Here is a 57,671-nt window from a genome sequence, read left to right as displayed (position 1 = left end):
GCGCACGAGCTGGTGCACCTCGTCGCGGTCCACGCTGGCCAGCAGCGTGAGCGGGTTTCCGGAGGTCTCGATGACCAGCGCGTAGTACGTCTTCTCGAACAGGGCGACGATCAGCTGGAGGAGGAAGCCCGCCACGAGGACGGCCGCGGTGATCTCCGCCCCCTGTGTGATCAGCTCCCGGTCGCTGCCCGACACCTCGCCGGACTGGGCGACGGCGAGCGCGGCGACCACCAGCACCGCCGTGACCAGCAGGGACTTCACGAAGCGCCCCACGGCCCGTGCCCGCTGGGGCCTGAACCTGACGGTCGTCGCCCGGGCGATGTTCTGCAGGGGGTACGCCTCGGCCCCGATCCACAGCACCCGCTTGGTGACCTCGACCCTGATGACCTTGCGTCTGGCCATACGACATCCCCTCATACCGCGCCGTGGCCGTGCGTCGCGCTCAGGATGCTCGCGAACCACACCCGGCAAACAAGGGAAACCGGCGATGACGGCCCGCGCCGTATGTGAGAGGCTCCGCTCCGCTCCGTCGCCCCCCGGCGGAGCAGGGGAGGGAACGGAGAACCCCGGTGGAACCCACGGACTACGTCGCCCGGCTGCGCGCGCAGGCGGGCGATCCCGGACGCGAGGAGGCGCTGCGGCGGGACCGGGCGGTGGGGCGCCGCAGGATCGCGCTCTCGGCCGGCGCCGGTGTGCTGCTGCTCGGCGGGTTCGGCTACTGGCTGGGCGACGTGACGGGGGAGCGGCCGCCGTACGAGCCGTTCGGCGCCCGGGTCCTCCACGAGGAGACCTGGCCCCTCGAGTGGCCGTACACGAGCGACATGCCGTTCCGGAACTCGCCGGCGTCCGGCTGGGCGGACGGTGCCGACGGTGTCCACGTCCCCGTGCCGGTCGCGTCCGGCGGGCTCGGCGCGAAGGAGATGACCGCCGTCCTCGAGGACGTGAAGACCCTGCTCGTCGGGACCAACGTCGCGGAGGACACCCTGGCCGGCGCCGAGCCCACCGCGGCGCTCGCCCTGCTCGACCCGCGCGGGGCCGACGAGGCCGTACGGAAGGACCTGGTCACCCGCTTCGACCCCCGGGAGGCGCAGCTGGACGAGAGCGGCGTCCGGACGCGGGGCACGATGACGTACGAGGTCTCGGCGGCGGGGGAGATGACGGTGCACGTCGACTACTCCTTCGTCTATCCGCTGGTGTGGACCGAGGGCCATGAGGTGCTCCCCGACGTCCCCGAGGTGTCGCGGATCGCCGTGCGGCGTCAGTTCACGGTCACGTCGAAGGGCGGGAAGCTCGTCCTGGGCGCCTATGCGAGCGAGGTCGCCGACGACTGCGCGGCCCCGAAGGACGGCTACCTCCACCCGCTCTCCGCCGAGGGCCGGTGGGAGGCGGGCCGGGCGGCGCGGGGACCGCGGGTCACGCAGGCCGACCTGTACGAGGAGAAGCGGGTCCTTCCGAGCGGCCCCGGCCACTGCGTCACCCCGACCGGGACCTGACGCGACTCACCCGCACCGTCACCGTCGAGCCCGGGAAGACCCGTACCGTCGTCCACTCCGCCGCCGACGCGCACGGCTGGTACGACGGCGAGGTGACCGCACCCGACGGCTTCCGCCGCCGGCTCATGGGCCACATCGAGAACGGCCGCCCGAGCGTCTCCGGCTGGAAGTCCCCCGAGGCCGGGGCCCCGGGACCTGCCCGGCAGGCCCTTGGTCCCCGGTCTCCGGCACACCCTGTGAGGATCGCCACGAAACGGGCAAACGATCACGTTTGGCTGCGACAGTGGGGCGCGAGTACAGATCCAGTCAGGAGCACGTCCTTTGGCCGCAATCGCACGGTGGTGCCTCCGGCACCGTCTCGTCGTCGTTCTCCTCTGGCTCCTCGCCCTCGGCGGCACCGCCGCCGGTGCGACGCTCGCCGGCAGCGCGTACTCCAACGACTACGAGGTCCCCGGTACCGAGTCCGGCCGGGCCACCGCCCTCCTCGACCGCGGCTTCCACGGCCTCGGCGGCGACAGCGACACCATCGTCTGGCACAGCGACCGGGGCAGCGTCCGCGCCGACGCCGTCGAGGAGCGCATGACGGCGGTGCTCGACAAGGTCGCCGACCTCCCCGGCATCGCCGCCGTCACCTCCCCGTACGACACCCCGGGCCAGGTCAGCGAGGACGGGCGCACCGCCTACGCCACCGTCACCTTCGACGCGCAGGCCGACGACATCCCCCAGGCCCAGGCCGAGGCACTCGTCGACACCGCGAAAGCCGCCGCCACCGACGACCTCCGGGTGGAGCTGGGAGGCAGCGCCGTCGCCCTCACCGAGGCCTCCGGCGGGCACATCGCCGAGATCGTCGGGGTCGCCGTCGCGGCCGTCGTCCTCTTCCTCGCCTTCGGCTCGCTCGCCGCCTCCGTGCTCCCCATAGCGACCGCGCTCGTCAGCGTCGGCACCGCGTACTCCGGGATCGTGCTCCTCGGCCATCTGATGACCGTCGCCGACTTCGCCCCCATGCTGGGCATGCTCGTCGGCCTCGGCGTCGGCATCGACTACGCGCTCTTCATCGTCACCCGGCACCGCAGAGGCCTCAAACGCGGCCTCTCCGTCGCCGAGGCCGCCGAGACCGCCGTCGCCACCACCGGCCGCGCCGTCGTCTTCGCCGGCGCCACCGTCTGCATCGCGCTCCTCGGCATGCTGATCCTGCAGCTCGGCTTCCTCAACGGCGTCGCCATCGCCGCCTCCCTCACCGTGCTCCTCACGGTCGCCGCCTCCGTCACCCTGCTGCCCGCGCTCCTCTCGTTCATCGGCATGCGGGCCCTGTCCCGGCGCGAACGCCGGACGCTCGCCGAGCGCGGACCGCAGCCCGAGCTGCCCACCGGCTTCGCCGCCCGCTGGTCCGCCTTCGTCGAGCGGCACCCCAAGCTCCTCGGCGGGCTCGCCGTCCTCGTCATGGGCGTCCTGGCACTGCCGACCCTCTCGCTCCACCTCGGCACCTCCGACCAGGGCAACGGCCCGGCCACCGCGACCACCCGCCAGGCCTACGACCTGCTCGCCGACGGCTTCGGGCCCGGCGTCAACGGCCCCCTCACCCTCGTCGCCGGCCTCGACGGCGCCGACGACCGGGTCGCCCTCGACCAGCTGCCGGCCGCGCTCGGCGCCACCAAGGGCGTCGCGTCCGTCTCCCCGGTCACGTACAACGGCTCGGGCGACACCGCCTTCCTCACCGTCGTCCCCGACTCCTCGCCGCAGTCCAAGGCGACCAGCGAGCTCGTCGACCGGCTCCGCCAGGACGTCCTGCCGAAGGCCGGGACCGGCACCTCCCTCGACGTCCACGTGGGCGGCGTCACCGCCTCGTACGACGACTTCGCCGAGATCATCGTCGGCAAGCTGCCGCTCTTCGTCGGCGTCGTCATCGCCCTCGGCTGTCTGCTGCTCCTGCTCGCCTTCCGGTCGATCGGCATCCCGCTCAAGGCCGCCGCCATGAACGTCGCCGCCGTCGCCGGCGCCTTCGGCATCGTCGTCGCGATCTTCCAGTGGGGCTGGGGGAGCGAGCTCCTCGGCCTCGGCAGCGCCGGACCGATCGAACCCTTCCTCCCCGTGATCATGGTCTCGGTCCTCTTCGGACTCTCCATGGACTACCAGGTCTTCCTGGTCAGCCGGATGTACGAGGAGTGGCTGGAGACCGGCGACAACCGGCGGGCGGTCCGGGTCGGGCTCGCCGAGACCAGCCGCGTGATCAACTCCGCCGCGGTCATCATGATCTCCGTCTTCCTGGCCTTCGTCCTCAGCGGCGACCGGGTCATCGCGATGTTCGGCATCGCCCTCGCCGCCGCCGTGGCCCTCGACGCCTTCGTCCTGCGCACCCTCCTCGTCCCCGCCCTCATGCACCTGCTGGGCGGCGCGAACTGGTGGCTGCCGAAGTGGCTCGACCGGCTCCTGCCCCGCATCAGCATCGAACCCCCCGAGTGCCGCGTGGCCGCCGACGCCCGTGCGAAGATCCCCGTACAGCGTGTGACGGTCCCGACCGCGGAGGAGAACGAGGATGTTCGCGATATCGCTGGGTGACGACGGCGCCGAGCTCAGGCCCCTGGAGCCCTGGCAGGCCCAGGAGTTCCTCACCCACATGGACCGGGGCCGGGAGTTCGTCGGGCAGCACATCGGCCTCCCCGACGTCGTCGCGGACCTCGACTCCGCCCGCGCCTACCTCACCTCGTACGCCGAGAAGGCCGCGAGCGACAGCGGCCGCATCTACGGCATCTGGACCGACGGCACCCTCGTCGGCGGCGTCCTCTTCCGGACGTTCGACGCCGCGAACGGGACCGCCGAGGCGGGCTGCTGGCTGGAGCCCTCCGCCGCCGGGAAGGGCCTGATCACCCGGGCCTGCCGGGTCATCATCGACTGGGCGATCGAGGAGCGCGGCATCCACCGCGTCGAGTGGTACGCCTCCACGAAGAACGAGCCCAGCATCGCCGTCGCCCGCCGCCTCGGCATGACGAAGGAGGGCGTCGTGCGCGAGAACTACCTGTACCGCGGCAACCGCGCCGACACCGAGATCTGGGCCGTCCTCGCTCCGGAGTGGCGCGCGGCGAAGGCGTCTTAAGCCCCCTCTCATGTGGGCGTCCTAGCGTGCGCCGCATGGACACCAAGACGACCGAGAAGACCGAGCCCGACACCGGGACCGGGACCGGGACCGAGAAGGACGACGCGGCGGCGGAGCACGGGACCGCCGCCGACAGCCCCGCGAAGGACTCCGCGAACGGCCCCGCGAACGGCGACGCCGACCTGCTCGACGAGACCGACGACGAGCAGGACGAGGACGGGCCCGACGGGCTCGACGAGGACGCGGCCGCCCCGGAGGCCACCGGCATCGGTGCCGGCGCCGCGGCCGTCGTCTCCGCCGCCCTCTCCGCCGTGGCCCTCACCGGCACCTGGACCGGCAAGGTCGTCGCCGAGCGCGAGACGCTCATCGGGCAGATCAAGACCTCCGGCAGCGGCACCCCCGCCCAGCAGATCAGCGAGATCTACGGCGACGCCTGGCACAGCACCGCCCTGGTGAACGGCGTCTTCGCCCTCCTGGCCGTGATCGTCGCCGTCCTCGTGCTCACCCTGCCCCGGCGCCCCGCGTGGGTCCGCGCGGTCGCCCTCGCCGGCGCCGTCCTGGGCGGCCTCGGACTGCTCCTGTCGGTCGGTACCTACTTCGACCTGTTCCTCGGCCTCCCGACCGCCGGCTCCTGAGACCCCCGGGGCCCTGCCTAAGGCATCCCCAGGACCCGCCTAAGGACCCCCGTACCCCGAACATGCGGCACTCGCCCGATGTGACGGCACCCCCTCGGAAACGAAAGTAGAGGCATCGCAGAGAGCGATACCGAAACCGAGAGACCCAGGGAGCACCCGATGTTCGAGTACGAACTCCACACCATGCACCACGCCGAGCTCATCGCCGAGGCCGCCGCCCACCGCCTCGCCCAGGAGGCCGCGGAGACCCGCAAGGGCCTGCACCTCTTCGGCCGCCGCCACGCGGACCAGGACACGGAGGGGCAGGTGGCGGACGGGGGCCGCGGTCGCTTCGTCCGGGCCGCGTGACCCCCTTATGAGCGACGGCACGGAAGTCTGTGCGATGCTCGGCGCCGTGGAGACCAGGTCAGTCAGCCCCGTCTTCGTCGGCCGCGCCGGCGAACTCACCGCCCTCACCGAGGCGCTCTCCCGCGCGACCGCGGGAGAGCCCCAGGCCCTGCTCATCGGCGGCGAGGCGGGCGTCGGCAAGACCCGGCTCATCGAGGAGTTCCTCGACACGGCCTGCGACCGGGGCGCGGTCGTGGCGCTCGGCGGCTGCGTCGAACTCGGCGCCGACGGCCTGCCGTTCGCACCCTTCGCCGCCGCCCTGCGCGCGCTCCGCCGCCGCCTCCCCGAGGAACTGACCGCCGCCGCCGACGGCCACGAGGGCGAACTCGCCCGTCTGCTGCCCGAACTGGGCGACCCCGGCAGCCACGAGCCCTCCGACGAGGACTCCACCGCCCGCCTCTTCGAACTGACCGTACGGCTCCTGGAACGGCTCGCCGCCGACCGTACGGTCGTGCTCGTCCTGGAGGACCTGCACTGGGCCGACGCCTCCACCCGGCACCTGCTCACCTACCTCCTGCGCACCCTGCGCCGCGGCCGGATCGTGGTCGTCGCCAGCTACCGCGCCGACGACATCCACCGCCGCCACCCGCTGCGCCCCCTCCTCGCCGAACTCGACCGGCTCCGCACCATCCGCCGCATCGAACTCTCCCGCTTCACCCGCACCGAGGTGCACCGCCAGCTCACCGGCATCCTCGCCGCCGAACCCGACCCCGCACTCGTCGAGGAGGTCTTCGCACGCTCCGACGGCAACGCCTTCTTCGTCGAGGAGCTCGTCGTCTCCCACGAGGCCGGCTGCGCCGTCGGCCAGCTCAGCGACTCCCTGCGCGACCTCCTCCTGGTCCGGGTCGAGGCGCTCCCCGAGGGCGCCCAGCGGGTCGCCAGGATCGTCGCCGAGGGCGGCTCCACCGTCGAGTACGGGCTCCTCGCCGCCGTGGCCCGGCTCTCCGAGGACGAACTCATCGAGGCACTGCGGGCCGCCGTCGGCGCCAACATCCTGCTCGCCGTCCCCGACGGCGACGGCTACCGCTTCCGCCACTCCCTCGTCCGCGAGGCCGTCAGCGACGACCTGCTGCCCGGCGAGCGCTCCCGCCTCAACCGCCGCTACGCCGAGGCCCTGGAGGCCGACCCCGGCCTCGTCCGCCCCCACGAGCGGACCACCCGGCTCGCCACGTACTGGTACCACGCGCACGACCCGGAGAAGGCCCTCCCCACCGTCCTCCGGGCCTCCGTCGAGACCCGCAAGCGCCACGCCTACGCCGAGCAGCTCAGCCTCCTCGAACGCGCCATGGAACTCTGGGACAAGGTGCCCGCCGAGACGCGCGACTCCCTGCGCCCCATCGACTACGCCGACGCCTACCCCGCCTGCGGCTGCGACCCCGAGACCACCTCCCTGCGCTACCTGGACCTGCTCGCCGAGGCCGCCGTCGCCGCCCGGCTCAGCGGCGAGCGGGAACGCGCCGCGAAGATCTGCAAGATGGCGCTCCGGATCCTCGACGGCGACGAGAACGACCCGCTGCGCGCCGCCTGGTTCTGGACGGAGATGGCCCGGCTCCAGTCCAACCTCGGCAAGGGCGACGGCTGGCCGGAGATCGCCCGCGCCCAGGAACTCGTCAAGGGCCTCCCGCCGTCCGCCGTGCACGCCACCGTCCTCGTCGGCGCGGCCGGCTGGGGCATGCTCCGCAACCCCGGCCCCGAGGCGCTCGCCGCCGCCGAACGCGCCGTCGAGTACGCCCGGTTCGTCAAGGCCGAACCGATCGAGCTCAACGCCCGCATCACCCTCGGCACCATCATGGTGTCCGCCGGGGACATCGAGGGCGGGCTCGCCACGATGCACGAGGCGCGCGAACGGACCACCGCCCTCGGCCAGTTCCACGAGGCCGCCCGCGCCCATGTGAACCTCTCCTCCGCCATGGAGGCGCTCGGCCGCTCCGCCGAGGCCGTGGAGATCGCCGTGGCCGGCATCGAACTGGCCCGTTCCCGCGGGCTCGTCGACAGCGCCGGCTGGATCCGCGCCAACCTCGCCGAGTCGCTCCTCTCGCTCGGCGACTGGGGCCGGAGCAAGGAGGAGGCCGAGCTGCTGCTCCGTTCCGGGGCGAGCAGCACCAAGCCGGGCGGCACGGCCCTGCTCCAGCTCGCCCACCTCGCCACCTTCCGCGGCGAGCCGGCCAGGGCCGCCGAGCACCTCGTCGAGGCCCGCTCCCGCTACGGCGCCCGCGACCCCATCCCCCAGTACACCCTGCCCACCGCCCAGGCGGAGATCGCCGTCGCGGCCGCCGAGGGACGCCTCGCGGACGTACGGGAACAGCTCGCCGCCGTCGCGGAGACCGGCTTCCCGCCCGGCACCCACCGCTACGGCTGGCCGCTCGTCCTCACCGCCGTCACCGCCGAGGCCGACAGCCGGGGGCTGCCCGCCGCCGACGAGGGCCGCGCCGGGGCCCTCGCCCTCGTCCGGCGCTGCGTCCGCGGCCTCGCCATCCCGGCCCCGGTCTGGGAGGCCTACTCCCGGCAGGTGTCCGAGGAGCTCGCCCGCGCCGAGGGCCGTGAGACCGCCGCCCGCTGGGCCGAGGTCGTCGCCGCGTACGAGCCGCTGGACCGCCCGTACCAGCTGGCCCGTGCCCGGCACCGGCTCGCCGACGCCCTGCTCGTCGAGGGCGGCCGCCGCGAGGAGGCCCTGGCCCTGCTCCGCGCGGCCCACGCCACCGCCGTCGCCCTCGGCGCCCGCCCGCTCCGCGAGGACGTGGAACTCCTCGCCGCCCGCGCCCGCCTCTCCCTCGCCCCCGAGAAGCAGGCTGCGGCACCGGCCGAGCAGCCCGGAGAGGACGGCTTCGGCCTGACGCCCCGGGAGCAGGACGTACTGCGCCTGGTCGCGGCCGGCCGCACCAACCGCCAGATCGCCGAGGAGCTGTTCATCTCACCGAAGACCGCCAGCGTCCACGTCTCCAACATCCTCGCCAAGCTCGGCGTCGCCGGCCGGGGCGAGGCCGCCGCCCTGGCCCACCGCCTCCACCTCCTCGACGCGCCCCTCTGAGCCGGGGGCCTCGGGCCGGGCCCCGGGGAGCCGTATCGTCACCCGGCCCGACGACAGGTCCACCGGACCACGGGCCGGGTCGGCGTCTCCCGGATCCTCCCTGGTCAGAGCCTCCCTGCGGCGCTCCTCTTCGATGTGCCTGCGCGACGGCGCGAAGAACTCGTCAAGTCCGCCGAACACGGTCACCGCCTCTCACCTCACCTCCAGCCGGAGGATCCGGTCGTCCCCGGGCCCGGGCGTGCCCCGGGTGTCGGTCTCGCTGGTCACCAGCCAGAGCCGGTCGCCGCCCGCGGCGAGGACCGTGCGCAGCCGTCCGTACTCACCCTTCAGGAACGCCTCGGGCTCCCCCGATCGTTCCGCGCCGGAGAGCGGGATCCGCCACAGCCGCTCGCCTCTGAGCCCGGCCATCCAGATCGCGCCCCGCGCGTACGCGATCCCGCTCGGGGAGGCCTCCGAGGTCGGCCACTGGGCGACCGGGTCCGTGAACCCGGCCCGTCCCGCCCGCCCCTCGGCCTCCGGCCAGCCGTAGTTCCGCCCGGGCTCCACCAGGTTCAGCTCGTCCCAGGTGTCCTGCCCGAACTCGGCCGCCCACAGCCGTCCCGCCGAGTCCCAGGCGAGCCCCTGCACATTGCGGTGACCGTACGAATAGACCACCGAGCCGGGGAAGGGATTGCCCGGAGCCGGCCTGCCCTCCGGCGTCATCCGCAGGATCTTGCCGCCCAGCGACGCCCGGTCCTGGGCCAGGCCGGTCCGGCCCGTCTCGCCCGTCCCCGCGTACAGCATCCCGTCCGGCCCGAACGCGATCCGTCCGCCGTTGTGGACGATCCCCTTCGGGATCCCGGTGAGCACCGGCTCCGGCGGGCCGAGCCGGTCCGCCTCCCCGCCGCCGTACCGCAGGCGCACGACGCGGTTGTCCGAGGCGGCCGTCAGATACGCGTACACCCAGCCGTCCCGGACCGCGATCCCCAGGAGTCCGCCCTCGCCGCCCGGCACCACCCCCGGCACCTCGCCGAGCGGGGTCTTCGCGCCGGTCCGCCCGTCGATCCGGGTGATCGTCCGCTCGTCCCGCGAGGAGACCAGCAGGTCCCCGCCGGGCAGCGCCGCCAGTCCCCAGGGCGACTTCAGCCCCTCGGTGAGCGTGCCCGTCACGGACGCCCGGGCGGTGGTGGACGGGGCCGACGGGGCCGACGGGGCCGACGAGGCCGTCGTCGGCGGGGCGGTGCCCGGCTGCTCCCCGGGGCCTCCCGAGGAACAGCCGGCCACGAGCACCAGGGCGGCGGCGCCCCACAGGGCCTTCACGGAAGGACGGCTCATGGTTACGGTCCCCTTCGACGAGTCGAGCGGTATCCCACCCCCCCTGATACCCCGCTCGCCCGGCTCCGCGGGTCAGTCCCAGGATCCGCGCGGTGCCGGAAGCGCCGCGATCTCCGCCAGGTCCCGGGCCGTGAGCCGCAGCGCGGCCGCCCCGGCGTTCTCCACCGCCCAGCGCTCCCGCTTCGCCCCCGGCACCGGCACCACGTGCCGCCCGAGGCCCAGCACCCACGCGAGCGCCACCTGCGCCGGGGTGACGTCCGCCCCGTGCCGCGCGGCCACCCGGCGCAGCCCCGCCACGATCGGCTGGTTCGCCGCCATCATCTCGGCCGTGAACCGGGGGTGCCGGGCCCGCGGGTCGTCCGGCTCGAAGCCGCCGCCCGGGGTCAGGGTCCCGGTCAGGAAGCCGTTCCCCAGCGGCATCGCCGCCACGAGGCCGACGCCCCGCGCCGCGCACCAGGGCAGCAGCCGCGTCAGCGCCTCCCGCGACCACACCGACAGCTCGGCCTCCACCGCGGCGACGGGGAACACCTGCTGGATGCGCTCGAGTTGGCGGATCGTTCCCTCGTGCAGATCGGCTCCGCGCCGGACCGCCCGCGCGCCCACGGCGCACAGGCCGAGCGCCCGCACCTTGCCCGCCTGGACCAGCTCGGCCATGGCGCCCCAGGTCTCCTCGACGGGCACCTCGGGGTCCGCCCGGTGCAGCTGGTAGAGGTCGATGACATCGGTCTGGAGCCGCCGCAGGGAGGCGTCGCAGGCCCGACGCACGTACCCCGGCCTGCCGTTGGCGACGACGTGCCGCCGCTCTCCGCCGTCGCCGACGAGCAGTCCGCACTTCGTCGACACGAAGGCCTCGGACCGCCGCTCCTTCAACACCCGCCCCACCAGAAGCTCGTTGGTGAACGGTCCGTACATGTCGGCGGTGTCGAGCAGGCTCACCCCGGCGTCGAGCGCCGCGTGCACGGTCCGCAGCGAGCGGTCCCCCCGCTGTTCCGAACGGCTGTACGCCCAGCTCATCGGCATGCACCCCAGGCCGATCGCACCCACGTCGAGCGCCGTCGCCCCGATAGTCCTGCGCTCCACCTGCCGGTACCCCTCCCTGTGCCGTCCCCCAAAGTAACCAATGGAGCGCGGGATTCTTCGCATAGCCTCCCGGTCATGAGATTCGAAGACACGACCGCTGACGTGTGGCTTCCGATTCCGGCGGACGAGATCGAAGGGCTCCCGGCGCCGGTGGAGTCGGGCCTGAACTACCGCCTGTGGGACGGCGGTCCCGAGTTCCCCGCCGATCCGGCGCGCTGCGCGTTCTACGTCGTCCCGTACATGAAGGGCTCGGAGATCGCCGTACGGCCGCTGGCCGGGATGACCTCCCTCCGCGTCGTGCAGACCCTCTCCGCCGGCATCGACCACGTCACCCCCGGCATCGGCTCGCTGCGGCCGGGGGTGGCCCTCTGCAACGCGAAGGGCGTCCACGAGGCGAGCACCGCCGAGCTCACGCTCGCCCTGATCCTCGCCTCCCTGCGCGGCATCCCCGGATTCGTGCGCGGCCAGGACGCCGAGGAGTGGCGGGCCGGCTTCTACCCCGCCCTCGCCGACAAGTCCGTCCTGATCGTCGGGTACGGATCGATCGGCTCCGCCATCGAGGACCGGCTCGCGCCCTTCGAGTGCGCGCGGGTGGCGCGCGTCGCACGCTCCACGCGCACCACAGAGCGCGGCCCGGTGCACGCCCTGACCGACCTGCCGGCGCTGCTGCCGGAGGCCGACGTGGTCGTGCTCTCCACTCCGCTCACGTCCGCGACCACGCATCTCGCGGACGCCGGGTTCCTGGGGCGGATGAAGGACGGGGCACTCCTGGTGAATGTCGCCCGGGGTCCGGTCGTCGACACGAACGCGCTGCTCAAGGAGGTCGAGAGCGGCCGGATCACGGCGGCGCTCGACGTCACCGACCCCGAACCGCTGCCGGCCGGGCATCCTTTGTGGCACGCTCCCGGTGTCCTGATCAGTCCCCATGTGGGGGGTTCCACTTCGGCCTTCATGCCGAGGGCGAAGCGACTGATCGCGGGACAGCTGCGGCGGTTCGCGGCCGGCGAGGAACTGGCCAACGTCCTCCTCACCACCGGCTGACCGGAGCGGCGTGTTCGGCCGGGCGGGTGACGCGCGCCCCCGACACGCGCCGTGCACAAGCCCCCTGGCCGTCACGGAGAGTACTGCACCCCTGTCCCTGAGTGACGGTCCTGGTGTATCGTCCGGTGGCGGGGGACTGCGTCGAGAACGGGCTGACGCTGGGGAGCGAAGTGACGGGACATCAGAAGCCGAGGGGGGCGACGGGTGAAGCACGGCCGGAGGACCGACGATCCGACGCGGCGACGCCGCCGCCGGCAAGCCTTCCACGCCTCGCCGCCGGCCTCGTACGCTCGGTGCCGGACCAGGCGGCGCCGCACCGGGTGCCCCGCGCCGCCGCACCGCCGGACACGGGCGACGGCAGCCCCGACCACGACGCGCACGGCCATGACGCGCACGACCGCGACGCGCACGGCCATGACGCGCACGACGGCGACGTCCACGACCGCGACGTCCACCACCGCGACGGGCACGCCTCCGGGTGCGCCGACGAGCCGACGGCGCGGCCGCACGACGCGGCCGGGTGCGGCGGCCCGGCACCGGAGGATCCGGTGAGCGCCCCCGGGGCGGTCATCACCCGACGCCCCCTCGGCAGCGGCGGCTCCGGACACCCGGACCCCGACCGCCCCCGCCTCGGCGGAGCCGCCGCCCAGATCGCCCTCGGGCTCGTCTGCGCGGGCTACACCACCGGCGCGTCCCTCGGCTGGGGTTCCCCCCGACTGGCGCTCTTCATGGGCGACTTCGGGCTCAGCGCCGCCGCGCTCACCGCCGCGATCTCCTGCCTCCTCTACGGCCGGGGCCACCGCGGCAGCGCCCGGCCGGCCTGGCTGCTCTTCGCCTTCTCCTCCTTCATGGCGGCCACGGGGAACGCCGTGTGGGGCTGGTACGAGGTCGTGCTCCGCACCGACGTGCCCGACTCCTCCGTCGCCGACCTCTGCTTCTTACTCTTCGCGCCGCCCGCCATCGTGGGCCTCCTCGTCCTCGCCAAGAAGCCCGTCACCCGGGCCGGCTGGGTGTGCCTGGGGCTCGACGCCTGGCTCATCGGGGGCTCCCTGCTCACGCTCTCCTGGAGCCTCGCCCTCGCCCGCACCGCGCACTTCGAGGGCGAGTCCGTCGCCCAGGCCGCGCTGTCGCTCGCGTACCCGCTGCTCGACATCGTGCTCGTCAGCATGGTCCTCGTCCTGCACTTCCGGCGCTCCCAGGCGAACCGCTCGGCGACGAACACCGCGATCGCCGCCCTCGCCCTGACCGTGCTGTGCGACGCCCTGTTCACCTCGCCGCTGCTCCGCGAGAACTACGCCTCGGGACAGCTGCTCGACGCCGGCTGGTTCGCCGGCTCGCTGCTGCTGGCCTACGCGCCCTGGGGCGTGCGCCGACCCCCGGACAGCGCGGCCACCGCACGCGGCCCGTGGCTCCACAGCCGCCCGGTCGCCGGCTCGCTCGCCGCCCTCACCCCGTACCTCGCCGCGGCGGTCTGCACCCTCGGCATCCTGTACAACGTCGTCGAGGGGCGCCGGGTCGACCGCGTCGTCGTCCTCACCGGCTGCACGGTGGTGCTCGCCCTCGTCGTACGCCAGGGGATCATGCTCCTCGACAACATCGCGCTCACCCACGAACTGGCCCAGAAGGAGAACCACTTCAGGTCACTCGTGCAGGGCTCCAGCGACGTCATCATGATCGCGGCGCCCACCGGGATACTCCGCTACGTCAGCCCGGCCGCCTCCGGTGTGTACGGACGGGACGCCGAGGAGCTGGTCGGCTCCGAGCTCGCCTCCCTCATCCACCCCGAGGACCTCGGTGGCGTCGTCCACGAGGTGCGGCGCTTCCTGGCCGTCTCGCCCGCCGAGGAGCCCACCACCCGGATCGAATGCCGCTTCCGCTCGGGCCGGGGCGACTGGCTCAACGTCGAGTCGACCGTCAACCGCCACCAGGGCGGCCTGATCTTCAACAGCCGGGACGTCACCGAACGCGTGCGCCTCCAGGCCCAGTTGCAGCACAACGCCGAGCACGACCCGCTCACCGACCTGCCCAACCGTGCCCTCTTCACCCGGCGGGTCCGGCAGGCGCTCAGCGGCCGCCGCGCCTCCGACCCCGGCACCGCCGTGCTCTTCATCGACCTCGACGGCTTCAAGGGGGTCAACGACCGCCTCGGCCACCAGGCGGGCGACGACCTCCTCGTCCAGGCCGCCCGCCGCCTCCACGACTCCGTGCGCGCCGGGGACACCGCCGCCAGGCTCGGCGGCGACGAGTTCGCCGCCCTCATCCTCGGCGACGGCGGCCGCGACCGCACGGCCCGCCGGAACCAGGTCCAGGAGATCGCCGACCGGCTCCGGCTCACCCTCTCCCAGCCCTACCGCGTCGACGGGGGCAACGAGGTCCGGGTCGCCGCCTCCATCGGCGTCGCCTTCGCCGAACCAGGCATCGAGGCCGGCGACCTCCTGCGCAACGCCGACCTGGCCATGTACCGGGCCAAGGCCGCAGGCAAGGACCGCGTCGAGCTCTACGCCCCGCAGATGCAGGCCGAGGTCGTCCGCCGCACCGAGCTCGCCGCCCGGCTGCGCACCGCACTCCACGACGGCGAGTTCGCCCTGCTCCACCAGCCGGTCGTCGACCTCGCCACCGGCCGCATCTCCGCCGTCAGCGCCCAGGCGCGCTGGCGCTCCAGCCAGGGCATCCTCTTCACCCCCGCCGAGTACCTCCGGGTCACCGACGACGGCGAGCGCACCGCCGAGCTCGGCCGCTGGCTCCTCGAAGAGGCCGTGGAGCAGGCCGCCGAGCGGGCGGGAATCGGCCACCGTACGCCCGTGTCCATCCGGCTCTCCGCCCGGCGCCTCCTCGACCGCTCGCTGCCGCTCGGCTCCATCGAGTCACTGCTCACCCGGCACGGCCTGCCGTCCGGCTCGCTGATCGTCGAGCTCGCCGACAGCGACCCCCGGATCCCGCTCGACGAGCTGGAACAGCGCCTGGTCACGCTGCGCCGTCTCGGGGTGCGGATCGCGCTCGACGGCTTCGGCAGCGGACACGTCGCGATCAACGCCCTGCGGAGGCTCCCCGTCGACATACTGAAGCTGGACCGGGGGCTCGTCGAGGGCGTCGTCGAATCGGCGCGGCTCCGCAAGATCACCCGCGGGGTGCTCCGCATCGCCGGCGAGCTCGGCATGCAGACCGTCGCCGAGGGGGTCGACGTCCCGGAGCAGGTCGTCGCCCTGCGCGCGATGGGCTGCAGCCACGCCCAGGGCATGGCCTTCTCGGGCCCGCTCGACGAGTACCGGCTGCGCAGGGCCCTTGTGCGGGACGAGTACCCGCTGCCCGGGACGGTCCCCGTCCGTGTCGGAAACCGTCCCCCGATCCGCTCAAATACTGAGACGCCTGTCCCACCCACTTGACAGTGGTGAGGCCGGAGAGGGAGGGTCAGTGCCATGCGCACCCGAATTCTCGTACTTGGAAAGCGCGTCGGCTGAAGCAGGGCCCCCTGAGGCCCGCTGAGAACGCACCCGACGCGCTCCCCTCGCTTGCCTCACGGCACGAGGGGTTTTTTGTTGCACTGGCTCATCCCAAAAACATCCCAAACCCTCGCAAAAACCCTCTGCCTCGAGAAGAGATGCTGATGACCGAGCAGGCCACCGGGCACCATCCGCAGCCGCGGCCCCGTAGCGGCGCGCAGCCCGCCACCACCGTCGAGCACGTCACGGGTGCGCAGTCCCTCATCCGTTCTCTCGAGGAAGTGGGCGCCGACACCGTCTTCGGCATCCCCGGCGGCGCGATCCTCCCCGCCTACGACCCGATGATGGACTCGCAGCGGGTGCGTCACATCCTCGTCCGCCACGAGCAGGGGGCGGGCCACGCCGCCACCGGTTACGCCCAGGCCACCGGCAAGGTCGGCGTCTGCATGGCGACCTCCGGCCCCGGCGCGACCAACCTGGTCACCCCGATCGCCGACGCGCACATGGACTCGGTCCCGCTCGTGGCGATCACCGGCCAGGTCGCCTCGAAGGCGATCGGCACGGACGCCTTCCAGGAGGCGGACATCTGCGGCATCACGATGCCGATCACCAAGCACAACTTCCTCGTCACCAAGGCCGAGGACATCCCGCGGACGATCGCCGAGGCCTTCCACATCGCCTCGACCGGCCGCCCCGGCCCGGTCCTGGTCGACATCGCCAAGGACGCCCTCCAGGCGAAGACCACCTTCAGCTGGCCGCCGCAGACCGACCTGCCCGGCTACCGCCCGGTCACCAAGCCGCACGCCAAGCAGATCCGCGAGGCCGCCAAGCTGATCAGCGCCGCCAAGCGGCCCGTCCTGTACGTCGGCGGCGGCGTCATCAAGGCCGGCGCCACCGCCGAGCTGAAGATCCTCGCCGAGCTCACCGGAGCCCCGGTCACCACCACCCTGATGGCGCTCGGCGCGTTCCCCGACAGCCACCCGCTGCACGTCGGCATGCCCGGCATGCACGGTGCGGTCACGGCCGTCACCGCGCTGCAGAAGGCCGACCTGATCGTCGCCCTCGGCGCCCGCTTCGACGACCGCGTCACCGGCAAGCTCGACAGCTTCGCCCCGTACGCCAAGATCGTCCACGCGGACATCGACCCGGCCGAGATCGGCAAGAACCGCGCCGCCGACGTCCCGATCGTCGGTGACGCCCGCGAGGTCATCGCCGACCTGGTCCAGGCCGTCCAGGCCGAGCACAGCGAGGGCAACAAGGGCGACTACAGCGCCTGGTGGAGCGACCTGAGCCGCTGGCGCGAGACCTACCCGCTCGGCTACGACCTGCCGGAGGACGGCAGCCTCTCGCCGCAGCAGGTCATCCAGCGCGTCGGCCAGCTCGCCCCCGAGGGCACGATCTTCGCGGCGGGCGTCGGCCAGCACCAGATGTGGGCCGCCCACTTCATCGACTACGAGCAGCCCGCCACCTGGCTGAACTCCGGCGGCGCCGGGACGATGGGCTACGCGGTCCCCGCCGCGATGGGCGCCAAGGCCGGCATGCCGGACCGCACCGTCTGGGCGATCGACGGCGACGGCTGCTTCCAGATGACCAACCAGGAGCTCACCACCTGCGCCCTGAACAACATCCCGATCAAGGTCGCCATCATCAACAACGGCGCCCTGGGCATGGTCCGTCAGTGGCAGACGCTCTTCTACAACCAGCGCTACTCGAACACCGTCCTGCACTCCGGCCCGGACGACATCCAGGCGAACAAGGGCACCCGCGTCCCCGACTTCGTCAAGCTCTCCGAGGCCATGGGCTGTGTCGCCCTGCGCTGTGAGGACCCGGCCGACCTGGACAAGGTCATCGCCGAGGCCAACGCCATCAACGACCGCCCGGTCGTGATCGACTTCATCGTCCACGAGGACGCCCAGGTCTGGCCGATGGTCGCCGCCGGCACCTCCAACGACGAGGTCATGGCCGCGCGGGGCGTCCGCCCCGACTTCGGCGACGGCGAAGACGACTGAGCGCGCAGAGCGAAAAGGAAGAGACCCAGACATGTCCACCAAGCACACGCTCTCCGTTCTCGTCGAGAACACGCCCGGCATCCTCGCCCGGATCGCCGCCCTGTTCTCCCGCCGCGGCTTCAACATCGACTCGCTCGCCGTGGGCGTCACCGAACACCCCGACATCTCCCGCATCACCATCGTGGTCAATGTCGAGGACCTGCCCCTGGAGCAGGTGACCAAGCAGCTCAACAAGCTGGTCAACGTCCTGAAGATCGTCGAACTCGAGCCCAGCGCTGCGATCCAGCGCGAGCTCGTCCTGGTGAAGGTCCGCGCCGACAACGAGACCCGCTCCCAGATCGTCGAGATCGTGCAGCTGTTCCGCGCCAAGACCGTGGACGTCTCGCCCGAGGCGGTCACCATCGAGGCCACCGGTTCGAGTGACAAGCTCGACGCCATGCTCAAGATGCTGGAGCAGTTCGGCGTCAAGGAGCTCGTGCAGTCCGGCACGATCGCCATAGGGCGTGGCGCCCGGTCCATCACGGACCGGTCCCTGCGGGCCCTCGACCGCAGCGCCTGAGAGTCGTCGACGGTCAACCGCCGGTCCGTCCGGCGGTCCGACTGACGAGACCCGAAAACTTTCCTCCCGCTCCCCGCCGTACGGTGGGACGCAACACCAGCACCTCAAGGAGAATCCCAGTGGCCGAGCTGTTCTACGACGACGACGCCGACCTGTCCATCATCCAGGGCCGCAAGGTCGCGGTGATCGGTTACGGCAGCCAGGGCCACGCCCACGCGCTGTCGCTCCGTGACTCCGGTGTCGACGTCCGCGTCGGTCTGCAGGAGGGCTCGAAGTCCAAGGCCAAGGCCGAGGAGCAGGGCCTGCGGGTCGTCTCCGTCGCCCAGGCGGCGGAAGAGGCCGACCTCATCATGATCCTGACCCCGGACCCGATCCAGGCCCAGGTCTACGAGGAGTCCATCAAGGACCACCTGAAGGAGGGCGACGCGCTCTTCTTCGGCCACGGTCTGAACGTCCGCTACGGCTTCATCAAGGTGCCCGAGGGCGTCGACGTCGCCCTGGTCGCCCCGAAGGGCCCGGGCCACCTGGTCCGCCGTCAGTACGAGGAGGGCCGCGGCGTTCCGTGCATCGCGGCCGTCGAGCAGGACGCCACCGGCAAGGCCTTCGAGCTGGCGCTCTCGTACGCCAAGGGCATCGGCGGCACCCGCGCCGGCGTCATCAAGACCACCTTCAAGGAGGAGACCGAGACCGACCTGTTCGGTGAGCAGGCCGTCCTCTGCGGTGGCACCGCGGCTCTGGTCAAGGCGGGCTTCGAGACCCTGACCGAGGCCGGCTACCAGCCGGAGATCGCCTACTTCGAGTGCCTCCACGAGCTGAAGCTCATCGTCGACCTCATGTACGAGGGCGGCCTGGAGAAGATGCGCTGGTCGGTCTCCGAGACCGCCGAGTGGGGCGACTACGTCACGGGCCCGCGGATCATCACCGACGCCACCAAGGCCGAGATGAAGAAGGTCCTCGCGGAGATCCAGGACGGCACCTTCGCCAAGGAGTGGATGGCCGAGTACCACGGCGGTCTGAAGAAGTACAACGAGTACAAGACCCAGGACGCCAACCACCTCCTGGAGACCACCGGCAAGGAGCTGCGCAAGCTCATGAGCTGGGTGAACGACGAGGAGGCGTAAGCCTTCCGGGAGGGGGTCGGACACTGTGTCCGGCCCCTTCCCGCATCGTTGGACACGCCGTCCAACCACGGACGGGTGATCCTTCCAACGAGGCGCATGAAGTGCGCCGGTGCACCACTACACTTCTCAACAACATACGCGTCAGGCCCACAGCGTCGTGCGCTTTCACGCGGCAAGCCCCCTCCACCGCCTGCGGCCGTCGGGACGGCCGTCCGCACTGGACCTGTGAGGACTCACGTGAGCTCGAAACCTGTCGTACTCATCGCTGAAGAGCTGTCGCCCGCCACCGTCGACGCGCTGGGCCCGGACTTCGAGATCCGGCACTGCAACGGCGCCGACCGTGCCGAGCTGATCCCCGCCATCGCCGATGTGGACGCCATCCTGGTCCGCTCCGCGACCAAGGTCGACGCCGAGGCCATCGCCGCCGCGAACAAGCTGCGGGTCGTCGCCCGCGCCGGCGTCGGTCTGGACAACGTCGACGTCTCCGCCGCCACCAAGGCCGGCGTGATGGTCGTGAACGCCCCGACCTCGAACATCGTCACCGCCGCCGAGCTCGCGTGCGGTCTGCTCGTCGCCACCGCGCGCAACATCCCGCAGGCCAACACCGCCCTGAAGAACGGCGAGTGGAAGCGCTCGAAGTACACGGGCGTCGAGCTCAGCGAGAAGACCCTCGGCGTCGTCGGCCTCGGCCGCATCGGCGTCCTGGTCGCCCAGCGCATGTCCGCCTTCGGCATGAAGATCGTCGCGTACGACCCCTACGTGCAGCCGGCCCGCGCCGCCCAGATGGGCGTGAAGCTCCTCGCCCTGGACGAGCTCCTCGAGGTCGCCGACTTCATCACCGTCCACCTGCCGAAGACCCCCGAGACCATCGGTCTCATCGGCGACGAGGCCCTGCACAAGGTCAAGCCCTCGGTCCGCATCGTCAACGCCGCGCGCGGCGGGATCGTGGACGAGGCGGCGCTGTACTCGGCGCTCAAGGAGGGCCGCGTCGCCGGCGCGGGCCTCGACGTGTACGCCAAGGAGCCCTGCACGGACTCCCCGCTCTTCGAGCTCGACCAGGTCGTCTGCACCCCGCACCTCGGCGCCTCCACGGACGAGGCCCAGGAGAAGGCCGGTATCGCCGTCGCCAAGTCGGTGCGCCTGGCGCTCGCGGGCGAGCTGGTCCCGGACGCGGTCAACGTCCAGGGCGGTGTCATCGCCGAGGACGTGAAGCCGGGTCTGCCGCTCGCCGAGAAGCTCGGCCGGATCTTCACCGCCCTCGCGGGCGAGGTCGCCTCCCGGCTGGACGTCGAGGTCTACGGCGAGATCACCCAGCACGACGTGAAGGTGCTCGAACTCTCCGCGCTCAAGGGCGTGTTCGAGGACGTGGTCGACGAGACCGTGTCGTACGTCAACGCCCCGCTGTTCGCGCAGGAGCGCGGTGTCGAGGTGCGCCTGACGACGAGCTCCGAGTCGCCCGACCACCGCAACATGGTCACCGTGCGCGGCACGCTGTCGAGCGGCGAGGAGGTCGCGGTCTCCGGCACGCTCGCCGGCCCCAAGCACCTCCAGAAGATCGTCGCGGTCGGCGACTACGACGTGGACGTGGCGCTCGCCGACCACATGGTCGTGCTGCGCTACGAGGACCGTCCGGGTGTCGTCGGCACCGTCGGCCGGATCCTCGGCGAGGCCGGTCTGAACATCGCGGGCATGCAGGTGGCGCGCGCGGAGGAGGGCGGCGAGGCGCTCGTCGTCCTCACCGTGGACGACACCGTCCCGGCCGCCGTGCTCACGGAGATCGCCGAGGAGATCGGCGCGGCCTCGGCCCGCTCGGTCAACCTGATCTGACGCTTCCCGCACCCCGGTACCCGGTCGCTAGACACTCGTCTTACACAAGTGTCTAGCGGCCGGGTACAGTGCTGTCATGGGACACAAGGAAGACCTCCTCGACGGTGCCAAGCGCTGCCTCCTGGAGAAGGGGTACGGGCGCACCACGGCGCGCGACATCGTCGCCGCCTCGGGCACCAACCTCGCCTCCATCGGCTACCACTACGGCTCCAAGGACGCCCTGCTCCAGCAGGCCTTCCTCGCCCTCACCGAGGAGTGGGGGGAGCAGGCCGGGGCGGCGGGCGCGGAGGGCGCCGAGGCGCTGCCGGGCGACCCGTACGAGCGCTTCCGCGCCGTCTGGGAGCAGGTCATCGCCGCCGCCGGGGCGAGCCGCCCGCTGTGGAAGCTCCAGACCGAGGTCGTCACCCGCATCGACGACGACGAGAAGCTCCGCGAGGCCATCAAGGAGCCCCAGCGCGAGGGCCGTCTCGGCATGGCCCAGGGCTTCCTCGGCATCGACCCGGAGGCCGACCCGGAGAAGGCCCGGGTCGCGGGGCTGCTGTGCCAGGCCCTGGCGACCGGCGTCATGATCCAGTGGATGGTCGACCCGGACACGGCGCCGAGCGCGGACGACCTCACCGCCGGGCTCAAGGTCCTGATGGAGGAGGGCAGCTGAGGACCACCTTGGCGCGGGCGTGGCCCTCCTCGACGTACCGCAGGGCCCGGTCCGCCTCGGCCAGCGGGTAGGTCCGACCGATCACCGGGGCGATCCTGCCGCTCTCGGCGAACTCCCGCAGCGCTGCCAGGTTCTCCCGGCGTGGCTCCGCCGTCAGGACCCGGAGCCGTCGGTCGGAGAGCTTGGAGAGCAGCATCCCCTTCAGGATCAGCCCCATGGGCCCGAAGACGCTGCCGCCCTCGAAGACGCCCCCGCCGGACAGGACGAGCACGCCGGTGGGGGAGAGGATCCGCCGGAGTTCGCCGAGCGAGCGGTTGCCCACCAGGTCGAACACCAGGTCGTAGCGGTCGGGTGCGGCGGTGAAGTCCTCCCGGGTGTAGTCGACGACCCGGTCCGCGCCGAGTCCCAGGACCAGCGGCGTGTTCCCCGTGCCGCACACCCCCGTCACCTCGGCCCCGAGCGCCTTGGCGAGCTGCACGGCGAAGGTGCCGACGCCGCCCGACGCCCCGTTGACCAGCACCCTCGCGCCCGGCCGGACCTTGCCCAGGTCCCGTACCCCGATCAGGGCGGTGTTCCCCGCCAGCGGTATCGCCGCCGCCTCCGCGAAGCCCATCCCGGCCGGCTTGAGCTCCGTCGCCGCCACCGGGGCGCACACGTACTCGGCGAAGGAACCGGGGGCCTCCCCGAAGACCTCGTCGCCGGGGCGCAGTTCGGTCACCCCGCCGCCCACGGCCTCGACCACGCCCGCGAAGTCCCGCCCCCGGATCCGCTCCTTCGGTCTTCTCAGCCCCAGGGCGAACCGCGCCACGTACGGATCGCCGCGCATCAGGTGCCAGTCCGCCGCGTTCACCGCGGCGGCGTGCACACGGACGAGCACCTCGCGCGCGCCCGGCACCGGCCGCTCGACCTCCGCGAACTCCAGCACGTCCGCCGATCCGTACCGCTCCTGCGTCCAGGCCCTCATGACGCCCCCTCGCTCCGTCCCGGTCCTTCCCCTCGGAACGACCGTAGGGCGCCCCGACGATCGGTGCCATCGGGGACGCCCCGGACCGGTCCCTGACGTTCCCCGGCCGGCAGTCAGCCGAAAGGCTTACAGCCGGGCCGACTTCAGCGACATGTGGAGCAGCAGCCGGTCCTCGCCGTCGTCCAGGTCGAGGCCCGTGAGCGCCTCGACCCGGGAGAGCCGGTAGTAGAGGGTCTGCCGGTGGATGCCCAGGGCCGCCGCGGTCCGGCCCGCCTGCCCCGCGCTGTCGAGGAACACCTCGGCGGTACGGGCCAGTTCGGCGTGGGCGGGGGCGAGCAGCGGCGCCACGACCGGGTCGACCTCGGGGTGGTAGAGCGCCGCGAGCAGGCGGTACGGGCCGATCCCGGCCCACTCCGCCACCGGGCCGAGCGTCGGCTGCGCCGTCGCCGCGCGGGCCGCCGTGTTCGCCTCGCGCCAGGCCGCCGGAAGCTCGGTGAGGCCCCGGCGGGGGTTGGCGATCCCGGCGGGCGTGGTGCCGCGCAGCCGGTCGGCGGCCTTGTGGGCGGGGGAGAGGTCCTCGGCCGTGCGCAGCCGTACGAGCACGGCGAGCGCGTCGCCCTCCGGCAGCGTGGCGACCGCCGCCGCGCCGGGCACGGCCCGGACCGAGGGGGCCTCGCCCTGCCAGGGGATCACGCACACGACGGTGTGCAGGCCGTCCGCGCTGGGACCGAGGGCGGCCCGCAGCGCCGCGACGGCCATGTCGCTCTGCCAGCCGCGCCCGGCGGTGAGGACCGCCGCGAACTCGCGCGAGATGTCGGCGCCCGCCCGCTCCTCGTCGGCGAGGAGCTCCCCGATCCGGGCGGCGACCTCCATGGCGGAGGCGAGCCGCTCGTCCGAGGGGCCGGGCTCGGCGTCGAGCAGCCACACGTACCCCAGGACGACACCCCGATGGCGTACGGGCAGACAGATGCGGTCCCGGAAGACGCCCGCGTCCGGGGCGGCCGGGATGCGGACCGGTCCGGTCGCCCGGGTGATCCCGAAGCCCTCGAACCAGGCGCGGACGGCCGGGGTGGACTTGCGGGTGAGGATCGAGCGGGTCCTGACCGGGTCCATGGCGGAGTCGTCGTCGCTGTCGTGCGCGCCGAAGGCGATCAGCCCGAAGTCGCGGTTCTCCAGCGTCGCGGGTTCGCCGAGCAGCGCCGAGATCTCGTCGACCAGGTCTTGGTAATCGCCCTTCACGGACCCATTCTCGCACCCTCTCAGACATGTGTATGAGACGCCGCGCACGGATGCGTGACAGCTGTAGATGGCGGACGATCGGAGCGATCCATAGGTTTCACGGTGGTTCTCCGTGCTGTTCCCGGTTCGTTCCCTTGATCCGGTTATGGCCCCGTCCTACCTTTGCCTTTTGGAGGTGCCCCGTGCTGGGTCCCGTGATCCTCGCCGCGTCGCGCAGCGACAAGATGCGCCGTCTCGTGTCGGCCGCCCCCGGGACCAAGCAGGTCGTCGCCCGCTTCATCGCCGGTGAGACGGTCGACGACGTCGTCCCGATCGTCTCGGAGCTGAGCGGCCGCGGCCTGGAGGTCACCCTCGACGTCGTCGGCGAGGACATCACCACCGTCGAGCAGTCGTACGCCGCCCGGGACGCCTACCTGGAGCTCATCGGCCGCCTCAAGGAGCTGGGCCTCGGCGCCCGCGCCGAGATGTCCGTGAAGCTGTCGATGTTCGGCCAGTCCCTGGAGAACGGCCACGAGCTGGCCCTCGCGAACGTCCGCCCGGTCGTCGAGGCCGCCGCCGAGATCGGCACCACCGTCACCCTGGACGCCGAGGACCACACCACCCTCGACTCGATGTTCGCCATCCACGAGGAGCTGCGGAAGGACTTCCCGCAGACCGGCTGCGTCATCCAGGCCTACCTCTTCCGCACCGAGGACGACGCCCGCCGCCTCGCCGCGAACGGCTCCCGCGTGCGCATCGTGAAGGGCGCCTACAAGGAGCCCGCCTCCGTCGCCATCCAGGACAAGCCCGAGATCGACAAGGCGTACGTCCGGATCATGAAGATCCTGATGGACGGCGAGGGCTACCCGATGATCGGCTCGCACGACCCGCGCCTGATCTCCATCGGCCAGGAGCTGGCCCGCCGCGCCGGGCGCAAGCTGGACGAGTACGAGTTCCAGATGCTGTACGGCATCCGCTCGGAGGAGCAGAACCGTCTCGCCGCCGAGGGCCACCGCATGCGCGTCTACACCGCGTACGGCACCGACTGGTACGGCTACTTCATGCGCCGCCTCGCGGAGAAGCCGGCCAACCTGCTCTTCTTCGTCCGCTCCATCCTCACCAAGGGCTGAGCCCACCTCTCACAAGGAGTATCGAGACTCATGGACGCTGTCACCCAGGTCCCCGCTCCGGTCAACGAGCCGGTGCACGGCTACGCCCCCGGTTCCGCCGAGCGTCTCCGCCTGGAGACCAAGCTCAAGGAGCTGGCCGAGAACCCGCGCGAGCTGCCGATGACCATCGGCGGCGTGAAGCGGCTCGGCGGCGGCGAGGAGTTCAAGGTCGTCCAGCCGCACAACCACAAGGCCGTCATCGGCACCTTCCGCGGCGCCACCGAGCAGGACGCCCAGGACGCCATCGACGCCGCCCTGGCCGCCGCCCCGGCCTGGCGCGCGATGTCCTTCGACGACCGCGCCGCGATCATCCTGCGCGCCGCCGAGCTGCTCGCCGGCCCCTGGCGCGAGACGCTGGCCGCCTCGACCATGCTCGGCCAGTCGAAGACCGCCCAGCAGGCCGAGATCGACACCCCGTGCGAGCTCGTCGACTTCTGGCGCTTCAACGTGGCGTACGCCCGCCAGATCCTCGCCGAGCAGCCGCCGGCGAACTCCCCGGGCGTGTGGAACCGTCTGGACCACCGCCCGCTGGAGGGCTTCGTCTACGCGATCACGCCGTTCAACTTCACGGCCATCGCGGGCAACCTGCCGACCGCCCCCGCCCTCATGGGCAACGTCGTGGTCTGGAAGCCGTCCCCGACGCAGACCCACTCCGCCGTGCTCCTCATGGAGCTCCTGGAGGAGGCCGGCCTGCCGAAGGGCGTCATCAACCTGGTGACCGGCGACGGCATCGCCGTCTCCGAGGTGGCCCTGAACCACCGCGACCTGGCCGGCATCCACTTCACCGGCTCGACCAAGACCTTCCAGCACCTGTGGAAGACGGTCGGCAACAACATCGAGAAGTACCGCTCGTACCCGCGGATCGTCGGCGAGACCGGCGGCAAGGACTTCGTCGTCGCCCACCCCAGCGCCGACCGCGCGATCCTGAAGACCGCGCTGACCCGCGGCTCCTTCGAGTTCCAGGGCCAGAAGTGCTCCGCGTCCTCCCGCGCCTACATCCCGGCGTCGATCTGGAACGACGGCTTCAAGGAGGAGTTCGCGGCCGAGGTCGACGGCATCACCATGGGTGACGTCACCGACCTGTCGAACTTCATCGGCGCCGTCATCGACGAGCGCGCGTTCGCCAAGAACAAGGCGGCGATCGACCGTGCCGCGGCCGACCCGAGCTGCACGATCATCGCCGGCGGCACGTACGACGACTCGGTGGGCTACTTCGTCCGCCCGACCGTCATCGCGTGCACCGACCCGGAGAACGAGGTCTTCAAGGCCGAGTACTTCGGCCCGATCCTCGCCGTCCACGTCTACGAGGACGACCAGTACGACGAGATGCTGACCCAGATGGAGTCGGTCTCGGACTACGCCCTCACCGGCTCGGTCATCTCCGGCGACCGCGCGGCCGCCGCGTACACGATGGAGAAGCTCCGCTTCGCCGCGGGCAACTTCTACATCAACGACAAGTCGACCGGCGCCGTCGTCGGCCAGCAGCCCTTCGGCGGCGGCCGCGCCTCCGGCACCAACGACAAGGCCGGCGCCCCGCAGAACCTGATGCGCTGGACGCTGACCCGCGCCATCAAGGAGACGCTGGTCCCGCCGACCGAGTACGGCTACCCGCACATGGGCTGACCTGCCCATAGCTCCCCCTGATCACCGCCCCCCTCCTCTACCCCCAATTGAGGACGGGGGCGGTTCTCATTCCCCCACGTGCCGCTTCAGGAAGTCGCCGATCAGCCCGGCGATCGCCGGCGCGTGGGTCTCGAGGGCGAAGTGGCCCGTCGGCAGGAGGTGGATCTCGGCGTCCGGGAGGTCGCGGCGGAAGGCCTCTGCGCCCGCCGGTACGAAGACCTGGTCGCCCTCGCCCCAGACGGCGAGGAGGGGGACCCGGGAGGTGCGGAAGTACTCCTGGAAGGCCGGGTAGAGGGCGAAGTTGGAGCCGTAGTCGGCGATCAGGCCCAGCTGGATCTCGTCCTGGCCCTCGCGGGCCATCAGGGCGGCGTCGTGGTGCCAGGCGTCCGGGCTGAGGAGGTCGCGGTACTCGGCGGGGACGCCCGTCTCGTACTGCCACCTGATGCCGTCGAGGGAGCGGATGGCGCGGACCGGCTCCTCGGTCTCGGGGGTGCGCTTCTCGATGAGGGCGAGGACGGGTGCCCAGGCCTCGGCGCCGAGGCCCTCCTCGTACGCGTTGCCGTTCTGGGTGACGATCGCGGTGATCCGCTCGGGGTGGGCGAGGGCCAGGCGCAGGCCGATGGGGGCGCCGTAGTCCTGGATGTAGAGCGCGAACCGGTCCAGACCGAGTGCCTCGGTGAACTCGGCGGTGAGTGCCGCCAGTTCGGCGAAGGTGTAGTCGAAGTCCGAGGGCGTCGCGCTGCGCCCGAAGCCCAGGTGGTCGGGGGCGATCAGCCGGTACCTGTCGGCGAGCAGGGGGATCAGGTCGCGGAACATGTGCGAGCTGGTGGGGAAGCCGTGCAGCAGGAGCAGCGCGGGGGCGTCGGCCGGGCCGGCCTCGCGGTAGGCGATCTCGTGGCCCCGGACGGTGACGGTGCGGTGGTAAGTCGGCAGTACGGACATCGTTCCCTAACCCCTCATGTGTCGGTGAGTGGTTAGAGTCAAGCAGGGGTGAAGGTAACCTGTCAATGGGGCGTGAGGGGTTAGGGTGGGTGCATGACCGTGAGGATCGCGCCCACCCATGAACTCGGTTCCGCCCGGCTCCGCTCCGTACGCGACCTCCTCGACGCCGCCTTCGAGGGCGACTTCTCCGACGAGGACTGGGACCACACCCTCGGCGGCGTCCACGCCTGGATCGAGGACGAGCGGGGCATCGCCGCCCACGGCGCCGTCGTGCTGCGCCGGGCGCTCCACCGGGGCCGCTCGCGGCGGGTCGGGTACGTCGAAGGGGTCGCCGTCCGCGGCGACCGCAGGCGGCGGGGGCTCGGCGGCGCCGTGATGGCCGAGCTGGAGAGGGTCATCGACGGGACCTACGCCTTCGGGGCGCTCAGCGCCTCCGATGCGGGGGCCGCGCTCTACCGGGCGCGCGGCTGGCGGGTCTGGGAGGGGCGGCTCGACGTGCTCGGACCCGCGGGGATCGTCCGCCTCGCCGCGGAGGAGGGCTCCGTCTTCCTGCGTCCCGCCGCCGGCCTCGCCCTGCCGGACCCCGCCGCCCCGCTGGTCTTCGACTGGCGGGACGGCGACGTGATGTGAGGCGGGGTCAGCGGCGCCGGGCGCGGCCCGCCTCCGTCTCCAGGTGGGAGGTGTAGATCGCCGAGAGCATGGAGACCAGCGCGATGCTGAGCGCGAGCCCGCCGGTGCCCAGCACCCCGACGAAGAAGGCCGTCAGCGCGCCGCCGACCAGAAGGCACCAGAGCCCGAGCACCGCCTTGCCCCGGCGGCTCAGGAACAGCCGGCGCTTCGGGGCGGCCGGCGGGGCGCCCACCGTGCCGGCCGGACCCGCGGTGGCCGCGCGCGGCCGCTTGAAGTAGCCGTACACCAGCCACTCCCCGCACAGTTCCCAGCCCTCCGGCGTGAGCTCGTCCAGGACGCGGCCCTTCCGCCGCCCGGCGATGATCTCGCGGCGGTACTCCCAGCGCAGCGCGGACCCGGGCGTCCGGCGGCAGACGAACCGGCCGATCGCGTCGAGCGACTCCACCTCCCAGCCCTGGTCGCCGTGGACGGCCAGCATCCGGCGGTCGTTGAAGATGTCCGCGGTCCAGGTCCAGTTCTCCGCGCGCTCGTCCGGCTCCCCGGGCGCGGGTGCGAGACCGCCGAGCTGCGCGGCGAAGGCGGCGGCCGGCCCGAACTCCTCCTCCGGGGCCGTGCCCGTCTCCGCGAGATGGGCCCGCAGGTCCTCGACGGTGGCGGCGATCTGCTCGTCCGGCACGTGTGCGGCGCGCAGCGCGTCGGAGAGCTCGGTGAAGTAGGCGTCGGTGGTCATCGTGTCGTTCCCCCTGGGCTGAGCATGGTCTGTACGGCGCGGTGGAAGGTCAGCCAGGCCCCGCTCTCGGCAGTGAGCCGCTCGCGCCCGAGGGGCGTGAGCCGGTAGTAGCGGCGGCCCGGGCCGCGCTCGGCGGCGCGGAACTCGGCCTCCACCAGACCGGCCTCCTCCAGGCGGTTCAGGACGGGGTAGAGGGTCCCGCCCTTGATCTCGCCGAGCCCCGCCTCGGCGAGCGCCTTGGCGATCTCGTACCCGTAGCTCTCTCCGTCGGTCAGGCGGGAGAGGACGAGCAGGTCGAGGACTCCCTTGAGCCAACTGGATCTGCGGTCTGCGGCCATGTGCCCATCACACCACTACCTAGGTAGGAATGCAATCTAGGTAGGTCAGGCGAGTTTCACGCGGCCACCAGCATCTTTCCGAGGTTCCCGCCGCGCAGCATCCCCAGGAACGCGTCCACGATGTGCTCGAAGCCCTCCGTCACCGTCACGTCCAGCGGCAGCGCCCCGCTCCGCAGGTGCGGGACGGCGAGGTCGTACAGCTCCTCCTGGGCGTCCATGTGGTTGCGCACCAGGAAGCCTTCGAGCCGGATGCTCTTGCCGACCAGGTCGAAGAGGTTGCGCGGGGCCGGCGGGGGAGTCGGGAGCGAGTGGTACTGACCCACCGCACCCACCCACGCGATCCGGCCGTACTCGCGCAGCGCGTCGATCGCGGCCTCCAGGTGCTCGCCGCCGACCCCCTCAAGGGCCGCGTCGATGCCGTCCGGGGCCGCCTTCGCGAGCAGCTCCGTCACCGGTCCTCCGTGGTAGTCGAAGGCCGCGTCGAAGCCCACCTCGCCCGTCAGGTACGCCACCTTCCCCGCCGAGCCCGTGCTGCCCACCAGCCGTCCCGCGCCGAGCAGCCGCGCGAGCCGGCCCGCCGCCGTGCCCACCCCGCCGGCCGCCGCCGACACGAAGAGGTCCTCGCCCGGCTGGAGCCGCGCGATCCGGGTCAGGCCCACGTAGGCCGACAGGCCCGTACCGCCGAGGATGCTCAGGTGCGCGGCGAGCGGGACGCCGGGGCCGAAGTCCGGGACCGGGCGCGCCTCGCCGGGTGCGACCAGGGAGTGGGTGCGCCAGCCCTTCCGGTGCAGGACGAGGTCGCCGGGGCGCAGGGACGGGGTGCGGGAGTCGACCACGCGGCCCAGGGTGCGGCCCTCCATGGGGGAGTGCAGGGTCCACAGCACGTCGGCGTCCATCGCCTCGCGGTGGTACGGGTCGACGGACCACTGGAGGTTCTCGACGAGGGCGGTGCCGGGCTCGGGGGAGGGGACCGGGGACTCGACGAAGGCGAAGTGGCCGGGGGTGGGGAAGCCGGTGGGGCGGGAGGTCTGCTGGACGGTGATCATGGTGTCGTTCGTCATGCCGGAGACGGTAGGAAGGAATCCGGCGTTCGGGCAGTGGGTTGCTCTCATGGAAGCGAGCGATCCATGAAAGTTGCTCATAGTTCGAGGTGGGGGCCCCGTATGACCGATCACGCGAAGTCCGATCTCGCGCCCCGCGAGCTCCGCGTCCTCGTCGCCGTCGGCAGCGAGGGCGGTTTCTCGGCCGCCGCCGAGCTGCTCGGCACGACCCAGTCCGCCGTCTCCCACTCCGTCCGTACGAGTGAACGCAAGCTCGGCGCCGTCCTCTTCGACCGCGGCCGCAGCGGCGCGCGCCCCACCGAGGCCGGGGAGCGGGCCCTCGGCCACGCCCGGCGGGTGCTGCGGCTCCTGGACGTGATGGGCGCGGAGGTCCGGGGCGCCGCGTGCGGAACCGTCTCCGGCCCGCTGCGGATCGCCGTCTTCCGCAGCGCCGCCCTGCATCTGCTGCCCCGCGCCCTGGAGCGGCTGGCCGCCCGTCACCCCGAGATCGTGCCCGAGGTGCGGATCGTGCGGGAGGTGGGGCGCGGTACTGCGGGTGAAGTCCTCGACGGGCGGGCCGACATCGGCATCGCGACGATCGGGACCACTTCGCCCGTCCCGCCGGAGCTGGTCGGCGGCGTACTGCTCCGGGAGGGGTACGCGCTCGTCCACCCGGCGGGGCATCCGGCGCCGCGCACGCTGCCGCTGGTCGACTGGGCGGAGAACTGCACCTCCTACACGAGGGAGTGGTGGGCCGCCCAGGAGTGGCTGCCGGCGGCGACGGTGGAGGCCGAGGACGACGGAGCGGTGCTCTCGATGGTGAGCAGTGGTTTCGGGATGGCGGTGATGCCCGAACTGTCGCTGGTCGGAGCACCGCCCTCGGTGGAGATCACCGATCTCGGAGCGGCACGGCCCACCCGGTCCGTCGGCTATGTCACCACCCCTGAGCTGGCGAAATCCCTCGCCGTGCGGTCGCTGATCCGTGAGCTGCGGGCCACGGAGGGCTGAGAGCCGTCTCAGATAGTAGGAAGTCCGAGTAATTGTGGAGACAGATGAGGGGGCCTGCCCTAGCTTTGTAGAAGCCGAACGTCTCGCTTCATCAAGCGAATGGCGGTCGAGAGCGCGACGCCCTGTGCAGGCAACCCCTGCGGCGGCCGCGGGTCACCCCCGCTGCGGCGCTCCCCGCCCATTCCGGCGCCTTCGATCACCACTGATCTCCGCACATCCGGATCACCACTGATCTCAAGGAGTCGATCCCTCATGGCCGCTCAGACCGCCCGCCGCGTCCGCCACTCCGTCAACCGCCCCAGCGACGAGGCCCGCCAGAACGCCGCAGCCGCCCTCCAGCGCGCCCTCGACCGCCGTGACAACGGCGGCTCCACCGGCCACTGACGTCCACCTCGCGCGCTGTCCGTTCGTCCACATGGTGGACGTGACGTGTCAGACGATGGGACGAAGAGTAGGGTGCCGACATGTCTCACAGCATCAATCTCGCAGTCATTCCCGGCGACGGCATCGGCCAGGAGGTCGTGGCCCAGGGCCTCAAGGTCCTCTCGGCCGTCCTTCCCCAGGACGTGAAGCTGGAGACCGAGGAGTACGACTTCGGCGCCAAGCGCTACCACGCCACCGGTGAGACCCTCACCGACGCCGACCTCGCCTCCCTCAAGAAGCACGACGCCATCCTGCTCGGCGCCATCGGCGACCCGTCGGTGCCGTCCGGCGTCCTGGAGCGCGGCTTCCTGCTGAAGCTCCGCTTCGCCTTCGACCACCACGTGAACCTGCGCCCCTCGAAGCTGCTCCCCGGCGTCGCCACCCCGCTCGCCGGGCAGCCCGAGATCGACTTCGTCGTCGTCCGCGAGGGCACCGAGGGTCCGTACACGGGCAACGGCGGCACCATCCGCAAGGGCACCGAGCACGAGGTCGCCACCGAGGTCTCGGTCAACACGGCCTTCGGTGTCGAGCGCGTGGTCCGGGACGCCTTCGCCCGCGCCCAGGCCCGCCCGCGCAAGAAGCTGACGCTGGTCCACAAGAACAACGTGCTGACCTTCGCCGGCCACCTCTGGACGAACATCTTCAACAAGGTCGCGGCCGAGTTCCCCGAGGTCACGACCGACTACCTGCACGTCGACGCCGCGACGATCTTCCTCGTCACCGACCCGGCCCGCTTCGACGTGATCGTCACCGACAACCTCTTCGGCGACATCATCACCGACCTCGCCGCTGCCGTCTCCGGCGGCATCGGCGTCGCCGCCTCCGGCAACATCAACCCGAGCGGCGAGTTCCCGTCCATGTTCGAGCCGGTCCACGGCTCCGCGCCGGACATCGCGGGCCAGGGCAAGGCCGACCCCACGGCCACCGTCCTCTCCGTCGCCCTCCTGCTCCGCCACCTCGGCTACGAGACCGAGGCCGCCCGGGTCGAGGAGGCCGTCGCCGCCGACCTCACCGAGCGCGGCGACAGCGTCCGCACCACGGACGAGATCGGCGACGCGCTCGCCGCGCGAGTAGCGAGCTGACCCGCGCCGACTGACATCAGCAGCAGCCGCCGGGTCGCCTCAGCGCCCGGCGGCTGTCCCTTGCGCGGCCGCGGGGTGCTCCACCCTCCGAACTCCGGACCGCGCCCCACCCGTTTTCCGCAGCGGTCCCCACGGGCGATAATCGAACGTGGGGCCGCGGCATACGGGCATGCCCGGACGCCGCTCGGGGACAGCCGTCCCCGGCAGCGACGTGCGCGCGCGGTCCTCCCCATCACAACCGGTGAAGGACACGCACTCATGACGACGCCCACGATCGAGCTCAAGCCCTCCTCCAGCCCGCTGTCCGCCGCGGAGCGCGAGGCGATCCTGGCCAACCCGGGATTCGGCCGCCACTTCACCGACCACATGGTCACCATCCGGTGGACCGAGGGCCGCGGCTGGCACGACGCCCAGCTCGTGCCGTACGGCCCGCTCTCCCTGGACCCGGCCACGAACGTCCTGCACTACGCGCAGGAGATCTTCGAGGGCCTGAAGGCCTACCGCCGCCCCGACGGCACCGTCGCCACCTTCCGCCCGGACGCCAACGGCCGCCGTTTCCAGCGCTCCGCGCACCGCCTGGGCATGCCCGAGCTGCCCGTCGAGACCTTCGTCGAGGCCTGCGACGTCCTCGTCCGGCACGACGAGGCCTGGGTTCCGGCGCACGGCGGCGAGTCCTCGCTCTACCTGCGCCCGTTCATGATCGCGACCGAGGTCGGCCTCGGCGTCCGCCCGGCCAACGAGTACCTCTTCGTGGTCATCGCCTCCCCGGCCGGCCCGTACTTCCCCGGCGGCGTGAAGCCCGTCTCCATCTGGGCCTCCGAGGACCGCGTCCGCGCCGTCCCCGGCGGCATGGGCGACGCCAAGACCGGCGGCAACTACGCGGCCTCCCTGCTCGCGCAGGCCGAGGCGGCGGCCAAGGGCTGCGACCAGGTCTGCTACCTCGACGCGGTCGAGCACAAGTGGGTCGAGGAACTCGGCGGCATGAACCTGTACTTCGTGTACGGCAACAAGATCGTCACGCCGACCCTCACCGGCTCCATCCTGGAGGGCATCACCCGCGACTCGCTGCTCCAGCTCGCCAAGGACCTCGGCTACGAGCCCGAGGAGGGCCGCGTCTCCATCGACCAGTGGCAGGCCGACAGCGCGAACGGCACCCTCACCGAGGTCTTCGCCTGCGGCACCGCCGCCGTCATCACCCCGGTCGGCACGGTCAAGTCCGCCCGGGGTGAGTGGCAGCAGTCGGGCGGCGAGCCCGGTGAGGTCACGATGAAGCTGCGCGAGGCGCTGCTCGCCATCCAGACCGGGAAGTCCGAGGACGTCCACGGCTGGATGCACAAGCTCGGCTAGTCGTCACCGCACCGGCGGAGTCGTCGCTTCCCTCAGGGCTTCCGGGGCCGTCGTCACGGTCTCGGGGGCCCTGTTCGGCGTCAGGACGGCGTACAGCGCGCCGCCCACGATCCCCGAGAACACGAAGCTGCAGTCGATCCCGCCCGTCAGGGCGAGCAGCGGCCCCTCGTAGAGGGGCGTCGACACCGCGGTCAGGCCGACCGCCGCGCCGACCGCCCACGAGACGGTGGCGCGCGGGTGCCAGCCCGCCGAGAACCAGTAGATCCCGCCGCGCGAGCGGTTGTTGAAGACCTGGAGCGCTTCCGGGTCGTACACACCGCCGCAGCGCGCGTGCCCGATCAGGGTGATCACCGCCCACGGGGTCCCGATCGCGGTGAGCAGCAGCACGAACGAGGTCATCGCCGTCTGGGCGTCCGAGGCGAAGTGGCCGAGGAAGACGAAGGCCGTCGACACGGCGGCGACCACGAGGGTGGCACGCGCGCGCGTGGCCCTGGGCAGGATCGCGTCGAGGTCGAGGCCCATCGAGTACAGCATCAGACCGGCGTTGCCGACGGAGCCGGCGGTGGCGGCGATGAGCAGCGGTACGAGGTACCAGACGGGGGACGCCTCGACGAGCGGGCCCGCGTAGTCCAGGCCGCCGCGCGCCGCCAGGGCGGTGAACGTGCCGAAGAGCTGCGGGACGAGCAGGCCCACGGTCAGGCCCAGGCAGGTCGCCCGGAACACGGTCCTGGTGCTGTGCCGCTCGGGGGAGACGTACCGGGTGTAGTCGCCGAGCAGGGTGATGAACGCCACGGGGCCGCTGAGGCCCGCCGCGACCGCCGAGAGCAGCCAGGTCGGCCAGAAGGAGCCGAGCAGGTACGGGGTGTCCGGCACCGCCGCCGTCGTGAAGTCGCCGGCGTAGGCGAACAGGCCGATGGCGAGGAGCACCGTCATGCCGATCGCGAGCGCCTTGCTCAGCCGGAGCAGCAGCCGGTAGCCGTACACCGCGCCCACCACGGTGCAGGCGGCCAGGACCGCGTAGACGGTGGCGTGGGCCGCACCGCCGGTCGGCAGGCCGATCAGGCGGGCGAGTGTGCCCACCATCACGTCGCCGCCGATCCAGAGGGTCAGCGCGGTGTAGCCGAGCGAGAGCAGCAGCCCGACCACGGAGCCGACGAGCCGGCCGCGGACGCCGAAGAAGGCTCCGGAGGAGGTGGAGAGGTTGGTCGCGGTGCGCAGGGACACGAGCGCGAGGGGGGCGGTGACCGCGACGCCGACGAGGGTGCCGGTCACGACGGAGGTCACCGAGGCCCAGAAGCCGAGTCCGAAGGAGACCGGCAGCCAGCCGAAGACGATCACCCCCAGACAGAGGTTGGATCCGAGCAGGATCGAGACGAGATCGCGGGGGCCGCTGGTGCGTTCGGCCTCGGGGATGGTGTCGACTCCACGCTGTTCAATCGGCATGAGGACTCCTTCACGGGGGCGGACGGGGGACTTTTAGAGCGGCGCTCAATGTGACCTACGCCTGTCGGCGACGTCAATGCTTGGAAGCGGACGTCTCAACATTTAGAGTGTCGCTCAAACGTGTCGCAATTGCAGGAGGTGTTTGGGGCGTGAGACTGACCCCCACGGAACGCGACCGGCTGCTTCTCTTCGGTGCCGCCGAGCTCGCCCGGGCCCGCCGGGCCCGGGGACTGCGGCTCAATGTGCCCGAGGCGACCGCGCTCATCGCGGACACCGTCTGCGAGGCCGCCCGCGACGGCAAGCGACTCGCCGAGGCGATCGAGGCGGCCCGCTCCGTCCTCGGCCCCGACGACGTCCTGCCGGGTGTCGCCGACGTGGTCACCGAGGTCCACGTCGAGGCCGTCTTCGACGACGGCTCCCGGCTCGCGGTCGTCTCCGACCCGATCGGCGGGGGCGGCCTGGGCGCCGGCGCGCCGGGCGCGCTGCTGCCCGGCCCCGCGTACGAGGAGACCGAACCGGCGCTCGTCGTACGCGTCCGGAACACGGCGACGGTCCCGGTGAGCGTCACCTCCCACTTCCACTTCTTCGAGGCCAACCCGCGCCTCGACTTCGACCGGGCCGCCGCCTACGGCACCCGGCTCGCCATCCCGGCCGGAGCCTCCTTCCGCTTCGACCCGGGCGGCGAGGCCGAGGTCGGGCTCGTGCCGATCGGCGGCGCCCGTGTCGCCATCGGCTTCGCGGGCCTGGTCGACGGCCCGCTGGACGCGCCCGGCGCGAAGGAAGAGGCCCTGCGCAGGGCGCGGGCCTGCGGCTATCTGGGCGTTCTGCCCGACGAGGAGAACGACTGATGGACCCGTACGAGTACGCATCCGTGCACGGCCCGCGCGCCGGCGACCGGGTCGTCCTGGGCGACTCCGGACTCGTCGTCCGCGTCGAGTCGGACTCCCAGAAGCCCGGCGACGAGTTCCTCGCCGGCTTCGGCAAGACCGCCCGCGACGGCCTCCACCTCAAGGCCGCGGCCGTCCGCGAGACCTGTGACGTCGTCATCAGCAACGTCCTGGTCATCGACGCCGTGCAGGGCATCCGCAAGGTGTCCATCGGCATCCGCGAGGGCCGGATCCACGCGATCGGCCGGGCCGGCAACCCCGACACCCTCGACGGCGTCGACGTCGTCGTCGGCACCGGCACCTCGATCGTCTCCGGCGAGGGCCTCATCGCCACCGCCGGCGCCGTCGACACCCACGTCCACCTGCTGTCCCCGCGGATCATGGAGGCCTCGCTCGCGAGCGGCGTCACCACGATCATCGGCCAGGAGTTCGGGCCCGTCTGGGGCGTCGGCGTCAACTCGCCCTGGGCCCTCCGGCACGCCTTCGGCGCCTTCGACGCCTGGCCGGTCAACATCGGCTTCCTGGCCCGCGGCTCCTCCTCGGACCCGGCCCCGCTCGTCGAGGCGCTCGCCGAGGGCGGCGCCTCGGGCTTCAAGGTCCACGAGGACATGGGCGCCCACACCCGCGCCCTGGACACCGCGCTGCGGGTCGCGGAGGAGCACGACGTCCAGGTCGCGCTGCACTCGGACGGCCTGAACGAGTGCCTCTCCGTCGAGGACACCCTCCGCGTCCTGGAAGGCCGTACGATCCACGCCTTCCACATCGAGGGCTGCGGCGGCGGACACGTCCCCAACGTCCTGAAGATGGCGGGCGTGCCGAACGTCATCGGCTCCTCCACCAACCCCACCCTGCCCTTCGGCCGCGACGCGGTCGCCGAGCACTACGGGATGATCGTCTCCGTCCACGACCTGAAGACCGACCTCCCGGGCGACGCCGCCATGGCGCGCGACCGGATCCGGGCCGGGACCATGGGGGCGGAGGACGTCCTGCACGACCTCGGCGCGATCGGGATCACCTCCTCCGACGCGCAGGGGATGGGAAGGGCCGGCGAGACCGTACGCCGGACCTTCGCCATGGCCGGGAAGATGAAGGCCGAGCTCGGGCCCCTCGAAGGCGACGGCGCGCACGACGACAACGCGCGCGTGCTGCGCTACATGGCCAAGCTCACCATCAACCCGGCGATCGCCCACGGCCTCGCCCACGAGATCGGCTCGATCGAGGTCGGGAAGATGGCCGACATCGTGCTGTGGCGGCCGGAGTTCTTCGGCGCCAAGCCGCAGATGGTCATCAAGAACGGCTTCCCCGCGTGGGGGGTCGTGGGCGATCCGAACGCCGCCACCGACACCTGCCAACCGCTCGTCCTCGGACCGCTGTTCGGCGCCCACGGCGCCGCTCCGGCCGAGCTCTCCGTCGCCTTCGTCGCCCAGGCCGCCGTCGACCTCGGCTCCGACTCCCTGCCGACCCGCCGCCGCCGGGTCGCCGTGCGCGGCACCCGTGGCATCGGCCCCGCCGACCTGGTCTTCAACTCCCGCGTCGGCGACGTGCAGGTCGACGGCCGGACCGGCCTCGTCTCGCTGGACGGCTCGCCGATCCGCTCCGAGGCGGCCGAGTCCGTCTCCCTCAACCGCCTCTACTTCCTCTAGGACCTGACTCATGACCTTCCGCATGCCCGCCGAGTGGATGCCGCACGAGCGCACCTGGATGGCCTGGCCCAGCCCCAACTCCACCTTCACGAACGAGGAGGAGCTCGCCGAGTCCCGCGCCGCCTGGGCGTCGGTGGCCCGCGCCGTCCGCCGCTTCGAGCCGGTGACCGTGGTCGTCGCGCCCGGCGACGCCGACTCGGCCCGCGCCCTTCTCGGTGACGACATCGACCTGGTCGAGCGCGAGCTCGACGACGCCTGGATGCGGGACATCGGCCCGACCTTCGTCACCAACGGCACCGAACTGGCCGCCGTGGACTGGGTGTTCAACGGCTGGGGCGCCCAGGACTGGGCCAGCTGGGAGCACGACTCCAAGATCGCCCGCCATGTCGCGGACGTGGCGGGAGTCCCCGTACTCTCCTCCCCGCTCGTGAACGAGGGCGGCGCGATCCACGTCGACGGCGAGGGCACGGTCCTCCTCACCGACACCGTCCAGCTCGGCTCCGGCCGCAACCCCGAGTGGACCCGCGAGCAGGTCGAGGCCGAGATCCACGCCAAGCTCGGCACGACGAAGGCGATCTGGCTCCCGCACGGCCTCGCCGGCGACTACGGCCTCTTCGGCACCCAGGGCCACGTCGACATCGTCGCCGCCTTCGCCCGCCCCGGCACGGTCCTCGTCCACAGCCAGCAGGACCCGGCCCACCCGGACTACGTGCGCTCGAAGATGTACGTGGAGATCCTGCGCGGCCAGACCGACGCGAAGGGCCGCCCGCTGGAGGTCATCGAGGTCCCGGCCCCGACCGTCCTGAAGGACGAGGAGGGCGACTGGGTGGACTACTCCTACATCAACCACTACCTCTGCAACGGCGGCGTCGTGCTGTGCGGCTTCGACGACCCGAACGACGAGGTCGCGGCCGAGATCTTCCGCCGCCTCTTCCCCGAGCGCCACGTCGTCCTGGTGGACGCCCGCACGATCTTCGCGGGCGGCGGCGGCATCCACTGCATCACGCAGCAGCAGCCGGCGGTCTAGGAAAACCGGCTGGCGACGGCCGCACGCTCCGTGGGAGCGTGCGGCCATGCCGATCCCGCACCCCGACGGCCGTTACGCCATCACCACGATGTACTCCGTGCCGGACGACGCCTGGTACCTGGAGCTGGACGAGGTGGCCGGGCAGCGGATGCTCATGACCGCGGTCGTGCCCGATGAGGACCCGGGGCGGATGCCGACGATCCGCTTCGGCCCGGACGACCCGCACGAAGTGCCGTACGAGGTCGTGCGCTGGTTCATGGACCAGGTGGCCGAGGACATCCGCACCTCCCGGTCGTGGATGGAGCTGCGGCCGGAGATCGTCGACGTGATCCACGGGCTGCGGCAGGAGCACATGGGCGTGATCGCCGACGAGGACCTGCCGCCCGTCCTCGCCGGGCTGCGCGTCACCGTGCCCGAGGCGGACCTCGCCGACGTCATGCTGCACGCCTTCGGGCGTGGGCCGGACGGCCGGATCATGTAGAACGTACGAGTGAGTCAGAGCAGCAACCCGATCCCCTCCCACCCCCGCCGGCGCAACCAGGCCGCCCCGCCCCGGGAGGACGTGCTCGCCGCGGCGATGGACACCATCGCCGAGCGCGGGCTCGACGGGCTCACCATGGCCGGGCTCGGCCGGCAGGTGGGGATGAGCAGCGGGCATCTCCTCTACTACTTCCGCACCAAGGACGAGCTGCTGCTGCAGACCCTGGAGTGGAGCGAGGGGCGGCTCGGGGCCGAGCGCAGCGCGCTGCTGTCCAAGCCGGGGAGCGCGCGCGACCGGCTCGACGGATACGTCGAGGTGTACGTGCCCGACGGGCCCCGTGACCCGCACTGGACCCTCTGGCTGGAGGTCTGGAACCGGTCGCAGAACGCCGACGACGACGCCCGCGCCCGGCAGGCCGCCATCGAGGGGGCCTGGCACCGGGACCTGGTCGCGATCCTCGCCGAGGGGGTCTCGCGGGGCGAGTTCCGCGCGGTCGACCCGGACCGCTTCGCGACCCGGATGCGGGCCCTCCTGGACGGCTTCAGCGTGCACGTCGCCGTCGGCATCCCGGGCACGGGCAGGGAGCAAGTCCTCGAACACGTGCGGGAGTTCATCGCCGAAACGCTGATCTCGCGACCGTAACGCACGCAAGTACACCCGATCGTTGCCCGCTACAGCCTTGTTGGCCCCGCGCGATCTCCGGCACGGTTCCTGCCCATGGGACGAGAGCACTGGAAGAAGATCTGGGTCGGCTCGGCGGGCAACATGGTCGAGTGGTTCGACTGGTTCGTGTACGCGAGCTTCGCCACCTACTTCGCGGGAGCCTTCTTCCCCGAGGGGAACGACACCGCCAAGCTCATGAACACCGCCGGCATCTTCGCCGTCGGCTTCTTCATGCGGCCCGTCGGCGGCTGGCTCCTCGGCCGGGTCGGCGACCGGAAGGGCCGCAAGGCGGCGCTGACCCTCACCGTGACGCTGATGTCCGCCTCGGCCGTCCTGATCGCGATCGCGCCCACGTACTCCGTCGCCGGATACGGCGGCGCCGCCGTCCTCCTCGTCGCCCGCCTCCTCCAGGGCCTCTCCGTCGGCGGCGAGTACGCGGCCAGCGCCACCTACCTCACCGAGGCCTCCGCGCCCGAGCACCGCGGCTTCGCCTCCAGCTTCCAGTACGTGTCGATGACCGCCGGCCAGATCCTCGGACTCGGCCTGCTGCTCGTCCTCCAGCACACCCTCTCCGCCGAGGCCCTGCACGGCTGGGGCTGGCGCATCCCCTTCGTCGTCGGCGCCCTCGGCGCGGCCGTCGTCTTCTACCTGCGGCGGAACATGCTGGAGACGGAGGTGTACGAGGAGACCGCCGGCTCCGGCGTCGCCCGGGGACAGCAGGGCACCCTCAAGGCCCTGTGGGCGCACAAGCGGGAGGCCTTCCTCGTCGTCGCGCTCACCATGGGCGGGACCGTGGCCTACTACACGTACACCACGTACCTCACCAAGTACCTGTCCAACTCCGCAGGACTGCCCAAGCAGACCGCCACCCTGGTCTCCTTCTGCGCCCTGATCGTCTTCGCCTGCCTCCAGCCGCTCGCCGGCCGGCTCTCCGACCGGATCGGGCGCCGCCCGCTCCTCATCACCTTCGCGGTCGGCTCCACCCTCCTCACCGTCCCGATCCTCACGCTCCTCAAGCGCGCCGGATCCTTCTGGCCGGCCCTCGGCCTCGCGCTCCTCGCCCTGGTCGTCGTCACCGGCTACACCTCGATCAACGCCTGTGTGAAGGCCGAGCTCTTCCCGACCGGCATCCGCGCCCTCGGCGTCGCCCTGCCGTACGCGATCGCCAACGCCCTCTTCGGCGGTACCGCCGAGTACGTGGCGCTCTGGTTCAAGAACGCCGGCATCGAGTCGGGCTTCTCCTGGTACGTGGCCGGCTGCGCCGCCGTGTCCCTGGTCGTCTACCTCACGATGCGGGAGACCCGGGACATCGACCTGGGCCGGGTCGGCGCCGCCGTTCCCGAGCGGAAGGGAGATCGGCTGCCCGTATCGTGAGACCGTCGTCCCGCCGGTCCCGTACCTGTGTCAGACTTCCGGCGTGCTTGCTACCACGATGATTATCGGCAGCAGCGCGCCGGTCCGCAGTGGCCACTGAACCGCGGCGATACCCCCGCGGCAGTGGACACCGTGCCCCAGACCCGCGCGCAGACCTCTCGCACCCGCGAGGGGTTTTTTCGTTTTCCGGCCCCACCCACGCCGGAAGCGGACGACGCGTGAGAATGGGGGCAAGTGGATCCATACCTTCCGGAGCCACATCCGACAGGAGCCATCACAGCCATGACCACGGAGAACGCCGAGGGCTCGCGCCTCGACGACAGTTTCCATGTCTTCGACACGACTCTGCGCGACGGGGCGCAGCGTGAAGGCATCAACCTCACCGTCGCGGACAAGCTGACCATCGCCCGGCACCTCGACGAGTTCGGCGTCGGCTTCATCGAGGGCGGCTGGCCCGGCGCCAACCCGCGCGACACGGAGTTCTTCGCCCGTGCCCGGCAGGAGATCGCGTTCAAGAACGCGCAGCTCGTCGCCTTCGGCGCCACCCGCAGGGCCGGCGGCAGCGCCGCCGAGGACCCGCAGGTCAAGGCGCTCCTCGACTCCGGCGCCCCGGTGATCACCCTGGTCGCCAAGTCGCACGACCGGCACGTCGAGCTCGCCCTGCGCACCACCCTCGACGAGAACCTGGAGATGGTCCGCGACACCGTCTCCCACCTGGTCTCCCAGGGCCGCAGGGTCTTCGTCGACTGCGAGCACTTCTTCGACGGCTACAAGGCGAACCCGGACTACGCCAAGGCCGTCGTCCGCGCCGCGCACGAGGCCGGCGCCGACGTCGTCATCCTCTGCGACACCAACGGCGGCATGCTGCCCGCCCAGATCCAGGCCGTCGTCGCCACCGTCATCGCCGACACCGGCGCCCGGCTCGGCATCCACGCCCAGGACGACACCGGCTGCGCCGTCGCCAACACCCTCGCCGCCGTCGACGCGGGCGCCACCCACGTCCAGTGCACCGCCAACGGCTACGGCGAGCGGGTCGGCAACGCCAACCTCTTCCCCGTCGTCGCTGCCCTGGAGCTCAAGTACGGCAAGAAGGTCCTCCCCGAGGGCGCGCTCGCCGAGATGACCCGGATCTCGCACGCCATCGCAGAGGTCGTCAACCTCACCCCCTCCACCCACCAGCCGTACGTCGGCGTCTCCGCCTTCGCGCACAAGGCCGGACTGCACGCCTCCGCGATCAAGGTGGACCCCGACCTCTACCAGCACATCGACCCCGAGCTGGTCGGCAACACCATGCGGATGCTCGTCTCCGACATGGCGGGCCGCGCCTCCATCGAGCTCAAGGGCAAGGAGCTCGGCGTCGACCTGGGCGGTGACCGCGAGCTCGTCGCCCGGGTCGTCGAGCGGGTCAAGGAGCGCGAGCTCAAGGGCTACACGTACGAGGCCGCCGACGCCTCCTTCGAGCTGCTGCTCCGCGAGGAGGCCGAGGGCCGGGCGCGCCGCTACTTCCGTACGGAGTCCTGGCGGGCGATCGTCGAGGACCGGCCCGACGGCACCCACGCCAACGAGGCCACGGTCAAGCTCTGGGCCAAGGGTGAGCGGATCGTCGCCACCGCCGAGGGCAACGGCCCGGTCAACGCCCTCGACAAGGCGATCCGGATCGGCCTGGAGCGGATCTACCCGCAGCTCGCCAAGTTCGAGCTGGTCGACTACAAGGTCCGCATCCTGGAGGGCCGCCACGGCACCGAGTCCACGACCCGGGTCCTGATCACCACCAGCGACGGCAACGGCGAGTGGTCCACGGTCGGCGTCGGCGAGAACGTCATCGCCGCGTCCTGGCAGGCCCTGGAGGACGCCTTCACGTACGGGCTCCTGCGGGCCGGGATCGACCCCGCCGAATAGCCAGGTATGTTCGCTTTGGTCCGGTTCGGGTAGCGTCGAACCATGAGGACCAGGGCGACATCCACCGGGTCGGCCCTCGGCGGGCTGATCCTCCTCCTGCTTCTGGTCCTGGCGCCCACCGCGGGCGCCAGGGCCACGGGCGTCTCCGACGCGGCCGCCGCCCTGAAACAGGGCCCCGTGTACGTCGACCCCGGCGCCGCCGGCCAGATCTCCACGGCCGACGCCAAGGCCCTCGCGCAGAAGATCAAGGACGCGGACAAGCCGCTCTTCGTGGCGGTGCTGCCCGCGAACGCGCAGTTCCCGCCGGAGGACCTCTTCCAGAACCTGCGGACGCAGACGGGCATCACCGGCCTGTACGCGATCCGCCTCGGTGACGGCTTCGACGCCCGCGCCGACCGCTCGGTGATGTCCCGGGACGCCGTGAACAACCTCGTCACCTCCGTACGCCAGCCCGGCGCCGACGCGGCCACCGAGCTGAACAACTTCGTCGACCAGGCCCTGCCGGTGATGCGTGGCTCCGCCCCGGCCTCCTGGGGCACCGCCGGCACGAACGACTCCGGGGTCCCCGTCGCCGGGCTCGTCACCCTCGGCGCGGTCGTCGTCGCCGGCGGCGCGGGCGCCTACGCCGTCGTCCGCCGCAACCGGCTCCGCAAGGAGGCCGAGGAGCGTGCCGCGCTCGACCGGCTCCGGGTCGTCGTCGACGAGGACATCACCGCCTTCGGCGAGGAACTCGAACGGCTCGACTTCCACCCCGCCGAGCGCGGTGCCGACGACGCCATGCGCGGCGACTACGAGCGCGCCCTCGACTCCTACGACCGGGCCAAGTCCCTCATGGGCGCGGTCACCCGGCCGCACGAGGTCCGCGGCGTCACCCAGGCCCTGGAGGACGGCCGCTTCTCCCTCGCCGCCCTCGCCGCGCGCCGCGAGTCCCGCCCCCTCCCCGAGCGCAGGCCCCCGTGCTTCTTCGACCCCCGGCACGGCCCCTCCACCACGGACCGCACCTGGAGCCCGCCCGCCGGCTCCGCCCGCGAGGTCCCGGTCTGCGCCGCCGACGCGGCCCGCCTCGACGACGGCCTCGACCCCGTCGCCCGCACCGTCGACACCGACTCCGGCCGCCGCCCCTACTGGGAGGCCGGCCCCGCCTACGGCCCCTGGGCAGGCGGCTACTTCGGCGGCGGCATGCTCCCCGGCCTGCTCGTCGGCACGATGCTCGGCTCCATGCTCTCCACCCCGGCGTACGCCTCCGAGTACGGCGGCGGGGACTTCCAGGACTTCCAGGGCGGCGACTTCTCCGGCGCCGACTTCAGCTCCGGGGACTTCGGGTCGAGCGACTTCGGCGGCGGCGGGGACTTCGGCGGGGGCGGGTTCTAGTACCCGGGAGTGCTCAGACCAGCGGCTTCACCGACATCAGCAGGTGGCGGTGGGTCGCTTCCGGGCCGTCGGTGAGCAGGGCGCGCTGGCCCGGGCCCAGGAGGTGGAAGTGGACCTCGGGCGCGTCCAGGGAGCCGAGGGCGTCCAGGAGGTAGCCCGGGTTGAAGGCGACCGTCAGGGACTGCGACCCGGTGAGGGTGGCCGGGAGGCGCTGGGAGGCCACGTCGTCCTCGTAACCCGCCTGGAGGTGGAGGCCGGTGGGGAAGAAGGCCAGCTGGACCGGGCTGTCGCCCTCCGCGACGACCGCGACCCGCCTGACCGCCTCGGCCAGCGGGGCCCGCCCGGTGACGGCGAGGGCGTGCTCGCCGAGGGCGAAGAGCTTGTCGTGGCGGGGAAGCCGGCCGTCGAGCAGCCGGGTGGTGGTGCGGGTCCCCGCGCTCTCGAAGCCCAGGGAGCCGGAGTCGAGGGCGAGGCGGGCCGGGCCCGTGCCCGCGAGGGAGCGGGCGATCTCGGTGAGGCGGCGGGCCGGGACCACCACGTCGGCGGCCTCCACGGCTGCGCCGGCCTCGGGCCGCCACTCCAGGGTGCGGACCGCGTACCGGTAGCGGTCGGTGGCGGCCAGCGTCATGGTGGCGCCGTCCAGGGCGAGCCGTATCCCGGTCAGGACCGGCAGCGCGTCGTCACGGCCCGCGGCGACGGCGACCTGGCCGACCGCCGCGGCGAAGGCGTCCCCGTCCACCAGGCCGCGCACCTCGGGCAGCGCGGGCGCGGCCGGGTAGTCGTCGAGCGGCAGCAGGGAGAGGCCGAAGCGGGCGTCGCCGGAGGTCACCGAGAGGCGGGCGCCCTCCACGGCCAGCTCGGTGACGCCCCTGGGCAGCACCTTGCAGATGTCGAGCAGACGCCGGCCGAGGACCAGCGCCCGGCCCTCGACGACGGTGTCGGCCTCGACCTCGACACGCGCCGAGGCCTCGTGGTCGAGCCCGGAGACGCGCAGGACGCCGTCCGCCGCCTCCAGGAGCAGACCGCCGAGGACGGGCATGGGGGAGCGGGCCGGCAGGACGCGTGCGGCCCAGGCCACGGCGTCGGTCAACACGGCGCTGTCGATACGGAATTCCATGTCGACGACGCTAGCCTCCGCCACTGACACTGGCGTTGAGCCCGTCGGCGCGACGGCACGGGCGCCGCCGCGCTCGCCATCCGCTCCTCCACCCTCGTGGTCCTCCTGCCCGCCGAACTCCGTTGGGCGGGAAGGAAATCGCACCCTTGATCGTTCTTCCTTCCGGCAGTGACAGCCACGCACAGGGGGAGTGGAACCATGACCGACGTCCACGGCACGGTGGAGCCCGGATTCGAGTCCGTACGCGAGGTGTTCGCGGAGATCGCCGCGAACGAGGTCCGGGACGGCGGCGCCCAGCTCGCCGTCCATCACCACGGCCGGCTGGTCGTCGACCTCTGGGGCGGTGAAGGCGTCGACGGGGACTCCCTGCTCGCGCTCTACTCCTCCTCCAAGGGCGCCATGGCCCTGGTCGCCGCCCTGCTCGTCCAGGAGGGCGTCCTGGACCTGGACCGCGAAGTCGCCGCCTGGTGGCCCGAGTTCGCCGCCGAGGGCAAGGAGAGGATCACCCTGCGGCAGCTGCTCGCCCACCGCGCCGGACTGATCGGCGCGGACGGCGGCCTCTCCCTGGAGGAGGCCGCCGACGACCGCGCGATCGCCGCGCGCCTCGCCGGGCAGCGCCCCTACTGGGAGCCGGACACCGGCCACGGCTACCACGCCCTGGTCATCGGCGCCCTGGTCGGCGAGGTGGTGCTGCGGGCCACCGGCCGGACGGCCCAGGAGCTGTTCGAGGAGCGGGTCCGCGCCCCGTACGCCCTCGACTACTACCTCGGCCTGCCCGAGGAGCTCGAACCCCGCTTCCGTACGGCCCTGCCGATGCAGCCCACCCCCGCCGAGCAGGCGTTCCTCGCCGCGAACCCGATCACCCCGGACAGCCTGAGGGCGGTCGCGTTCAACGTCCTCGCCGAGCAGCCGTTCGACCTCGTCGAGTACGGCAACTCCCGGGCCGTCCGCGCCCGGGCGCCGCTCTCCGGCGGTGGCGTCGGCTCCGCCCGCGGCCTCTCCCGGATGTACGCGGCGATCGCCGGCGAGCTCGACGGCCGGCCTCCGCTGCTCGACCCCGACACCCTGGCCGAGGTGGCAAGGATCCACTCCCGGGGCATCGACCTCGTCACGGGCCACGACAACGCCTTCGGCCTCGGCTTCGTCCCGCTCGCCACCCGCTACCCGTCGCTCAGCCCCGCGGCGATCGGCCACAGCGGCGCCCCCGGCTCCCAGGCCTTCGCGGACCCGGCCACCGGGCTCGCCTACAGCTACGCCCGCCGCCGCTTCGGCTTCCTGTCCGGCCCGGGTGCCGCCGAGAACGACCGGCTGGTCCCCGCGGTCGTCGAGGCGGCGGCCAAGGCCGAGTAACCCGGGACCGGGAAAACGCCGAGCGCCCGCCTCCGCTGATGCTGCTGCGGAAGGCGGGCGCGCTCGTGTGTCCCGTACGGGGAAGGATCAGGCGGCGTTCTTGATCGCGGAGATGTCGAAGTTCAGCTTGACCTTGTCGCTGACCATGACGCCACCGGTCTCCAGGGCCGCGTTCCAGGTCAGGCCCCACGCGGAGCGCAGGATCTCGGCGGAGCCCTCGAAGCCGACGCGCTCGTTGCCGTAGACGTCCGTCGCGGTGCCGTTGAACTCCAGGTCGATGGCGAGCGGCTTGGTGACGTCCTTGATGGTCAGGTCGCCGGTGATGCGGTACTTGTCGCCGCCCAGCTGCTCGGCGCCCGTGGAGCGGAAGCTCATCAGCGGGAACTGCTCGGCGTCGAAGAAGTCGCCGCTGCGCAGGTGGCCGTCGCGGTCGCCGATGCCGGTGTCGATGGAGGCGATCTTGACGTCGATCGAGGCGGTGGAGGCGCCCGGGTTCGAGCCGTCGAGCTTCAGCGAGCCCTCATGCTCGGCGAAGGTGCCGCGGACGTTGGTGACCATCGCGTGACGGACGGTGAAGCCGATGCTGCTGTGTGCCGGGTCGATGGTGTAGTCGCCGGTGAGGGCGGCGAGGGCCGGGTCCACGGGGAGGGTGGCGGTGGCGACGGCGGACTCGGTGTTCTTGCGGCCGAAGAGACCCATGACGTGCTCCTTGTCGGTGTTTGTTGAACCTTCAACGAGAACGACTGTAGCCCTATTCCGTTCAACATTCAACATCTATGGAAGAAGTTCACCCAAGCGGGGTCCGCAGGCCGCCGACGCCCTCTGGCGGACGCGCGTAGAACTACGGCACCATCTCCCTGCGCGACGAGCACCACCTGCACAGCCGTCCCCAACCGTCACGGTCACCAGCAGGAGGCAACCCCCGTGAAGCTCCGCTCCGTCCTCACCGCGCTCGGCCTCGTCCTGGGCGCCCTCTTCGCCCCCGGCTTCGGCGCCCTCTCCACCGCCACCGACGCCCACGCCGTCACCAAGATCAGTCACGCCACGGCGACCTCGATGTTCAGCTCGTCGGGGATCACCTGGTCCTCGTCCGGCAACTGTTCGGACCGCTACAACTCCACCTGCACGTCCTTCGAGCAGCTCAACCTCGCCACCGCCCAGGGCGCCCAGACCCTCAAGAGCGCCAGCGGCTGCGCCCTCAACATCACCGGCGGCACCGAGGTCGGCCACGCGAGCGGCACCTACTCGCACTGGAACGGCTACAAGCTGGACTACAGCAAGTACACCTGCATCGGCAGCTACATCAAGAACACCTTCACCTACATCGGGCTGCGCGGCGACGGAGCCCCGCAGTGGAGGTCCGGCGCCGGCAACGTCTACGCGGACGAGGGCAGCCACTGGGACGTGACCTACTACAACTGCGGCGGCTGCTGAGCGACTTGGACTAACCGGAAGGGGTTGTTGGACTGGCGGGGCCGTCCATGGGCGATCTCGTTGACGGTGCTCCGTCACCCGGGCCAACTGGTGCGCATGTCGCACCCACATCCCTCCGCTCCCTCCGCGGCGCGGCGGCTGCGCACGGCCTGTGCGCTGGCCGCCGCCACCTCCGCCGTGCTCGCGCTGGCCGGCCCGGCCGGCGCGAGCACTCCCACCGAAAGCACCGCCGAAGGCGCTACCGCCACCGCCGACGCCGTCATCGGCTCCGACCAGCTCTCCGTCGCCGTCGCCGAGGACTTCCCCCGCGTCCTCTCGTACACCGACCGCGCGAGCGGCGACCGCCTCCTCGGGAGTACGGCCCCGGTCGCGCAGGTCGTGCTGAACGGCACCGCCCACGCCGTCCGGACGAAGGACGCCCCCGTCCTGACCGCGAGCTCCGCCGCGTACACCCTGGTCTTCCCCGACCTGCCCGGCGTCGAGATCGACGCCCGGCTGAGCGTGGACGGCCGGACCACCACCTTCCGGGTGACCGCCGTCCGCGACACCGAGGTCTTCCGCGTCGGCACCATCGACGTCCCCGGCCACGACCTGGTCTCCGTCGGCTCCTCGGACACCGGCGCCGCGACCGCCTTCACCCGGCTCGACCCCGACTCCACTCGTACCGCGGACGTGTTCGCCCAGGTCACCGACGCCACCGCCGCCGACACGGCCCCGGTCGGCGCCAGCTACGCGATCGTCAACACCGGCCGGCTCGCCGCCGCCGTGGAGTCCAACTCCAGCTACGACAAGCCCTCCGGCGCCTCCGCCCGCGACGGCGCCCGCTTCTGGCACCAGGCCCGCAGGACCGGCACCGAGACCCGCGTCGGCGTCTGGTCCGGCCAGTGGACCTACCGCGGCGCCGGCGCACCCCAGCCCGAGAGCGGCGACCACCTGCCCTGGGCGAAGGTCGTCGTCACCCCCGACGCCAACGCCGACGGCGCCGTCGACTGGCAGGACGGCGCCGTCGCCTTCCGTACGATCGGGATCAAGGCCCCGGGCAGCGACCAGACCCCGAACCGGGTCGTCGCCCACATCCCGTTCAACTTCGCCTCCCAGGCCACCCACCCCTTCCTGCGCACCCTCGACGACGTCAAGCGGATCTCGCTCTCCACCGACGGACTCGGCCAGTTCGCGCTGCTCAAGGGGTACGGCTCCGAGGGCCACGACTCCGCCCACCCGGACTACGGCGGCAACTACAACAAGCGGGCCGGCGGCCTCGCCGACCTCAACACCCTCCTGCGCGAGGGCAGGAAGTGGGGCGCGGGCTTCGGCGTCCACGTGAACGCCACCGAGTCGTACCCCGAGGCCCACAACTTCAGCGAGACCCTCGTCGACAAGACCAGGCCCGGCTGGAACTGGCTCAACCAGAGCTACTACATCGACCAGCGCCGCGACGTGAACAGCGGCGACCTCGCCCGGCGCTTCCAGCAGCTCCGCGACGAGACCGACCCCAACCTGTCGATGCTCTACATCGACGTCTACTACACGCACGGCTGGATCGCCGACAAGACGATGCAGGCCGTCCAGGCGCAGGGCTGGAACGTCGCCACCGAGTGGTCGGAGAAGTTCGAGCGGGCCTCCCTCTGGTCCCACTGGGCCAACGACCTCGACTACGGCGGCGCCACCAACAAGGGCCTCAACTCGAAGATCATCCGCTTCATCCGCAACGGCGAGAAGGACGTCTGGAACAGCCACCCGGTCCTCGGCCAGACCGCCCTCGTCGACTTCGAGGGCTGGACCGGCGAGACCGACTGGAACGCCTTCTCCGCCAACATCTGGCAGCGCAACCTCCCCGCCAAGTACCTCCAACAGCAGAAGATCACCCGCTGGAACGGCGACGACATCACCTTCACCGGCGGCGTCCGCGGCACCGTCGAGAACGGCCGCCGCACCTTCTACGAGAACGGCCGCAAGGTACTCGACGGCGAGAAGTACCTGCTCCCCTGGGACGGCGGCAAGAAGCTCTACCACTACAACAGGACCGGCGGCACGACCAGTTGGGCCGTCCCCGGCTCCACGCGCGCGTACACCGTGTACAAGCTCACCGACAACGGACGCGTGAAGACCGCCACCGTGCGCCCCTCCGGCGGGCGCATCACCCTCGACGCGGTCGCCGGGCAGCCCTACGTCCTCTACCCGGACAGCGCCCCCGCGCAGACCGCCCCGCAGTGGGGCCAGGGCACCCCGATGAAGGACCCCGGCTTCAACGACGCCCGGCTCGGCGACTGGACCAAGGCCGGCACCGTCACCCGTGACACCGACGACCAGGGCCGCACCAGCGCGAAGCTCAGTGGCACCGCCACCGCCTCGGTCCGGCAGCAGATCACCGGCCTCACCCCCGGCAAGCGGTACACCGCCTCCGCCCTCGTCGAAATCGAGCCCGGGAAGACCCGCCGCACCACCCTTTCCGTCGGCGGCCAGGAGGTCACCGTCGAGCGCTCCGCCCTGGAGAACCAGGTCGCCGCCTCCGACTGGAACGGCACCCGCCTCCAGCGCGCCAGGACCACCTTCACCGCACCCGCCGACGGCTCCGCCACCCTGCGGATCGAGGCAGCGAGCGGCAGTCCGGCGACGGTCCGGATCGACGACGTACGGATCGTCGCCAACGACCCGGCGACGAAGGCCGGGACCCTCGCGTACGAGGACTTCGAGGACGTCGACCAGGGCTGGGGCCCCTTCCTCAAGGGCGACGCCGGCGGCACCACCGACCCCCGCACCCACATCGCCCAGCTGCACGCCCCGTACACCCAGGCCGGCTGGAACGGAAAGCTGATCGACGACGTCATCGGCGGCGCCGAGACCCTCAAGTCGCACGACGAGAACAGCGGACTCGTCTACCGGACCGCGCCCTGGACCGTCCCCATGAAGGACGGCCACAGCTACCGCGTGGAGTACGACTTCCAGTCCAGCCACGCGGGCGCGTACGAGTGGGTCACCGGCTACGACCGTACGAACGGCAACGGGCCCGCCGTGGAGACCCGACGCACCCCGATCGGGCAGCAGCGGACCACCGGACACTTCGCCGAGACCGTCACCGCCGGCTGCGGCGACACCTGGACCGGTCTGCGCAAGCGCGAGGACGCCCCGGAGGGCGCCGACTTCGTCCTCGACGGCTTCACCGTCACCGACCTCGGCCCGGCCGCCGAGCGCACCGCCTGCGGCACGCTCACCGTCACCGCTCCCGAGACCCTGGAGCCCGGCCGCCCGAACCAGGTCACGGCCGCCTTCGACAACGACGAGGCCGCCGACGTCACCGGCGCCCAGGCCGTGCTCACCCTCCCCGAGGGCTGGACCGCCGAACCCGCTACGCCCGTCGTCCTCGGCACGGTCGCGCCGGGCGCGCGGGCCACCGCCAGCTGGCAGGTGACACCGCCGGTGGACGCGGCCTACCAGTCGTACCAGCTGGGCGCCTCCGTCGCGTACGACCTGGGCGGCGCCCCGCGGAGGCTCACCGCCGCCACCACCGCCCGCACCCTGCCCCCGCCGCCCACCGCCGACAGCTGGGCCAGCGACCTCGACTGGACCTCGGCCACCAACGGCTGGGGACCCGTCGAGCGGGACCTCTCCAACGGCGAGACCGGCACCGGTGACGGCACCCCGCTGCGGATCGGGGGAGTGACGTACGCCAAGGGCCTCGGCACCCACGCCCCGGCGAAGGTCCGCTACTACCTCGGCGGCCGGTGCACCTCGCTCACCGCCGAGGTCGGCGTGGACGACGTCCAGACCACCCGGGGCAGCGTCCAGTTCAGCGTCCTCGCGGACGGCGCCGAGAAGGTGAAGTCCCCGGTCCTCAAGGCCGCGGACCCGGCCTGGCCGCTCACCGCCGACGTCACCGGCGCCACGTACGTCGACCTGGTGGTCGGCGACGGGGGCGACGGGAACGGCAACGACCACGCGGACTGGGGGAGCGCCCGCTTCCACTGCGGGAGCTGACGCCCCCGGAGGCGCACAGCAAGCGCTTGCTGTGCTCATTGATTGCGTCGGAAACAGGGTGTTACACCGGGCGCCGACCGGTCTCCACCACTTCCCCCGGGAGGCTCCCGTGTCCCTGCCCCTCTGGTCCCGCCGCACCTTCCTGAGCACCACCACCGCGGCAGCCCTCACCCTCGCCCTCGCCCCGCAGGCCCACGCGGCCGACGAGTTCGAGACGCTACGGCTCCGCTGGCTCGACCTCCAGCTCGGCTCCGGCTTCGACGCCGGGGCCGAGCCCTACGCCGGCAAGCTCGCCGAGACGGGCACGCTCGCGCGTACCTTCCGCGCGAGCATGGCCGCCACCCCCACCTCGCTCTGGCCCGACGCCCCCTTCGACCCGCCGGCCGGCATCTCCCAGAGCTACAGCCGACTGTGGACCATGACCCAGGCGTTCATACAGCCCGGCACCGGCCTCACCGGTGACGAGAGCCTGCTCGCCGACGTGCTGCGCGGCCTCGACCACCTCTCCGCCACGGTCTACCGGGCGGGCGCCCCGCGCTACGGCAACTGGTGGGAATGGCAGATCGGCGCGCCCCGCCTCCTCATGGACATCGTCGCCGCCCTCCACCCCCGCCTCGGCGCCGAGCGCATCGCCGCCGCCTGCGCCGCCGTCGACCACTTCGTGCCCGACTCGGCCCTCGCGAACTACTCCGGCACCTCCACCGGCGCCAACCGCGTCGACCTCTGCCGCTCGGTCGCCCTGCGCGGCGTCCTCGGCGCGAACCCCGCCAAGATCGCGCTCGCCCGCGACGCCCTCTCGCCCGTCTTCCCGTACGTGACCCAGGGCGACGGCCTCTACGCCGACGGCTCCTTCGTCCAGCACACCTGGGTGGCCTACTCCGGCACCTACGGGCAGGTCATGCTCGACGGCCTCGGCCGGCTCTTCACCCTTCTCGCCGGCTCCAGCTGGGCCGTCACCGACCCCAACCGCCAGATCGTCCTCGACAGCGTCGAGAAGGCCTACGCGCCCCTCATCTACGACGGCCTGATGATGGACAGCGTCAACGGACGCGCGATCAGCCGCGGCTACCTCAAGAACGACGACCGCCGGATCATGCGCTCCGACCACTTCCACGGCCAGGGCGTCATCGCGGCCATCGCCCTCCTCGCGGGCGGCGCGTCCGCCGCCGAGCGGGACCGGTGGCACGCGCGCGTGAAGGGGTGGATCGAGCGCGACACCGTCTCCCCGGTCCTGGCCGCCCGTCAGTTCGGCGTCGCCGACCTCGCGCGGCTGCACGCCGTGGCCGCGTCCTCCGTCCCCGCCGCCCCCGAACCGACCGGCCACCGGCTCTTCGCCGCCATGGACCGGGCCGTCCACCGCCGCCCCGGCTGGGCCGCGAACCTCTCCATGGCCTCGAACCGGATCGCGTACTACGAGTGCGGCAACGGCGAGAACCCGCGCGGCTGGCACACCGGCGCCGGGATGCTCTCCTGGTGGACCCCGGACCTCGGCGACCAGTACACCGACTGGTTCTGGCCCACCGTCGACCCGTACCGCCTGCCCGGCACCACCGCCTCCACCAAGCGCCTCGCCGACCGGGCGGGCGGCGACTGGGGCGCGGCCAGGCCCGCCGTCCGCTGGGTCGGCGGGGCCACCGACGGCGAGTTCGCGGCCGTCGGCCAGCACCTCAAGGGCCTCGGCTCCACCCTGGAGGCCCGCAAGTCCTGGTTCTGCGCGGCGGACGCGGTCATCTGCCTGGGCGCCGGGATCACCGCGAGCGACGGCGTGCCGGTCGAGACGGTCGTCGACAACCGCAACCTCGGCGAGAACGGCCTGGCGGAACTCACCACCGGCGAGGGCTGGGCCCACCTGGCGGGCCACGGCGGCTGGGTCTTCCCCGAGGGGACGGCGAACCTGCGGACCCTGCGCGAGGACCGCACCGGCGCGTGGAGCGACATCAACACCACCAGCTCCACCGAGCGCAGGACCCGCCGCTACCAGACGCTCTGGCTGGACCACGGCACCGACCCGGTCGCCGCCTCCTACGCGTACCTCCTGATGCCGGGCGCCTCCCCGCGGACGCTCGCCGCCCGCGCCGCCGACCCCGGCTGGCTGAACGTTCTCGACAACAGCGCCGAGCGGCAGGCGGTCGCCGTCCCGTCCCTCGGGCTGACGGCGGCGAACTTCTGGCAGCCCGGTACGGTGGGACCCCTCACGGTCACCGCGCCCGCGAGCGTCCTCGTCCGGCGCCGCCTGTCCGCCCTCGACCTGAGGGTCTCCGAGCCGCTCCGCACGGGGCAGCCGTTCGAGCTGGTGTGGAACCGTCCGGTCCGCCGGGTGGTCGCCCACGACCCCTCGGTGGAGGTCCTCGCCGGCGGGTCCGCGCTGCGGCTGCGGATCACCCCGGGTACCGGGGGTACGACCCACGGTTGCGAGGTTCTCCTCTAGGTCTATGTGGGAACCCCACAAACGCAGGGGGTGCCCGGCTGTTGACTCGGCCCGGACACTCCAGGGTTCTGTCCAGGCCCACCAGGATTCGACACGCGAGACTGTACGGAGTCGACGGCAGGGTTTTCTTGCATGACTTCGTAGGGTCGGAACATGACCGTTGTGGACCAGATCCCGAGCGAGCCCGCTGACGCCCGTGGCCGAGTGGCCGAGCTGCACGTCCTGCGCGAGCAGGCGCTCCGTGGCCCGAGTGACCGCGCTACCGAGGCCCAGCACGCGAAGGGCAAGCTGACGGCCCGTGAGCGCATCGAGCTGCTGCTCGACCCCGGTTCCTTCAACGAGGTCGAGCAGCTGCGCCGGCACCGCGCGCAGGGCTTCGGTCTTGAGGCCAAGAAGCCGTACACCGACGGTGTCATCACCGGCTGGGGCACGGTCGAGGGCCGCACGGTCTTCGTGTACGCGCACGACTTCCGGATCTTCGGTGGTGCCCTCGGCGAGGCCCACGCCACCAAGATCCACAAGATCATGGACATGGCCATCGCGGCCGGTGCCCCGCTGGTCTCCCTCAACGACGGCGCCGGCGCCCGTATCCAGGAGGGCGTCTCCGCCCTCGCCGGCTACGGCGGCATCTTCCAGCGCAACACCAAGGCCTCGGGCGTCATCCCGCAGATCTCGGTGATGCTCGGCCCGTGCGCCGGCGGCGCCGCGTACAGCCCCGCCCTCACGGACTTCGTCTTCATGGTCCGTGAGACGTCGCAGATGTTCATCACCGGCCCGGACGTCGTCAAGGCGGTCACCGGCGAGGAGATCACCCAGAACGGCCTCGGCGGCGCCGACGTCCACGCCGAGACCTCCGGCGTCGCGCACTTCGCGTACGACGACGAGGAGACCTGCATCGCCGAGGTCCGCTACCTCCTGTCGATGCTCCCGCAGAACAACCGCGAGAACCCGCCGACCGTCGCCTCCGAGGACCCGGCCGACCGCCGCTCCGACGTCCTGCTCGACCTCGTGCCCGCCGACGGCAACCGCCCGTACGACATGCACAAGGTCATCGAGGAGCTCGTCGACGAGGGCGACTACCTGGAGATCCACGAGCGCTGGGCCCGCAACATCATCTGCGCCCTGGCCCGGCTCGACGGCCAGGTCGTCGGCATCGTCGCCAACCAGCCCCAGTCGCTCGCCGGCGTCCTCGACATCGAGGCCTCCGAGAAGGCCGCGCGCTTCGTGCAGATGTGCGACGCCTTCAACATCCCGATCATCACTCTTCTGGACGTACCCGGCTTCCTGCCCGGCGTCGACCAGGAGCACGGTGGAATCATCAGGCACGGCGCGAAGCTGCTGTACGCGTACTGCAACGCGACCGTGCCCCGGATCTCCCTGATCCTGCGCAAGGCCTACGGCGGCGCCTACATCGTGATGGACTCCCAGTCCATCGGCGCCGACCTGACGTACGCCTGGCCCACCAACGAAATCGCGGTCATGGGCGCCGAAGGCGCCGCCAACGTCATCTTCCGCAAGCAGATCGCGGAGGCCGAGGACCCCGACGCCATGCGGGCCCGCATGGTCAAGGAGTACAAGGCCGAGCTGATGCACCCGTACTACGCGGCGGAGCGCGGCCTGGTCGACGACGTCATCGACCCCGCCGACACCCGCCAGGTGCTCATCAGGTCCCTCGCGATGCTCCGCACCAAGCACGCCGACCTGCCGTCCCGCAAGCACGGCAACCCGCCTCAGTAAGAGGAGTCATCCACGTGACCACCCCTGCCAACCTTCTCCGCGTCGAGAAGGGCACCGCCGAGCCCGAGGAGCTCGCCGCCATCACGGCGGTCCTGCTCGCCCGCGCCGCGTCCCAGCCGGCCGAGGACACCCACCGAGGCCGCACCCAGGCCGGCTGGCGCCGCCTGGAGCGCCAGGCGGGCTTCCGCCCGTCGCACTCCTGGCAGGGCTGAGCCCCGCCGCAGCTTGCCCGAAGGCCCCGCACCGAAATGGTGCGGGGCCTTCGTCGTAGGTTCCGTGAGCGGAGGCGCCCGCAAGGGCGCCGTTCCGTTGTGCCCACCCTCCCCCAAGCCCTCGGCTTCGCTCGAGCAGGGGGGACCCCCATCGCCCCAGCGGAACGATTGCCCACAACGTTGAAGGCCCCGCACCGGAAATGGTGCGGGGCCTTCTACCGTGGCGTCCGTCGGGGACTTACCGCAGGCGCGCCATGAGGGCGTGCTCGACGAGCGTGATGAGCGCGCTCTTGGCGTCCGCGCGGTGGCGGGCGTCGGTGGTGATGATGGGGGTGTCGGGGCCGATCTGGAGCGCCTCGCGGACCTCTTCGGGCTGGTACGGCTGGTTGCCGTCGAAGCCGTTGAGGGCGATGACGAAGGGGAGGCCCGAGTTCTC

Annotated in this window: 47 protein-coding genes and 2 pseudogenes (1 of these 49 running past the window's edge); 35 read left to right on the top strand and 14 right to left on the bottom strand. The window is 72.1% G+C overall.

The genetic code is table 11. From position 1 onward, the window contains the following. Positions 1–402 carry the 5' portion of a DUF6232 family protein gene (locus tag ABT041_RS34215; protein WP_351191890.1) on the bottom strand. Its footprint begins 138 nt before the window's first position, so the window shows 402 of its 540 coding nt (coding positions 1–402); the start codon lies at positions 400–402; the stop codon falls past the left edge of the window. 167 nt (positions 403–569) lie between these two features. Between ABT041_RS34215 and ABT041_RS34210 the strand changes: the two genes are divergently transcribed. From ABT041_RS34210 to ABT041_RS34180, 7 genes and pseudogenes are all read left to right on the top strand, one after another. Beyond that, entirely contained in the window at positions 570–1,493 is a 924-nt protein-coding gene (locus ABT041_RS34210; protein WP_351191888.1) for a hypothetical protein, read from the top strand. Then, positions 1,469–1,567: pseudogene (locus tag ABT041_RS39135) on the top strand (hypothetical protein); the annotation flags it as partial. The gene ABT041_RS34210 and the pseudogene ABT041_RS39135, both read left to right, overlap by 25 nt. A 247-nt stretch (positions 1,568–1,814) precedes the next feature. After that, entirely contained in the window at positions 1,815–4,049 is a 2,235-nt protein-coding gene (locus tag ABT041_RS34200) for an MMPL family transporter (protein ID WP_351191886.1), read from the top strand. Further along, positions 4,027–4,584 carry a GNAT family N-acetyltransferase gene (locus ABT041_RS34195; RefSeq protein ID WP_351191884.1) on the top strand — a complete coding sequence of 186 codons (558 nt, stop codon included), beginning with the start codon at positions 4,027–4,029 and terminating at the stop codon, positions 4,582–4,584. Before ABT041_RS34200 ends, ABT041_RS34195 begins: the two co-directional genes overlap by 23 nt. 35 nt (positions 4,585–4,619) lie before the next feature. After that, the gene (locus ABT041_RS34190; RefSeq protein ID WP_351191882.1) at positions 4,620–5,219 is read left to right on the top strand and encodes a hypothetical protein; all 600 of its coding nucleotides are present in this window, start codon (positions 4,620–4,622) and stop codon (positions 5,217–5,219) included. A 159-nt stretch (positions 5,220–5,378) separates the two neighbouring features. Beyond that, positions 5,379–5,567 (top strand): hypothetical protein, encoded by a 189-nt coding sequence (locus tag ABT041_RS34185; RefSeq protein ID WP_351191880.1) that lies wholly within the window; start codon positions 5,379–5,381, stop codon positions 5,565–5,567. Positions 5,568–5,574: 7 nt separating this feature from the next. Then, entirely contained in the window at positions 5,575–8,634 is a 3,060-nt protein-coding gene (locus tag ABT041_RS34180; RefSeq protein ID WP_351191878.1) for a helix-turn-helix transcriptional regulator, read from the top strand. Here the strand turns inward: ABT041_RS34180 and ABT041_RS34175 are convergent. The 3 genes from ABT041_RS34175 to ABT041_RS34165 form a co-directional block, all read right to left on the bottom strand. After that, complete coding sequence (locus ABT041_RS34175) at positions 8,518–8,814, bottom strand: DUF6191 domain-containing protein (protein WP_351191937.1); 297 nt, start codon at positions 8,812–8,814, stop codon at positions 8,518–8,520. The genes ABT041_RS34180 and ABT041_RS34175 overlap by 117 nt on opposite strands. Positions 8,815–8,826: 12 nt before the next feature. After that, complete coding sequence (locus ABT041_RS34170) at positions 8,827–9,948, bottom strand: PQQ-dependent sugar dehydrogenase (RefSeq protein ID WP_351191876.1); 1,122 nt, start codon at positions 9,946–9,948, stop codon at positions 8,827–8,829. A 72-nt stretch (positions 9,949–10,020) separates the two neighbouring features. Beyond that, positions 10,021–11,028: an aldo/keto reductase gene (locus ABT041_RS34165; RefSeq protein ID WP_351191874.1), complete on the bottom strand. Its 1,008-nt coding sequence runs from the start codon at positions 11,026–11,028 to the stop codon at positions 10,021–10,023. A gap of 75 nt (positions 11,029–11,103) precedes the next feature. Here ABT041_RS34165 and ABT041_RS34160 point away from each other — a divergent pair, with 75 nt between their 5' ends. The 7 genes from ABT041_RS34160 (at position 11,104) to ABT041_RS34130 (ending at position 21,680) form a co-directional block, all read left to right on the top strand. After that, positions 11,104–12,069, top strand: a complete 966-nt coding sequence (locus tag ABT041_RS34160) for a 2-hydroxyacid dehydrogenase (RefSeq protein WP_351191872.1) — start codon at positions 11,104–11,106, stop codon at positions 12,067–12,069. Positions 12,070–12,617: 548 nt separating this feature from the next. Next, positions 12,618–15,452, top strand: coding sequence for a putative bifunctional diguanylate cyclase/phosphodiesterase (locus ABT041_RS34155; protein WP_502976661.1), 2,835 nt, complete (start codon positions 12,618–12,620; stop codon positions 15,450–15,452). Positions 15,453–15,667: 215 nt separating this feature from the next. Further along, the gene (locus ABT041_RS34150; protein ID WP_351191870.1) at positions 15,668–17,518 is read left to right on the top strand and encodes an acetolactate synthase large subunit; all 1,851 of its coding nucleotides are present in this window, start codon (positions 15,668–15,670) and stop codon (positions 17,516–17,518) included. Positions 17,519–17,549: 31 nt separating this feature from the next. Next, positions 17,550–18,077 carry an acetolactate synthase small subunit gene (ilvN, locus tag ABT041_RS34145; protein ID WP_030222540.1) on the top strand — a complete coding sequence of 176 codons (528 nt, stop codon included), beginning with the start codon at positions 17,550–17,552 and terminating at the stop codon, positions 18,075–18,077. A gap of 119 nt (positions 18,078–18,196) precedes the next feature. Next, a complete protein-coding gene (gene ilvC / locus ABT041_RS34140; RefSeq protein ID WP_351191867.1) occupies positions 18,197–19,198 on the top strand; it encodes a ketol-acid reductoisomerase in 1,002 nt (333 codons plus the stop codon). A 237-nt stretch (positions 19,199–19,435) separates the two neighbouring features. After that, entirely contained in the window at positions 19,436–21,025 is a 1,590-nt protein-coding gene (gene serA / locus ABT041_RS34135; protein WP_351191865.1) for a phosphoglycerate dehydrogenase, read from the top strand. A 76-nt stretch (positions 21,026–21,101) separates the two neighbouring features. Further along, on the top strand, positions 21,102–21,680 hold the full coding sequence (locus ABT041_RS34130; protein WP_351191863.1) for a TetR/AcrR family transcriptional regulator: 579 nt from the start codon (positions 21,102–21,104) through the stop codon (positions 21,678–21,680). Here the strand turns inward: ABT041_RS34130 and ABT041_RS34125 are convergent. Beyond that, entirely contained in the window at positions 21,652–22,644 is a 993-nt protein-coding gene (locus ABT041_RS34125) for an NAD(P)-dependent alcohol dehydrogenase (protein ID WP_351191861.1), read from the bottom strand. The two genes, ABT041_RS34130 and ABT041_RS34125, sit on opposite strands and share 29 nt — an antisense overlap. A 126-nt stretch (positions 22,645–22,770) precedes the next feature. Then, positions 22,771–23,883 carry a PucR family transcriptional regulator gene (locus ABT041_RS34120; RefSeq protein WP_351191859.1) on the bottom strand — a complete coding sequence of 371 codons (1,113 nt, stop codon included), beginning with the start codon at positions 23,881–23,883 and terminating at the stop codon, positions 22,771–22,773. 182 nt (positions 23,884–24,065) lie between these two features. Between ABT041_RS34120 and ABT041_RS34115 the strand changes: the two genes are divergently transcribed. Further along, positions 24,066–24,992, top strand: a complete 927-nt coding sequence (locus ABT041_RS34115) for a proline dehydrogenase family protein (protein WP_123455539.1) — start codon at positions 24,066–24,068, stop codon at positions 24,990–24,992. 30 nt (positions 24,993–25,022) lie between these two features. Beyond that, entirely contained in the window at positions 25,023–26,654 is a 1,632-nt protein-coding gene (pruA, locus tag ABT041_RS34110) for an L-glutamate gamma-semialdehyde dehydrogenase (protein WP_351191857.1), read from the top strand. Between the two features lie 66 nt (positions 26,655–26,720). On the opposite strand, the gene ABT041_RS34105 is transcribed toward pruA, so the two are convergent. Next, the gene (locus tag ABT041_RS34105; RefSeq protein WP_351191855.1) at positions 26,721–27,596 is read right to left on the bottom strand and encodes an alpha/beta fold hydrolase; all 876 of its coding nucleotides are present in this window, start codon (positions 27,594–27,596) and stop codon (positions 26,721–26,723) included. Between the two features lie 93 nt (positions 27,597–27,689). Here ABT041_RS34105 and ABT041_RS34100 point away from each other — a divergent pair, with 93 nt between their 5' ends. Next, the gene (locus ABT041_RS34100) at positions 27,690–28,226 is read left to right on the top strand and encodes a GNAT family N-acetyltransferase (RefSeq protein ID WP_351191853.1); all 537 of its coding nucleotides are present in this window, start codon (positions 27,690–27,692) and stop codon (positions 28,224–28,226) included. Positions 28,227–28,233: 7 nt separating this feature from the next. On the opposite strand, the gene ABT041_RS34095 is transcribed toward ABT041_RS34100, so the two are convergent. The 3 genes from ABT041_RS34095 to ABT041_RS34085 are packed head-to-tail and all read right to left on the bottom strand — an operon-like array spanning position 28,234 to position 30,355. Further along, complete coding sequence (locus ABT041_RS34095; protein WP_351191851.1) at positions 28,234–28,956, bottom strand: hypothetical protein; 723 nt, start codon at positions 28,954–28,956, stop codon at positions 28,234–28,236. Next, a complete protein-coding gene (locus ABT041_RS34090) occupies positions 28,953–29,294 on the bottom strand; it encodes a PadR family transcriptional regulator (RefSeq protein WP_351191849.1) in 342 nt (113 codons plus the stop codon). The genes ABT041_RS34095 and ABT041_RS34090 overlap by 4 nt, the downstream gene beginning before the upstream one ends. 56 nt (positions 29,295–29,350) lie before the next feature. After that, positions 29,351–30,355, bottom strand: coding sequence for a zinc-binding dehydrogenase (locus ABT041_RS34085; RefSeq protein ID WP_351191847.1), 1,005 nt, complete (start codon positions 30,353–30,355; stop codon positions 29,351–29,353). A gap of 102 nt (positions 30,356–30,457) precedes the next feature. Here ABT041_RS34085 and ABT041_RS34080 point away from each other — a divergent pair, with 102 nt between their 5' ends. The 4 genes from ABT041_RS34080 to ABT041_RS34065 all read left to right on the top strand — a co-directional run bounded on the left by ABT041_RS34080 (position 30,458) and on the right by ABT041_RS34065 (position 34,194). After that, the gene (locus ABT041_RS34080; protein WP_351191845.1) at positions 30,458–31,342 is read left to right on the top strand and encodes a LysR family transcriptional regulator; all 885 of its coding nucleotides are present in this window, start codon (positions 30,458–30,460) and stop codon (positions 31,340–31,342) included. 252 nt (positions 31,343–31,594) lie between these two features. Continuing rightward, a complete protein-coding gene (locus ABT041_RS34075; RefSeq protein WP_256961924.1) occupies positions 31,595–31,726 on the top strand; it encodes a hypothetical protein in 132 nt (43 codons plus the stop codon). Between the two features lie 80 nt (positions 31,727–31,806). Further along, positions 31,807–32,847 (top strand): 3-isopropylmalate dehydrogenase, encoded by a 1,041-nt coding sequence (locus ABT041_RS34070; RefSeq protein ID WP_351191842.1) that lies wholly within the window; start codon positions 31,807–31,809, stop codon positions 32,845–32,847. 258 nt (positions 32,848–33,105) lie between these two features. Continuing rightward, positions 33,106–34,194 (top strand): branched-chain amino acid aminotransferase, encoded by a 1,089-nt coding sequence (locus tag ABT041_RS34065; RefSeq protein WP_351191840.1) that lies wholly within the window; start codon positions 33,106–33,108, stop codon positions 34,192–34,194. Between the two features lie 3 nt (positions 34,195–34,197). Here ABT041_RS34065 and ABT041_RS34060 read toward each other — a convergent pair whose 3' ends face one another. Next, positions 34,198–35,637 (bottom strand): cytosine permease, encoded by a 1,440-nt coding sequence (locus tag ABT041_RS34060; RefSeq protein WP_351191838.1) that lies wholly within the window; start codon positions 35,635–35,637, stop codon positions 34,198–34,200. 149 nt (positions 35,638–35,786) lie between these two features. Between ABT041_RS34060 and ureA the strand changes: the two genes are divergently transcribed. From ureA to ABT041_RS34020, 8 genes are all read left to right on the top strand, one after another. Next, a complete protein-coding gene (ureA, locus tag ABT041_RS34055; protein WP_351191836.1) occupies positions 35,787–36,485 on the top strand; it encodes an urease subunit gamma in 699 nt (232 codons plus the stop codon). Next, positions 36,485–38,167: an urease subunit alpha gene (locus ABT041_RS34050; RefSeq protein WP_351191834.1), complete on the top strand. Its 1,683-nt coding sequence runs from the start codon at positions 36,485–36,487 to the stop codon at positions 38,165–38,167. The genes ureA and ABT041_RS34050 overlap by 1 nt, the downstream gene beginning before the upstream one ends. Positions 38,168–38,177: 10 nt before the next feature. Continuing rightward, positions 38,178–39,194: an agmatine deiminase family protein gene (locus tag ABT041_RS34045; protein ID WP_351191832.1), complete on the top strand. Its 1,017-nt coding sequence runs from the start codon at positions 38,178–38,180 to the stop codon at positions 39,192–39,194. A gap of 46 nt (positions 39,195–39,240) precedes the next feature. Further along, complete coding sequence (locus ABT041_RS34040; RefSeq protein ID WP_351191831.1) at positions 39,241–39,675, top strand: hypothetical protein; 435 nt, start codon at positions 39,241–39,243, stop codon at positions 39,673–39,675. Between the two features lie 96 nt (positions 39,676–39,771). Next, positions 39,772–40,317: a TetR/AcrR family transcriptional regulator gene (locus tag ABT041_RS34035; RefSeq protein WP_502976660.1), complete on the top strand. Its 546-nt coding sequence runs from the start codon at positions 39,772–39,774 to the stop codon at positions 40,315–40,317. A 75-nt stretch (positions 40,318–40,392) separates the two neighbouring features. Continuing rightward, positions 40,393–41,712 carry an MFS transporter gene (locus tag ABT041_RS34030; RefSeq protein WP_351191830.1) on the top strand — a complete coding sequence of 440 codons (1,320 nt, stop codon included), beginning with the start codon at positions 40,393–40,395 and terminating at the stop codon, positions 41,710–41,712. 282 nt (positions 41,713–41,994) lie between these two features. Next, positions 41,995–43,611 carry a citramalate synthase gene (cimA, locus tag ABT041_RS34025; RefSeq protein WP_351191829.1) on the top strand — a complete coding sequence of 539 codons (1,617 nt, stop codon included), beginning with the start codon at positions 41,995–41,997 and terminating at the stop codon, positions 43,609–43,611. A gap of 42 nt (positions 43,612–43,653) precedes the next feature. Continuing rightward, a complete protein-coding gene (locus ABT041_RS34020) occupies positions 43,654–44,982 on the top strand; it encodes a hypothetical protein (RefSeq protein WP_351191827.1) in 1,329 nt (442 codons plus the stop codon). A 13-nt stretch (positions 44,983–44,995) separates the two neighbouring features. Here the strand turns inward: ABT041_RS34020 and dnaN are convergent, their stop codons facing one another. Continuing rightward, positions 44,996–46,099 carry a DNA polymerase III subunit beta gene (dnaN, locus tag ABT041_RS34015; protein ID WP_351191825.1) on the bottom strand — a complete coding sequence of 368 codons (1,104 nt, stop codon included), beginning with the start codon at positions 46,097–46,099 and terminating at the stop codon, positions 44,996–44,998. Between the two features lie 198 nt (positions 46,100–46,297). Between dnaN and ABT041_RS34010 the strand changes: the two genes are divergently transcribed. Further along, entirely contained in the window at positions 46,298–47,449 is a 1,152-nt protein-coding gene (locus ABT041_RS34010) for a serine hydrolase domain-containing protein (RefSeq protein WP_351191823.1), read from the top strand. Positions 47,450–47,536: 87 nt separating this feature from the next. Here ABT041_RS34010 and ABT041_RS34005 read toward each other — a convergent pair whose 3' ends face one another. Beyond that, entirely contained in the window at positions 47,537–48,148 is a 612-nt protein-coding gene (locus tag ABT041_RS34005; protein WP_351191821.1) for a YceI family protein, read from the bottom strand. A 225-nt stretch (positions 48,149–48,373) separates the two neighbouring features. Here ABT041_RS34005 and ABT041_RS34000 point away from each other — a divergent pair, with 225 nt between their 5' ends. From ABT041_RS34000 to ABT041_RS33980, 5 genes are all read left to right on the top strand, one after another. Next, complete coding sequence (locus ABT041_RS34000) at positions 48,374–48,883, top strand: hypothetical protein (protein ID WP_351191819.1); 510 nt, start codon at positions 48,374–48,376, stop codon at positions 48,881–48,883. Between the two features lie 96 nt (positions 48,884–48,979). Beyond that, the gene (locus tag ABT041_RS33995) at positions 48,980–52,858 is read left to right on the top strand and encodes an endo-alpha-N-acetylgalactosaminidase family protein (RefSeq protein ID WP_351191817.1); all 3,879 of its coding nucleotides are present in this window, start codon (positions 48,980–48,982) and stop codon (positions 52,856–52,858) included. 115 nt (positions 52,859–52,973) lie between these two features. Next, positions 52,974–55,286 carry a polysaccharide lyase 8 family protein gene (locus ABT041_RS33990; protein WP_502976659.1) on the top strand — a complete coding sequence of 771 codons (2,313 nt, stop codon included), beginning with the start codon at positions 52,974–52,976 and terminating at the stop codon, positions 55,284–55,286. A 153-nt stretch (positions 55,287–55,439) separates the two neighbouring features. After that, entirely contained in the window at positions 55,440–57,023 is a 1,584-nt protein-coding gene (locus tag ABT041_RS33985) for an acyl-CoA carboxylase subunit beta (RefSeq protein WP_351191815.1), read from the top strand. A 14-nt stretch (positions 57,024–57,037) separates the two neighbouring features. After that, entirely contained in the window at positions 57,038–57,235 is a 198-nt protein-coding gene (locus ABT041_RS33980) for an acyl-CoA carboxylase subunit epsilon (protein ID WP_351191813.1), read from the top strand. A gap of 238 nt (positions 57,236–57,473) precedes the next feature. On the opposite strand, the pseudogene ABT041_RS33975 reads toward ABT041_RS33980, so the two are convergent. Further along, positions 57,474–57,671, bottom strand: a pseudogene (locus ABT041_RS33975) (ATP-binding protein); the annotation flags it as partial.

This window comes from Streptomyces sp. NPDC002825, assembly GCF_040295385.1.
GTDB lineage: Bacteria > Actinomycetota > Actinomycetes > Streptomycetales > Streptomycetaceae > Streptomyces.
This window is presented reverse-complemented; position numbering and strand designations above follow the sequence as displayed.

What these genes read in the sequence shown, in the direction of transcription:
- ABT041_RS34080 (WP_351191845.1), top strand. Translation starts at nt 30,458, where the DNA reads ATGACCGATCACGCGAAGTCCGATCTCGCGCCCCGCGAGCTCCGCGTC.
- ABT041_RS34060 (WP_351191838.1), bottom strand. Translation starts at nt 35,637, where the DNA reads ATGCCGATTGAACAGCGTGGAGTCGACACCATCCCCGAGGCCGAACGC.
- ABT041_RS34160 (WP_351191872.1), top strand. Translation starts at nt 11,104, where the DNA reads ATGAGATTCGAAGACACGACCGCTGACGTGTGGCTTCCGATTCCGGCG.
- ABT041_RS34075 (WP_256961924.1), top strand. Translation starts at nt 31,595, where the DNA reads ATGGCCGCTCAGACCGCCCGCCGCGTCCGCCACTCCGTCAACCGCCCC.
- ABT041_RS34170 (WP_351191876.1), bottom strand. Translation starts at nt 9,948, where the DNA reads ATGAGCCGTCCTTCCGTGAAGGCCCTGTGGGGCGCCGCCGCCCTGGTG.
- ABT041_RS34040 (WP_351191831.1), top strand. Translation starts at nt 39,241, where the DNA reads ATGCCGATCCCGCACCCCGACGGCCGTTACGCCATCACCACGATGTAC.
- ABT041_RS34035 (WP_502976660.1), top strand. Translation starts at nt 39,772, where the DNA reads ATGGACACCATCGCCGAGCGCGGGCTCGACGGGCTCACCATGGCCGGG.
- ABT041_RS34125 (WP_351191861.1), bottom strand. Translation starts at nt 22,644, where the DNA reads ATGAGGGCCTGGACGCAGGAGCGGTACGGATCGGCGGACGTGCTGGAG.
- ABT041_RS34185 (WP_351191880.1), top strand. Translation starts at nt 5,379, where the DNA reads ATGTTCGAGTACGAACTCCACACCATGCACCACGCCGAGCTCATCGCC.
- ABT041_RS34105 (WP_351191855.1), bottom strand. Translation starts at nt 27,596, where the DNA reads ATGTCCGTACTGCCGACTTACCACCGCACCGTCACCGTCCGGGGCCAC.
- ABT041_RS34030 (WP_351191830.1), top strand. Translation starts at nt 40,393, where the DNA reads ATGGGACGAGAGCACTGGAAGAAGATCTGGGTCGGCTCGGCGGGCAAC.
- ABT041_RS34065 (WP_351191840.1), top strand. Translation starts at nt 33,106, where the DNA reads ATGACGACGCCCACGATCGAGCTCAAGCCCTCCTCCAGCCCGCTGTCC.
- dnaN (WP_351191825.1), bottom strand. Translation starts at nt 46,099, where the DNA reads ATGGAATTCCGTATCGACAGCGCCGTGTTGACCGACGCCGTGGCCTGG.
- ABT041_RS33985 (WP_351191815.1), top strand. Translation starts at nt 55,440, where the DNA reads ATGACCGTTGTGGACCAGATCCCGAGCGAGCCCGCTGACGCCCGTGGC.
- ABT041_RS34050 (WP_351191834.1), top strand. Translation starts at nt 36,485, where the DNA reads ATGGACCCGTACGAGTACGCATCCGTGCACGGCCCGCGCGCCGGCGAC.
- ABT041_RS34180 (WP_351191878.1), top strand. Translation starts at nt 5,575, where the DNA reads ATGAGCGACGGCACGGAAGTCTGTGCGATGCTCGGCGCCGTGGAGACC.
- pruA (WP_351191857.1), top strand. Translation starts at nt 25,023, where the DNA reads ATGGACGCTGTCACCCAGGTCCCCGCTCCGGTCAACGAGCCGGTGCAC.
- cimA (WP_351191829.1), top strand. Translation starts at nt 41,995, where the DNA reads ATGACCACGGAGAACGCCGAGGGCTCGCGCCTCGACGACAGTTTCCAT.
- ABT041_RS33995 (WP_351191817.1), top strand. Translation starts at nt 48,980, where the DNA reads ATGTCGCACCCACATCCCTCCGCTCCCTCCGCGGCGCGGCGGCTGCGC.
- ABT041_RS34195 (WP_351191884.1), top strand. Translation starts at nt 4,027, where the DNA reads ATGTTCGCGATATCGCTGGGTGACGACGGCGCCGAGCTCAGGCCCCTG.
- ABT041_RS34045 (WP_351191832.1), top strand. Translation starts at nt 38,178, where the DNA reads ATGACCTTCCGCATGCCCGCCGAGTGGATGCCGCACGAGCGCACCTGG.
- ABT041_RS34070 (WP_351191842.1), top strand. Translation starts at nt 31,807, where the DNA reads ATGTCTCACAGCATCAATCTCGCAGTCATTCCCGGCGACGGCATCGGC.
- ABT041_RS34100 (WP_351191853.1), top strand. Translation starts at nt 27,690, where the DNA reads ATGACCGTGAGGATCGCGCCCACCCATGAACTCGGTTCCGCCCGGCTC.
- ABT041_RS34150 (WP_351191870.1), top strand. Translation starts at nt 15,668, where the DNA reads ATGCTGATGACCGAGCAGGCCACCGGGCACCATCCGCAGCCGCGGCCC.
- ABT041_RS34190 (WP_351191882.1), top strand. Translation starts at nt 4,620, where the DNA reads ATGGACACCAAGACGACCGAGAAGACCGAGCCCGACACCGGGACCGGG.
- ABT041_RS34020 (WP_351191827.1), top strand. Translation starts at nt 43,654, where the DNA reads ATGAGGACCAGGGCGACATCCACCGGGTCGGCCCTCGGCGGGCTGATC.
- ABT041_RS34090 (WP_351191849.1), bottom strand. Translation starts at nt 29,294, where the DNA reads ATGGCCGCAGACCGCAGATCCAGTTGGCTCAAGGGAGTCCTCGACCTG.
- ABT041_RS34130 (WP_351191863.1), top strand. Translation starts at nt 21,102, where the DNA reads ATGGGACACAAGGAAGACCTCCTCGACGGTGCCAAGCGCTGCCTCCTG.
- ABT041_RS34085 (WP_351191847.1), bottom strand. Translation starts at nt 30,355, where the DNA reads ATGACGAACGACACCATGATCACCGTCCAGCAGACCTCCCGCCCCACC.
- ABT041_RS34005 (WP_351191821.1), bottom strand. Translation starts at nt 48,148, where the DNA reads ATGGGTCTCTTCGGCCGCAAGAACACCGAGTCCGCCGTCGCCACCGCC.
- ilvN (WP_030222540.1), top strand. Translation starts at nt 17,550, where the DNA reads ATGTCCACCAAGCACACGCTCTCCGTTCTCGTCGAGAACACGCCCGGC.
- ABT041_RS34095 (WP_351191851.1), bottom strand. Translation starts at nt 28,956, where the DNA reads ATGACCACCGACGCCTACTTCACCGAGCTCTCCGACGCGCTGCGCGCC.
- ABT041_RS34010 (WP_351191823.1), top strand. Translation starts at nt 46,298, where the DNA reads ATGACCGACGTCCACGGCACGGTGGAGCCCGGATTCGAGTCCGTACGC.